Here is a 57,671-nt window from a genome sequence, read left to right as displayed (position 1 = left end):
CCATTTTGAGAAAGTTCGTATGTTTTTGTTTCTTCTTTCCCTCCACAAGCTACTAACATTACTGCCATAACCATTACAAATAAAGCCATTGTACCCTTTTTAAGTAATCTCATCGTTGTTCCTCCTCTTTTTTGTGTTACAACTGTCTTAGAATAACCTACCCGCGTTTTAGATACAATGGATTTTTTGTGAACTTTTACTTTTATAAAATGGTATTATTTTAGTTTCAGTAACATAATTTAGACATATTTTTAACACCAATAAAAAACAGGATTCCTCCTAAGAGAAACCCTGTTTTTAGCTTTAAATTTTTATTCGAATAAAGAACTTACAGAAGCATTTTCATGAACGCGTACGATTGCTTCACCAAGAAGAGCTGCAACAGATAGTTGTTCCATTTTGTCGATCCATTTTTCTTCTGGAAGAGCGATGGAGTTTGTAACAACTAATTTTTCGATTGGTGATTCTTCAATACGTTTCATAGCTGGGCCTGAAAGAACTGGGTGTGAACAACATGCGTAAACTTTTGTTGCGCCAGCTTCACGTAACGCTTTAGCAGCAAGCGTGATTGTTCCAGCTGTATCAATGATATCATCAATAATAATACAAACTTTTCCTTCTACATTACCTACGATGTTCATTACTTCAGCTACGTTTGGACGCGGACGACGCTTATCAATGATAGCAATCGGCGCTTTCAAACGGTCAGCCATTTTACGGGCACGAGTAACTCCACCATGGTCAGGGGAAACTACTACTAAATCGTCGCCTAAATGACGTTCGCTGAAATAGTCACTTAGAAGGCGTACTGCATTCAAGTGATCAATCGGAATATCAAAGAAACCTTGGATTTGCGGTGCGTGCATATCAAGTGTAATCATTCTTGTTGCACCAGCTGTTTCGATTAAGTTTGCTACTAATTTCGCTGTGATCGGTTCACGACTTCTTGCTTTACGGTCTTGACGTGCATAACCATAGTAAGGCATAACAATATTAATTGTTGCTGCGGAAGCGCGTTTCAACGCATCAATCATGATCAAAAGTTCCATTAAATTCTGGTTTACAGGATTACTCGTTGATTGAATAACATATACATGACAACCACGGATACTTTCTTCAATGTTAATTTGGATTTCTCCATCACTAAAATGAGTAACGCTTGATTTCCCTAACTCAATACCTACTTCTTTCGCAATCTCTTCAGCTAGTTCACGATTAGAATTTAGCGAGAAAATCTTCAACTTTGGATCAAAATACTCGTTTGACATAATCAGCCTCCACTATTTTTTATTAAAATTTTAAAATTCCCAAATGGAAATTATTTACCGTGATTTAAATGTTTTGCATAACCAAGCTTGTTGTCTTGTTTCGCGCGAGCAATGCCTAACGCGTCATCAGGGACATCTTTTGTAATGGTAGAACCAGCAGCTATGAAAGCTCGGTCGCCCACTTTGACAGGTGCAATCAAGTTTGAATTACAGCCAACAAAGACATCGTCACCAATGATGGTTTTTGCTTTGTTTTTGCCGTCGTAATTAACCGCAATACTCCCGCAACCAACATTGACGTTTTTACCAATTTCCGCATCTCCCATGTAAATGAAATGTGGTAATTTAGTTCCTTCACCAACAACTGCTTTTTTCGTTTCGACGTAATTTCCGATTTTCACATGATTGTGAATGTCAGATTCCGGTCTTAGGTGGGCATATGGGCCAATTTGAACGTCATCTCCAACTTTACTTTCGAAAATCGAAGAAGTTCTGACGTTTACTCGTTCACCGATAACACTGTTTACGATTTCCGAGCCACTAGTAACCACACAATCATCACCGATTACAGTTTTCCCGCGAAGCATAACTCCCGGTTCAATTACTGTATCTTGACCAATTTTTACATCTATATCAATATACGTACTTTCTGGATTAACAAGTGTTACTCCATTACGCATATGATTTTCGTTAATTCGACGTTGCATTAATTTGGACGCTTCAGCTAGGGCAATTCGGTCGTTCACTCCAAGTGACTCTTCGAAAGACTCCATTCTGTAAGCCGCAACGACTTCATCCGAATCTTTTAAAATTTTAATAACATCTGGTAAGTAATATTCTCCTTGCACGTTATCGTTAGAAACATTCTCTAACGCTTCAAAAAGAGCTTTATTGTCAAAGCAATATGTTCCAGTGTTAATTTCTGAAATACGTTGTTCTTTTTCTGTCGCATCTTTATGTTCTACTATTTTTTCTACAATGCCTAGGTCATCACGAATAATACGACCGTAACCTGTAGGATCTTCAATAACTGTTGTAAGAATAGTTGCTTTTGCGCGTTTTTCGTGGTGATATTTTAGTAAAGCTTCCATTGTGCTAGCTTCGATTAAAGGTGTGTCCCCACAAACAACTAGCGTTACACCATCTTTACCCGCAAGTTCTGCTTTCGCTTGAAGTACCGCATGCGCCGTTCCAAGTTGTTCTTCTTGTTTCACAAACTCGCTTTTACCAGCTAAATGCTCTTGTACTTTCTCAGCTCCGTGACCTACAATCGTAACCACTTTATCAACATTAAGCGTTGAAATTTGATCTACTACATGTTCGACCATTGGTTTTCCACAAACAGGATGCAACACTTTGTAAAGTTTTGATTTCATCCGTGTGCCTTGGCCAGCAGCAAGCACTACAGCATATCGTTTTGACATTATATAGAACCTCCAATATTCACTATTCATCCACTATGAATGATAACGTAAAATTTGCTTTTTTTCAAGAATGCGCCCAAATAAAAAACCTTACCTACATTTTTTAGGTAAAGATTAAATTTAAAGTTTTATTTGTTTGAAAATTCCGAAAGATACAGTGTGATTATTTATTTGTTTACTAAAAGAAGAATTTACAGGCGTGCTACAAAAATGTTTTCTAAAATGGATCTGTTTTTGCAACATCATTAAAAATTCCCCTCCCTGTTTTATAATCTGCTTTTAATTATACCATAGCCAAAATAGAAGACCAAGGCTATTTATGATTTTTTTCATGCTTCTTCTAAACAAAAAGGGCTAGCACGCAGCTAGCCCTTGAAAATTTTAAATTATTCAGCAGAAACGGACTCAGATTCTTCTTCTGTTACCGCAGTTGCTTCTTCTTCACCAACGCGCTCATATTCAGCTAAAACTACTTCTTGAATTTTCGCACGAGTATCGGAATTAATTGGGTGAGCGATATCACGGAATTCACCGTCAACACCACGTTTACTTGGCATAGCTACGAATAAACCGTTATTCCCATCAATAACGCGGATATCATGAACTACAAATTCCTCATCTAAAGTGATTGAAGCAATCGCTCTCATTCTTCCATCAGTTTCTACACGACGTAATCTCACATCTGTTACTTGCATTATTAGTCACTCCTTATCCCATTTGCCTCTTTCAAAAAGAATCTGCTTATCCCAGCCTAAATCTTAGGTACTTATCCCCCAGCTGTTCCCAACAACGTTCTCCCTAACCGAGGATTTTTTAGTTTTCTTCTACAACACTTTCGTCTGCAGAACTTTCTTCAGCTACTGCTGGTTCGTCCGCTACTTCATAAGCAGCTAAAACGGCTTCTTGAATTTTTGCACGGGTGCCTGAGTTAATTGGATGAGCGATATCTCTAAACTCACCATCCGGCGTACGTTTACTAGGCATAGCTACGAACAATCCCTCGTTGCCATCGATGACACGAATGTCGTGAATAACAAACTCACCGTCAATCGTTATTGAAGAAATAGCTTTCATTCTCCCATCTGTCTCAACACGTCGTAATCTCACATCTGTAATCTCCATTATCTTCACCACCTTAATCTAGTTGCGCTGCTAGTAAACAATGCTCACATGCAACTTAAGTACACACACTCGAGAAAAATTCCCCCATAGAAAAAATTACTTTTATAAGCAAGCAATATTCACGTAAAATTCTTCCCTATGAACATAATAATAAAAAAAACTAAATTTGACAACTTTGTGAATTGTAATCTAAAAAAAATAGTTTTTTTTGGAAAAACGTTGACATTTTCAGATTGTTCCTTCTAGTTTTTGTTTTGTATACAATATTTATCATTATATGTATAAAAACCTCAAAACCATTGCCATTACAGTATCATGATGTAATCATCATACTATTTTATAGGCAATAACACCAGTGAAACGGTGCTAAATTTATCATTTCTAAAAAATAATTGTATACAATAAACGAGAAATATATGAGTTTTCATAGCTCATATATTTACAATATTATACTTCTCTATCCCTCTTGTTCCAATTAGTCAACAAATACTGTATACCCCAAAAATCCCATTCTAATGCATGATTTGAGAATTAATTTCACTTTTTTATCAAATTTTTATCGAAAGCGGATTTTGAAAGCGTTTAATTGTGACAAAAAGATTAAATATAGATGACAAGACATCCTATAGATTAATTTTGTAAAAAAAAGAAACCCGAAACAGACTATTCCGGATTTCTTTTTTGTTTACTCAGATCTTAAAGCGTCAATTGGTCTTAATTTTGATGCCTTGTTGGCAGGCGCGATACCAAATATTACCCCAATACATAAAGAGAAGACAAAGGAGAAGATAATGGTTCCCGCTGTTATTCCTGAGGATATACCTGCGACAGAGCCGAATATTAACGCTCCCGACACGCCGATCAGTATTCCAATGACACCGCCACAAACACTAATAACGATTGATTCAATGAGGAATTGTAATAGAATAGCTCGTTTTTTAGCTCCGAGCGCTTTTCTTATACCGATTTCTCTCGTTCTCTCACTGACAGAAACTAGCATTATGTTCATAATTCCGATACCACCAACAACAAGCGAGATGGCAGCAATTGCACCAAGCGCAGTAGTTAGCGTTGTACTAATAGTGTTAAAGGCATTAAGAATTTCTTGTTGATTGATTACTTGATAAGATGGTCCCATTTGTGCAGAAGAAGCAGCTTTTTCTTCTTGTTCTTTTTCGTCACCGAATTTAATTGCAAGACGAGATTCTAAAGTATTTACAACAAAATCAACATCTTCAGCCGATTTCGTTTCTACATAGATTGTGCGGACATTTGTATCTTTTAGCAGTCTTTGTGCGGAAGAAATCGGAATGAAGATTTGGTCATCACTAGACCCCATCATCGAAGCACCTTTTTCTTTTAGCACGCCAACAACTTTATAAGGCATTCCATTCAATCTTACTGTCTCGCCAATCGGATCACCGAAACCAAATAGGTCGCTCGCTACCGTAGAACCGATTACAGCTACTTTCTGGCCATATTCAGTATCAATAGGTAGTAGGAAACGCCCTTCTTTCATTTCTAGGCTACGTGCGGCCTTGTACTGGTCATTCGTTCCGATTACTTTATTGCTTGAACTCTTATAGTCAAAAGTTGCATTCACTTGACCAGATAATTCTGGAGAAACACTTTTGACGCCATCGATATTTTGATATTTCATTACTTCATCATACGTATATTTGTCGTTCGGATTAACGGAGCTATTCACTACGGTAATTAAGTTCGAACCTAAATCGCCCATTTGATCGTCGACTTCTTTGGTTACACCATTTCCTAGTGAAACTAAGAGAATAACGGATGCAACACCGATAATAATACCTAGCATGGTTAGAAATGATCTTAATTTACTTGCTTTCAATTGTTTCCATGCCATTTTCATACTTTGGAGAACGCTCATGCTTGTGTCGCCTCCTCGTGGAATAATTTACCATCTTGAATACGGATACTTCTTGTACCGTAAGAGGCGATAGTTGGATCATGCGTAATCATTACGATTGTATTGCCCGCACGATTCAATTCTTGCAAGATTCCCATTACTTCTTTACCTGTTTTCGAATCAAGTGCACCAGTTGGCTCATCTGCTAGCAAAATTTGCGGATTTCCAGCAAGTGCTCTAGCGATAGCGACACGTTGTTGTTGTCCACCAGAAAGTTGTGTTGGTAGGTTTCTGCGTTTTTCAAGCAAGCCTACTTTTTCTAAACATTCGATTGCGGCTTTTTCTCGAGCAGAAACACTTAATCCTGCATAAATCAGTGGAAGTTCCACGTTTTCAAAAGCAGATAATTTTGGAAGCAAATTAAACTGCTGGAAAATAAAGCCGATTTTTTTGTTTCTGATTTCGGATAGTTTATTGTCACTTAGTTTAAAAACATCTACGTCATCAAGATGATAGCTGCCTTTATCCGGAACGTCTAAACAACCAATCATATTCATTAAAGTGGATTTACCGGAACCGGACGGGCCCACGATGGATAAAAACTCACCTTGCTCAACGGTAAAAGTAACATCGTCTAATGCTTTAAAAGTTTCTCCGCCTAGCGTATACGTTTTTGTTAAATTTTTCATGTCAATTAGCGGTTTTGGCATGTTTATCCCTCCTTCATACAATTTGTCTGATTTGTACTTACAAAAAACTTAGCTAGGAGCACCTGGAACCGTAGAAGTTTCTTGTGTAGGAAGGATTACTTTTTCGTCTTTTTTAACGCCTTTAGTGATTTCGATATTATCTTCGTTATGAAGACCAGTTTCTACGAATTTCTTCACTTTTTTCGTTTGACCATTGTCTTTTTCTTCTGGAACTAGTACGTAATATTTGTCGTCACTGTCTTTTTGAACAGCTTCAATTGGTACGTATAGTGCGTCTTTTTTCTCTCTCACTAAAATGGAAGCATCGGCAGTCATACCTGCTTTTAAGTCGTCTGTTTTATCAAGTGAAATGATTACAGAGAAGCTAGATACACCGTTTTGAACTTGGCCTTGTTCTGCGATTTCTTTCACTTTCCCTGTGTAAGTTTTGTCAGGAAGTGCTGTTACTGTAACTTTTACTTCTTGGTCTTTCTTGATGTTTGGAATATCAAGTTCGTCCATTTGTGCTACTAATTGAAGTTCGTCGTAATCTGGAACTTGTGTGTTTTTCGGGGAGATCGCGCCGGTTCCTGTAGCATTGATTTTCAAATCTCCTTGTTTTACTTTAGCTGTAACTAATTTTTCTTGTGTTACGGAGCCACTATTTTTCGACAGTAAGAAAACCGCACCAACGGCTACTACTGCAATAATAACGATAACAATTAACCATTTAACCCATTTTTTCATGAATGTTCTCCTTCTGCTTCTAAAGTGTAGAAGCTTTGAATTTTATTATGTAGTAACGATAGAATCCATTCTACCATAAAAGTTAAATGAGTGAAGTACATCGCAAGGCTGATTTGTTTTTTGCCTTTATCCGCGAAAAATAAAAACCCCGGAAAGTTTCCAGGGTTTGAAAATTAACTATTAAAGTAATTACCATCGACTACTTCTATTTGTTTTTCTTTCATGTTGACATTTTTTATTTTTACGAGCGATACGTAATCATCTACTAAGCGTTCTTCCGCGTATTCGGATTCGACTAGTACGCCAATTCCTACTAGATGCGCGTTAAATTCTTCTAGCAGATTTTTCATTCCGTTAATTGTTCCGCCAGCTTTCATAAAGTCATCCACGATTACTACGTTGGAGCCTTCTGCTAGGCTGCGTTTGGATAGTTCCATTTTTTCGATTCGTTTGGATGAACCGGAAACATAGTTAATGCTCACCGTCGAGCCTTCTGTAACTTTGCTATCACGACGCACAATAACAAACGGGACGCTTAAATGCTCTGCAACGGCTTGCGCAATCGGAATACCTTTTGTTGCAACAGTCATAATCGCATCTATTTTTTGGTTATTGAATTTCGTAGCTAAAATTTTACCAATTGCTTTGAGCGTTACTGGTTCTCCTAGCAAATCAGATAGGTACAAATAGCCTCCTGGAAGCAAACGGTTGGGTTCCGCAATTCTATTACATAATGTGTGCACAAAATCCAGTACATCATCATTTCCCGCTATCGAAATGTACTGCACACCACCAGCTGCACCCGGAACTGTTTCCAGCGTACCAATTCCTCTGTCTTCAAACGTTTTCTTTATGATGACTAAATCTTCACTAATAGAAGACTTAGCTGAGCCATAACGTTCAGCAAACATCGTAAGCGGCACTAACTTGCGCGGATGCGATAATAGAAACTGCGTCATATCAATTAATCGTTCACTGCGACGAATCTTCATAATCTCTCTCCCTTTGATAAAATTCCGTATATTAAAAAGCAATTTCACGTATTTTGTCCGTATTTTCTCTATTATAAAACGTTTTCTATAAAATTGACAACATTTATTATTTTAACGCACTAAAAAACCTGCCAAATAAACATCCTTTGACAGGCCAATGCTCTTATAAATCACGGAAACTAATAATCTCTACTTCTTGTTGGCCTAAATATGCTTGTAATTCTCTTGAAGTGAGAATGGAAACTTCTTTGATGCGCGGCTCTACGTAACTAGATATTTCGCGTAATGTTTCATCGATAAATGCTGGATGGGTCATTACTTCCACTACATCGTTTGTTCCAATATGCTCTTGTACTAACTTTTTAATCGTTTCAAAGGAAACACCCTCTGCATAAAACTCTGTCGCAAATAAATCAGGTGTTTTAATAGCACCAAAATCAGTAACATCTGCATGACGTCGGATGCTCACACCATATTTTTCTGCTAGTTTATGTTGTACGGGGAAAATTAATGGTTCGATTGAATGGTGCGTATCAAAATGAGAAATAGTAATGCCGGCATCTAGGATTTTCTCAATCTGCGCGGTTAATTCGCGTTCTACTTCGTCCATATCCACATCAGCTAAGCCTGATTCGAGCGCCGTATAATTTCTACGGAAACGGCCATCATCATCCGTTAATGTTTCTAAACCTTGAAGAACTGGCGATCCAAATGTTAGGGTCAAATGCGCACCGATATCCAGACCTGGGTTTTCTTTCGCTACTTCTACCGCCAAATCAAACGCCGGGCTATTAGCAAGCAAAGTTGTAGATTTTACGACGCCTCGTTTGTAAGACTCTAAAATACCATAAACTGCTCCTGGGCTAATTCCAAAATCATCTGCATTAAAAATAATTTTCATTTCTTTGACCCCTCCACATTAATTATTTGTATCGTTCTCGCCTTCACTCCAAGGCCTTACCATATAAACTTCCTCACAAAAGCCACGTAAGCCGTTATAGACACGTTTTGCTCTGGAGTACTGTTTGATAAGCGCAAATACTGTTGGGCCGCTACCACTCATTAAAGCCGCCTCAGCACCAAACGCTAACATCCGATCTTTTATGCGTTTCACTTGTGGATTTTTTTCTAGCGTCACAGATTCTAAAACATTTCCTGTAGCTGCAAAAATCCCATCTAAATCACCTTTTTTGATGGATTCTATCATTTTTTCTGTGTCGGGATGCTCTACGTTGTCTACTTGTAATTCTTTATAAATGGTTGGGGTTGATACGCTGATACTCGGTTTTGCAAGCACAATCCAGCAACCGGGAATATTAGGTAATGCGGAAATCTTCTCACCACGCCCTGTTGCAAGGGCTGTTCCGCCGTAAACGCAAAATGCGATATCTGAGCCAATTTCTGAACTTATTTCAGCAATTTCTTCTATCGAAAGACCGAGTTCCCAAATAATATTTAACCCTTTGAGCGCTGCAGCTGCATCCGAACTACCACCAGCAAGTCCAGCAGAAACTGGGATATGCTTATCAATCGTGATGCGCACACCCATTTTCACGTCAAAACGCTTTTTCAAAAGGAGGGCCGCTTGATAAATTAAGTTACGACGATCTTCTGGAATAAAATGCGCTTTTACGTCCAGCACAATTTTGTCCTCGTCTAAGCGTTCTAAGTATAATCTGTCAGCAAGGTCTATTGTTGTCATCACCATTTCCACTTCATGGTAGCCGTCTTCACGTTTGTACAGCGCATCAAGTGAAAGATTAATTTTAGCTGGTGCTGTTATGCTTATTTTCATTTTTCTTGGCCTCCGCGTTCAAAATCTCTTTTTCTATTCTATCATATGAAAGAAAAAATATGTAGCTAGCGGCCCAAAACTACTTCTATGTAAAGCAAAAACCGAACCACATTAGATGGTTCGGCTACTTCAGCTTCATTACAAAGCTAATTCTTTATTATCATCTGTAAATACAAGTTCTACTGCGTCTGTTAGGATATCCGTGTAACTGTAGGATACTCTTTCGAAGTTGTTTTCATCTTGATCAAGTTCCACAATGAAAACGGATGGATATGTTTCAGCTAGGATACCGCAACGTTCAATCGTTTTCTTACGACCACCGTTTGCTTTCAATGTCAATGCTTTACCTAATCTAGAATCTAAATTCATCTTAATGCTTGCAATGGTTTTTGGCATTTATTTTCCACCTCACTAATAACTATTATAGCATAGTTCGGGTCTGAAATCAATAACCAAATATTTTAACAGTTGCAAGGGCTAACTGTCAACTAAGAAAGCGCTTTTTTCGAAAAAATTATTTTTCTTTTAGAAAATCGCCTAAGAAGTTGCTTAATTTCGCAAATTCTGGGATGTCTAATGTTTCTCCGCGACGAATTAAATCTATCCCAATCGCATTTAAACCTTCTACTAGCTCTTCTTTGCGCGGTTTTAAATCAGGGAACTTCGAAGCTAAATTATTCCAAAGTGTTTTTCTTCTTTGTGCAAATGAAGCTCTTGTCACTTCAAAGAAAAATTCTTCGTCATTTACTTCAGCTAGTGGTTCTTTGCGGCGTTTTAGATGAATAACTGCAGAGTCTACATTCGGCTGTGGCATGAAGACCGTTTTAGGTACGATAAACGCTAATTCTGCTTCCATGTAAAATTGGATAGCGATTGTTAGACTACCGTAGCTTTTCGTACTTGGCACAGCGCTGATTCGGTCGGCTACTTCTTTTTGTAGCATAAAAGTCATGGAATCCGCGGGGATATTATCATGTAGTAATTTTAAAATAATCGGTGTTGTTACGTAATATGGCAAATTGGCTACGATTTTCAGAGGTAGCTCTGGTTTGGCAAATTGCTGCGCGATAACTTCCTCAACATCTGCTTTTAATACGTCGCCGTGAACGACACGGACATTATTATAGGCACTAAGCGTATCATCCAAAATCGGCAATAAGCGTTGATCAATTTCAAAAGCAACGACTTCATTCGCTGTTTTTGCTAGTTGTTCGGTTAGCGCGCCGATTCCGGGTCCAATTTCGATGACGTTTGTTTCTTTTGTTATTTCAGCTGTATCTGTAATCCGCGTCAAAATATTCGTGTCGATTAAAAAGTTTTGACCGAGGCTTTTTTTAAATAAGAAACCATATTTCTTTAGGATTTCCGTCGTTCTTCCGGGAGTTGCGATATCTTTACTCATTTTCTTCCTCCTGCATAATCTTTTGGCACGCGGCTACTAACTGTTCTTCGCTTATTGCAAATGATTCTAGTCTGGTTTGTAGTTGTTTTCCGTTTGTATAGCCAATTTTTAGTATGTTACCAATTTTTTCTCTGCGTTCTTTCGCTCCCGCTCCTCCGAGAAGACCGAGATGGATAAGAATATCTTTGGAAATATATTGTTTTTCAGTGGGGGATCCACTTGTATGAAAATGTGCTAATGCTTCGCGAATGTTTGCACTGCTTGCATGTTCTACTCCAAGTCCTCGTCCAGCTTTTGGTAAGGCATCTTGGCGATTGATAAAGGCGTGTTTACAACCTGGTACCGCTGAATCAATCTGTTTTCGGATTTTTTCACCGGGAAAATCTGGGTCTGTAAAAATAATAACGCCGCGAAGTTCTTGTGCATGTCTAATTTTTTCTATCGTTTCTTGTGAAAGTGCAGATCCATTGGTTTCGATGGTATCAGCAATTACAGAACGATTAATCGCCGTTGTGTCATCTCGTCCTTCTACGACTATAAATTCATGTATTACAGGCTTCCCGCTCATAATGACTACATCCTTTTTTATAAAATAAGTAAATCCATCATACCACATTTTGGGCAAAGAAAAAACGAGGCCCTATGAGTCAGCCTCGTTTTTATACGAATTTAGTCTAACACTTTGACAGTTACCATTCTTCTACCCCATGAATAGCACTGACTTTCACTTGGGAAATATACGTCAACGATATTTCCTTTGATAACGCCGCCAGTATCTCCAGCGATCGCTACCCCGTAACCTTCCACCCAAACTTTAGAGCCTAGTGGAATAACACGTGGGTCAACAGCAATTACTTTTAGTCCTTTATTGGCACTTAAATTAATACCGTAAGCTGTAATTCCGCCACCTGAATAGGCAGTAGATTCCATTCTGTAAGTTTTGCCACCAGATGGGGCGCTGCTGCTAGAAGTGGATACTTGAGTCGCTACGGGTTTAGCTTTCGTACCGCGGGCAACTACTTTATCTACTTTATTAGAAGTGACATTTTCTGTAATGACATCGCGTTTTTTCTCTTTGCCATTTTCAAATGTTACTTTGTACTCAACTACTTTTTCACCGTGTTTACCTTCTTGAACGACTTTTTCATCACCTTCGTTTAGGCTATCGTCATTTTTGTAAACTGTTTCGAATTTAACTTGTTCGTTTTTCTTTTCTGCTTTTGACTCGACATATGTAACTTGTACAGTCATTTTTTCTTTTAAGTTACTGTCTTTCGCAGGTGACACGCGGTCATCTTGATCAAGTTTAATGTTTTTCTCTGTTAGTAAATCACTAACTTTTGTTTTTGTTGTCCATACTGTATCTTTTTTATCGCCGTTTTGCAAGGAAAGTTGAATGGCACGATCAATGTTGATTTCAAGGCCATTTTTTAATTTAGTGTCTAATGCTACGTTTAGTACATCTTGCGGACGAGTTGTAATATTTTCATCTTTTAGCAAGTCAGATACGTTTGCTTTTGTGCTCCAAACGTCTTTTTTCGTACCATTATCATTTATTGTAACTTGACGAGCTGGTAAATATTTAATTTCCATACCGTCTTTGATTTCTGCATTTTTTCCTGGAGCAATCTCATCACGTTCACTTACTTTAATCCCTGCTTCGTCTAATGCTTCAGCAACAGTTTTAGCATGTGTTCTTGATTCAATTTTTTCACCAGCGTTTACTATAGTGATATCGTTTTTAGTTCCTTCGAAAACGAAATAAAAAACCAATGCTACTACAATAACAAATCCTGCAATCATGATTGGTAATTTCCATTTTGATGATTGGGCTACGTTACTGCTGTTTTCCATGGTCATGTATTTCTCCCCTTTCTACTTCGCTAGTGATTATATACAGGGGAGGGAAGAACTGTCAATTTTTTCAACAGATTGTTCATATCTTCGCAAACTTTATGGATAAACGTTGATATAAAGCCGTTTTCAAAAATATTATTCTTTTAAAGTGTCAAATGTAACAGGAATGTGTCATTTTTCTACGTCTCTGGTCGTAGGCATAAAATAAGGGTTTTTGTCCCAGTCGTCATTTTTATCTCCGCTAAGCTTAAGATTGGGTTACAGACTGGGCCTTATATTACAATTATGTTACAATCAATCTTTTAGTTTAAATAGGCGTTTCGCGTTTTCTGTTGAGTGCGTAGCGATTTCGCTATATTTCATTTCTTTCAGTTCGGCGATTTTTTCGGCAACTAGCTTGACGTATGCAGGTTCATTTCTTTTTCCACGATTTGGCGTTGGAGCAAGATACGGAGCGTCAGTTTCTATTAATAAACGGTCAATTGGTATAGCTTGAGCTGCAATTTTTGGTAATTTGGCATTTTTAAAAGTGACTGTCCCGCCGAATGAAATGTAAAAATTCATCGCCAAGCACGCCTCCATTACTTCGACACTTTCACCAAAACAGTGCATAATTCCGCCTACTTCTTCGGCATGTTCTTCTTGCAAAATCCGCACAACATATTCCGTTGCTTCGCGATTATGAATGACTATCGGTAAATTCACTTCTTTTGCTAAACGGATTTGTTTTCTAAAAACCTCGAATTGCGTTTCTTTTGGTGAAGTATCCCAGTGGTAATCCAAGCCCATTTCGCCTAAAGCAACTACTTTTGGATGTGTCAGTGCGAGATCGCGTAGCCATTCCAAATCTTCGTCTGTAAAGGTAATAGCGTCTGTTGGATGCCAGCCGACGATTAGCGAGATAAAGTCATATTTATCGGCTAATTTAAGGGCCCGGTCGATTGTTTCCTTATTAAAGCCTACAACGGCCATACGCGTTACATCGTTTTCCTGTGCACGTTTTATTACTTCTTCTATATCATCGTCAAAAGCCTCGTCATTGAGGTGTACATGCGTGTCAAATAGCATGGGAATTCCTCCTAATAAAATCATTTCCTTCTATTATACTATAATTTTTGGTGCAGACAAAAAAAGCCACCTAACATGCGGTGGCTTTCCTGAATTTTACTTCACTTGATAAACGATTGCTTCGTAAGGTCGTAAAGTTCCTTCTATAATATGGGGAACATTGTTTACGAGTACGGAAGCTTTTTGGATGTCGTTTAAAATGGTCTCGTCTGTAATTACTTGTTCATTTTCAGAGAAATTACATAGAACGATTAACTTTTCATTATTTGTGTAGCGTTCATATGCAAAAACTGCTTCGTCGTTCGGTAGCAATAGACGGTAATTGCCTGTTGTGATAATTTCAGTTGTTTTGCGCAACTTAATTAGGTTTTGATAATAGTAGAAAATCGAATCTGGATTTTTCAGTGCTTCTTCGTTGTTGATTTCTGTATACCGCGGATTGACTTTAAGCCACGGTGTTCCAGTTGTGAAACCAGCGTTCTCGCTGTTGTCCCACTGGTAAGGCGTTCTCGCATTGTCGCGACCTTTTGTATAAATCGACTGCATGATGCTTTCGTGGCTATGGCCTTGCTCTTTACGTTCTTTGTACATGTTAAGCGTTTCGATATCACGGTAATCATCAAGGGTTTCAAAATGAACATTTGTCATGCCGATTTCTTCACCTTGATAAATATACGGTGTTCCTTTCATCATATGCAGGCAGGTTGCAAGCATTTTTGCTGAACGTACGCGGAAACGGTTGTCATTCCCGAAACGAGAAACGATACGTGGTTGGTCATGATTGTTCCAATATAAACTGTTCCAACCATTTTCTTGAAGCGCCACTTGCCATTCGGACATGTTTTCTTTCAAATCTGGTAAGTAAATTGGTTTTAAATCCCATTTGTTGTCGCCGTCGGAATCTAAATTCATATGTTCGAACGTGAAAATCATATCGACTTCTTTGTTTGCTGGATCTGTATAAATTTGTGCGTCTGTCGTACTAGCACCAGGCATTTCACCAACAGTCATCACATCGTATTTGGAAGTAACTTCTTGGTTCATTTCTTGCAAGAACTCGTGAATCCGCGGTCCGTTACAGAAATCATTGCCAGCATCGCCGTAAATTTGACCGTCTGGCACAGGACCGTCTGGGAAATCGGTATTTTTGGAAATAAAATTAATTACGTCCATGCGGAAACCATCAATGCCTTTATCTAGCCAGAATTTCATCATATTATATACATCTTGGCGTAATTTAGGATTTTCCCAGTTTAAATCAGGTTGTTTTTTGGAGAAAAGGTGTAAATAGTACTCGCCCGTTTTCTCGTCTAATTCCCATGCTGGACCGCTGAAAATGGAGCCCCAGTTGTTAATTTCGTTTTCTTCGCGCCAGAAATAGTAATCACGGTATGGGTTGTCTTTGGATTTTCGGGATTCTTCAAACCACTTGTGTTCATCGGATGTGTGGTTAACGACTAGGTCCATTACGAGTTTCATATCACGGTCGTGCAAACCTTGAAGTAATTTATCAAAAGTTGCCATATCACCATATTCTTCGTAAATTTTTTGGTAATCGCGAATGTCGTAACCATTATCGTCTTGCGGCGAATCGTACACCGGAGACAGCCAAATAACGTCCACGCCAAGCTCTTTTAAATAATCTAATTTCTCGATAATACCTTGAATATCGCCAACTCCATCGCCATTAGAATCATTGAAACTTTTTGGATAGATTTGGTAAACTACGCTTTTTTTCCACCAGTCTTTTTCTTTCATTGATTAAATTCCCGCCCTTGTAATTTTGTCTATTTTTTCGCCAAAAACTTGTATAGTCGTTACTTTAAGTTGTAAGTTTGCTTCACCTTGATGGCTTGCTTTTACGTACGCTTCGCCATTTTTGAAAGTGGCTGTAAGTTCCGTTTTGGACACTGCGCCATTTTCGTATTGGTAGCTTTTTCCATCATCATTATACACGTAACCAGTTGCTACGTCGCCATCCAAGTATACTTCTAGCGCCAAATCTTGTGTTTCTTTCGTATTTTGAACGCTACTACCGATTGGCAAAATCGTCCCTGCTTTAATATAAATTGGCATGGTATCAATCGGCGCGTCTGCGATAATATAGTCGCCGCCAGCTAATTGCTCTTTCGTCCAATAGTTAAACCAAGTCCCTTTTGGTAAACGAACTAAACGTTTCACTTGGCCTTCGCGAACGATTGGCGCAACAAGAATATTTTCGCCGAGCATAAATTGATCATTTACTTGAATTAAATCGCGTTCGTCTTTGAACTCCATGTAAAGCGGTCGAACAAGCGGCAAACCACTCTCCGCTGTTTTTTGGAATTCTGTATAAATATACGGTAAAAAGGCGTAGCGCAATTCGATGTATTGCTTCACGATTTCCTCCGCATCGGCACCGAAAGCCCACGGTTCTTGATAAATGCTATCTTGCACACAATGATTTCTAAAATACGGTAAAAATGCCCCTGCTTGCGTCCAGCGAATTAGCATTTCTTTCGTACAGTCCGAAGAAAATCCGCCAACATCGGCACCAGTAAACGCAACACCAGATAAACCTAAATTCATAATCATCGGCAGCGACATTTCCAAATGCTCCCAGTGACTGCGGTTATCTCCCGTCCAAACTGCTGAATAACGCTGAACACCAGCATAACCAGCACGAGTGAGTGAAAACGGGCGCTCATTTGGCACAAGTCGTTTTAATCCTTCAAAAGTCGCTTTGCTCATATATAATCCGTATAAATTATGCGCTTCTTTATGGGTTACATTTTTCCCGTCAAGATTATGCACGACGTCTAAATCCATCGTTTTACTTTCATTAAATACTGATGGCTCATTCATATCATTCCAAATCCCGCGAATACCTAAATCCGTGTAAAACTTGTGCAAGTCGCCCCACCAACGCTGAACGGTCGTACTTAGAAAATCTGGAAAAGCACTGACACCCGGCCAAACATCGCCGTAATAAATCTCACCTTCCAGTTTAGAGCAAAAATAATTGTGCTTAATCCCTTCCTGATAAACGGAATAGTCGACATCTTTTTTAATACCCGGATCAACAATCGGCACAACGTCAATGTTTTGTTCGCGAAGACGCGCAATCAGCTCTGGACCATTCGGAAATGTATCCGGGTTAAAAGTGAACACGCGGAAATCATCCATATAATGTATGTCCATGAATACGCAGTCGAGCGGAATCTCCTTCTCTTTAAACGTATTTGCAATTCGCTCCACTTCTTCTTCCGAGGTATAACTGTAACGCGATTGATGATATCCTAACGACCATTTTGGCGGAAGTGGCGTTTTTCCAGTTAAATCGGTATAATTCGCGACCACTTCTTTCACATCTTCACCAAAAATAACATACAGATTCGCTTGCCCGCCTTCTGCTAAAACGGTATACATTTCTTCAAAACTTTGGAAATCGAATTCGGTACGGTGCGAATTATCATAAAACAAGCCGTATGTAGTTCCCGCAGCATCCGCAATCATGAACGGAATCGACTGATATAGTTCCACTGTATCTTTATTATGCGGGCTGTATACATCCGTGTTCCACATGCTAATAATCGAGCCAGCTTTGTTCAAAGCACCGGTTTTTTCGCCTAAGCCAAAAATCGCTGTACCAGGTTCGCTTTTAATCGAAATTTGGTGTTCTTTGTTGCGATTAATTGCCAAGCCCTCTGTTTGAAAAATGGTTTTCCCCGCTTGCTTCATACTAATTTGGAAAGGATTTTTATAAACAATAATCTCCTTATCCGCAAAGTGAAGCTCATAGTGATCATTTGTTTCCGTAAATTCGGCAGCTTGTTTTTCAGTATCATGAATCGCTGCAATCGAAGGCGTTAAATCCACTTCTCCAAAAGGATTCACCGTCACGCGGGCAATTTTTTCATTGACAAAATAGCAGCTGAACTGACCGATATCAAGCGTACCAGTCAGGCAATTATTCGCCCAACTAGCCGTTTTCACTTGATTTATTTTTCTCGGGAAAGCTGTTTTTTGTTTTACATTGGATGGTAAAATCGCAAAACTTGTGGAAGCATCCATCGTTATCTTCCTTTCTTTATTTGTACTTTTTTGGTTGTGCCGATTACTTCAACTTCATATGCTGGCGTATTCGTTTGGACAGAAACAACTACCTCGTCCGCATTTTCCGTCACTTTGACAAGCCATTTTTCTGATAAATGGTCGATAATTTCTTCTGTGAAATCTCCGTCCAAGTAAATTTTAAGCAATGGTGTATCGTATTCTTCCACGGTATTTCCAACCCATGAACCTAGTTTCAACGTAGTATCTACATTACATAGCACGACTTTTCCACCACGGATGAAAACCGGGATTTCTTCTTTATCAGCTTTGCATTTACGTAAAGTTGGTCCGTTCACTTTTGTTCCATTCCAGAAATCATACCAAGTTCCTTCTGGCAAATATACTTCTCTGGAACGCACGCCGTCTTCGATTACTGGCGCGATAAGCATTGCTTCCCCGAATAAATATTGGTCATACATATCAGAAACACGCGGATCTTCTTTATAATCAAGCAGAAGCGCACGCATCATCGGCATGCCAGTTTCGACACATTTCAACGATTCATTATAAATATAAGGTAAAATGTTCATTCTTACATTCGCGAAATGGCGATAAATCGGGATAACTGAATCGTCACCAGTCCGAGAAGCAATGTTCCACGGCGTCCGATCTTGGTTGAATTCGGCTTTGCTTTCTGCATGATACTGCATAATTGGGCAGAAAGTAGCCATTTCAGCAGAACGAATAAATAGCTCGGCAGTCGGAATATCACCATTAAAGCCCGCAAAATCAAAGCTCCAAAACGGAATTCCGGAAAATCCAGCTGAAAGTCCGGCAATAAGCGATCTTCTAAACGCATCAAAAGTGGAACGCTCGTCACCAGCCCAGTGCGCCGGGAAATTTTGCGCGCCAGTATAACCCGCACGGCTAAACGTCATCCCATCATTTTGTTGCGCAAATTGATAATAAGCTTCCACGTAATCATTCGGATAAAGATTGCGCATTTCATCGCCGCGTCTGCCATCAGCAAATTGTAGATTTTCACCAAAGACGAATTCGCCGCCGTCTGTTTTAAAGCCATCGACGCCAATATCAATTAAGTATTGTCGTTTATCAAACCACCATTTTTTGCCTTCTTCGTTGGAGAAATCCATAATCAAGCTTTCTGTAAACCAGTTTTCTGGAATGCGGTACGGTGAGCCATCTGGATTTTTCACTACGTAGCCTTTTTCAATCATATAGGCTTCTTCGCGGTCTTTTAGTGGATGCTGTTGGCGATTCAAGTATTTTTGAATTGGGATTTGCCAAAGAATTAATTTCATTTTATTGTCATGGATATAGTCAACCATTCCTTTTGGATCTGGCCATCTGCCCCATGAAGGGAATCTAATTTCATCGTAGGAATATGCTTCGGATGGCGCTTTTTCATCATATTCGGCGTCATTGAACATGTAATAGGTCGCTTCATCGCTCCATTGTTCGAGCACGACAACCGTTGACGGGATTTGCAATTCTTGCGTCGTTTCCACTTCATTTCGAACGACAGATTCGCGGTCCCAGTTGTTACTAGACATCCACGGTCCAAGCGCCCAAACCGGAACCATCGCCGGTTTCCCAGTTTTCTTCATATATTTGGCAACTGCACTGCGAATATCACCCATCAATAGGCAAATATCTGTATCACAGCCGTTTATCTCAACGGTAATTGTATGCTTATCGGCTAATTGGCTCCCCAAATCAAAGCTTGTGTAGCGAGCAGTATCAACAAACACACTATAATCACGGTTCGTATGGTAAAACGGCATCGGGATATACGTTCTTGTTCCTTGGTCGCGGTACTGATTATAAACAAAGCAATCAAGCACATTCCCGCGCTGACCTAGCGCATTGTACCGTTCGCCGAAACCATAATACTCTTCTTCTTTCGGCGCATCCAAATGCAGTTTCACTTTGTTAATTGTGCCCATCTTATCGGTATACCATTGTAGTGCCGGATAAATTTTATGGGATTCTAAAACTAGTTTGTTTTTAAAATGCACTTCCAGGCGTACTGGGTTGTTGGAAATAACTATCTCTAAATCACCTTTTTTCAGTTGGCCGGATGCTTTTGTTTTTATATCGCTTGCGTTAAAGGACGGTTTCAGCCCGACTACAAGTTCATCGGATTTCACGGTGAATTCGACTGGAATAACGCTCGCTGGATTTTCTTTGAATAAAACCATCAAACCTTGCTCCGTCTCGCAAATTGCGGCTTCTTCTGACCAGTGTTTCCAGATTGGTTCGACAATGTAATCCTCTGATGTCAATGTAGTTTGATCTTTCAATGCTGCCCGAAAATAGTACGTATACTCGCCAACTTCTTCCAGCGGCGGCACGAGCGCTTCCCAAATTTGCACATCATTTTTTTCCTTTTTCTCACATAAAATCGTCCAATCTTTCTCTTTTAAAACTAGTTCCACTTGCATTGCTTCAATGTCGGAAATAACCTCGCAGGCAGCCGAAAAGTGCATTTCTGTTTCCGGATAATGTGGTGTACGTTCAGTTAGTTGCTGCTCATAACGATTTTCATGCCCAAATGGATCATGCAAAATATGCGCAGTCACTTCGCTTTCCATCGCGCGGAAAGCTTGGTTAATTGCGATGAAAATTTCGCCAAGTTCGTCGCCATCTTCCATTTTCATTGCCATATTCAAATAATATAGCGCTTTATCTTGGTCACTTTTTTCCAAGAAGTAAAGTGCCAATAACGCCGTCGCAAATGAGCTCACTTTTGGCGCGCCAGAGTAAGGCAATACGCCATCATCTTGCACTAATTGTTGTTCCATTTTACCAACAGCCGCCACCATAACAAGATCTTCGGGCGAAAAAAGTCCGAATGGAAGTACAGAAAGCAGTTGGTCAGTCGATACTTTTCGGGTGTTAAAGCCCGTAAGAACGCTATCTCCTTTGAGTAAATTATCAAAGCAATAGTCACGAATCGTTGTAATTGTTTGTTGTAATTCTGGTTTTGGAAACGTGTTTTTTACATCTAGTAATGCCGAATACACACTTGAAATTGTCGCTAAATAAATATCATTCTCCGCGGAACCCCAAACAGATTTTCCCGGGCGGTTCCAATTTTCAACTAAGAAAGCAATAACTGGTTCTACTTCCGCTCTATCATAATGATTAATTTTACTGCTGAGCCATAGCCATGAAGCTGTTTCAAGGACCGAATCCGCCTGCAAATCAGGCTTAGTTTCCGCCAAAATCGGTTTGATTTTTTCGTTTTTTCCTTCTATTAAATGCAAGTAACCCTGCATTAATTTTGTGAATTTAGACATATTCTATTTCCTTTCTTGGATATACTAAAGTGGCAGTCTAATTTGTAAAGTTACTTACAAACGTCCCTGCCACTCGTTTTACTTATTTAAATCCCATTGTTTTGTTGATGTTATCTTCACTGTTTTTCAGTGCTTTTTCTGGTGTTGATTGACCATTTAATACTTTTTCAAATTCAGAGTTTGTGTAATCACTAATTTTGTTCCAATCTTTTACAACTGGAGGTAGAACCATATATTGTAAGGATTCGAATACCGCTTCTCTATTATCTGGAGGAGTTGCATCTAAATATGGTTGCAAAATTTCTTTATTTTCTGTTGCTGGAAGTTCCCAGTTGTTATCGATTCTGATTTTGGCTGCTTCTTCGTTCGCACTCATGAAGGAAGCGAATTTGAATGCTGCTTCTTTTTTATCGGAGTCTTTCGAAACACCAATTCCATTTGCGAAGAAGTGAGTTGCTTTTTGTGTATTGCCTGCTTCTACTTGTACATCCCATTTAAATGGCGCTGCTTGGAACATATCAAACATCCAAATGCCTGTATGAAGCATTGCAATTTGGCCGTTCATGAATAAATCTTCTGGCAATTGTCCAGATAGGTCAGCCGGTGAAGGCGCCACTTTGGAGTCAGTCACTTCATTTGTTAAGTGCGTTAATGCCGCTACGTTTTCAGGGCTGTTGATTGTTGTTGCCGTTAAATCTTTGTTGAAAATTGAACCACCATTTTGCGCGGCTACTTTGTAAAATTCGTTCATTGTTACCGGTTGGGAAGTTCCCCACACTTTATTTTTAGCGTCTGTTAATTTTTTCGCTGCGGCCTCTTCATCTTTCCAAGTCCAGTCAGCTGTAGGGTAGTCAACCCCTGCTTTGTCAAAAAGATCTTTATTGTAAATTGTTACTACGTTGGAGAAACTTTCTACCATTCCGTATTGTTTGCCGTCATATTTGAACGCATCATACGCTTGTTTATTAAGTGTTGATGGGTCAAAGTCTTTGTCTTTTTCGATATAGCTTGTTAAATCTGCAAGTACACCCTTTTCCGCATATTGCATGAATGTTTCGTAGTTAAGTTCAAAAGCATCAGGAGCATCTCCGCCCGCAATTTGTGTTTGTAATTTTGTGAAGTAATCATTGAATGCAATTGTTTGAACATTTACTTTAATATCAGGGTTTTGCTTTTCGAATTCTTTTACCATTTTATCAAGTGCTTTTCCATCAGCTGGGGCAGAGAATTGATAATACGTGATTTCCGTTTTATCGCTGCTACTACTACCACCGCAAGCCGTTAGACCAAATACAGACAGTACAACTACCATTAACAATAATAAACCTTTTTTCATTTGTAACGCTCCTTTTTTGTTGGTTTTTTATTCTTTCATTCCGCTCATTGCCATTCCTTGGATGAAATATTTTTGAGCAAAAAGGTAAACTGCTAAAATCGGGATAACACTGATAAGTACTCCCGCCATCATCAAACCGTAATTCGTTCCATATCTACCTTGTAAAAGTGATAATCCTAAAGGTAAAGTTGCCATTTCTTGTGAACTTGTCACGATTAATGGCCATAAATAACTGTTCCAAGATTGCATAAAAGTTAAAATCCCAAGTGTCGCAAAAGTAGGTTTCGCTAGCGGTAAAATAACTTTTCGGAAAATAGTGAAATGGTTTGCTCCGTCCATAAACGCAGCTTCTTCTAGTTCTTTTGGAATCCCCATGAATGCTTGGCGTAATAAGAATGTACCGAAAACGCTGAATAGTGCTGGTACAATCAACCCGGCATAAGAATCTAACCAGCCAAATTGCTTCATCAGGATAAATTGTGGAATCATTGTAACCTGAGCTGGCACCATCATTGTTGCCAAGTAAAGTAAAAATAATTTATCGCGACCCCAGAAAGGGATTCTCGCAAATGCATACGCTGCCATTGAACAAAACAGCATTTGACCAAGTGTCGTTACAATTGCAACAACGACTGAGTTAATCAGAAATCGGAACATTGGGAACATTTCAAATACTTGAGTGAAGTTTGCCGTTGTTGGCTCTTTTGGTATAAACTGTGGCGGTAAAACCATGTTCGCTGCGCCTGTTTTGAATGCGGTTGATAACATCCAAACAAACGGCATAATCATGATAATTCCACCCAGCGAGATAATCGTATAGGTTAAGATATTTTTAATTAATTGCCATTTTGGTGAACCACTTTTTTCTGTTTTCATTAGTAATTGGACCACCTTTTTTGAAGTTTATTTTGAATAATTGTAATGATGAAAATAACAATAAACAATATCCAACTCATCGCGGAAGCATAGCCCATTTCGAAGTATCTAAATGCATGGTTGTAAATATTTTGGACTAAAGTCATCGTCGACCCACTTGGACCACCTTCTGTCATAATCATCACTTGGTCGAACACCTGAAATGAGTTGATAAGTGAAATTATCGTCACAAAGAATGTAGTCGGTGTAAGCAAAGGGATAGTGATGGAAAATAACTGACGAAGTTTCGATGCCCCGTCCATATTGGCTGCTTCGTAGTAGGATGGTGAAATATTTTGCAATCCACCAAGGAACAGCACCATAACGAAACCAATATCTTTCCACGCACTAGTAATAATAACTGCAATCATTGCTGTTTGTGGATCTGTTAACCAGTTTGGTCCAGCAATTCCAATTAAAGATAAGAAGTAATTGATGAGACCGTATGAAGGATTGAAGAGCCATTTCCAAACGAGTGAAACTGCTACCCATGAAGTGATCACGGGTAAGAAGTACACAGCTCGGAAAAATGGTCTTAGTTTAATTTTTTGATTCAACATCAAGGCACATGCAAGGCCAAGAATCATTACGCTTGGTAAGTAACCGATGATAAACGTGATTGTATTTCTAAATGACTTCCAAAATTCTGGGTCATTAAATAGCCTTTTGTAATTTTCAAATCCAGTAAAGTGAATCGTACTCACTAAATCCCAGTCGGTAAAACTGATACCGAGCGAGCCAAGGATTGGAATTGCAATAAAAATGAGAAAACCTAGTAAATTGGGAAGCAAGAAAATGCATAGCCAAAATAGTGTTTTCTTTCTAGTCATACCAACCATGTGAAAATAACCTCCTGAAATAATTTATGTACTTTTAACGCAGTAAAGTTTGTTCTTCTTCATAGATCGGCACCTGGAATAATTGGTGAATGACTAGTAAAGCCGCACCTTGTAACCATGCAGGATCCTCTAATGATGTTGTTGTAATTTCTGTTTCGAAGCCAGCCCCTGAAAAAAAGTTTTGTGAAGCAATTTCATCAATTTTAGTTAGGAATAAATCTCTATGGTGCAAACCTTCACCGACAATAATTACTTTTTCGGGGTTGAAGGTGTTAATGATATTTCGAATCCCGTATCCTAAATATTCACCCATTTTATCCATAAGTTCAGTTGCCATTTCGTCTCCGGCACGCGCACTTTTTGCCACATTGTCAAAATGAAAATCATTTAAATCTGATGTGGGGTAAGTGGCTTTTATTTCTTCGCCACGATTTCGGAAGTAAAATTCGGATGCGTACATTTCTAAGCAGCCTTTTTGGCCACAGTGGCATTTGTATCCGCCTGGTTGAATTGTTGTATGTCCAAATTCTCCGGCTCCACCTTGCGCACCGTAGTAAATTTGGCGATTAATAACAACTGATAAACCAAGACCAGCCCCAACTGAAACCGTCGCAAAATTATTGGATTGTTTCCCTTCGCCTAACCAAAGTTCTGCGAGTGTGTAGCAGTTTATATTTTTATCTACATACACTGGAATATCCGGGAAATGAACATTCAGCATTGCTTCTAAAGCAACATTTTCCCACCCTAGCATTGTAGAGCGGATAACGGTTCCTTTTTTACGATTTACTAGCCCTGAAATTGCAATTCCGACACCTAGCAAATGGTTCATATCTCTGTTTTCACACATTTTTTTCACGTTTTTAGCAATTAAATCGATTGCTTCTTCTGGTTTTTTCTCGGAGGAAAATGGTATGGAAGTATTTTCAATGATTTCTGCATTTAAGTCAGTCAACGCAAAAAGAAGTTGTTCCTCTTCTACTTTGACACTAACAACAAAACCATAATCTTTATTAAATCTTACTAATTTGGCACGTCTGCCTCCAGTAGATGATGTTTCGGCCCCTTCCAAAATGATGCCTTCTTGCTGCAAATCATCTAAAATATACGTCAAAGTAGACATCCCAAAATCGCATTTTTTTGCAATCTCTGTTCGTGTGATTTCTCCCTTTTCGCGGATTAAATTCAGCACGGTGTAGCGGTTTATGTCTTTAATTAAGTCTTTATTCCCTTTTCTCAAGATATCCATTTTTAGGCTCCTTCACTTCTGGATGACCACTTACTTCGTTCATTGAATTAAGTAAGTATAGTTACATTATATTGTAATCGTTTGCAATATGCAATCTTTTTTTTGAAAGTTTTTTCGTTTGTAAAAAAATGAGCCCTAACTCAACTGAATTAGGGCTCGTTTTTATTATTTTACTTTCGCACCATTTGGAAGTGCGCTGCTTGCTTCAATGACGCTTAGTTTGCCATCTTTTTCTCCAGAGAGAATCATGCCTTCGCTCATTAGTCCGCGAAGTTTCACAGGTTTTAAGTTGGAAACGACGATAACTTTTTTGCCGATTAGGTCTTCTGGTTGGTAGAATTCTGCAATACCTGAAAGTACTTGGCGCAGTTTCCCTTCACCTAAGTCTAATTGGAAACAAAGAAGTTTATCTGCTTTTTTCACTTTATCTACTTGTTTTACTTCCGCTACACGAAGATAGATTTTGTCGAAATCTTCAATACCGATTTGCGGTGTTTCAAGTGCTTCGACTTCTGCCACTTCTTCAGCTGGAGCTGGTGCAGAGCCTTTCATTTCGTCTTGAATATACGTAACTTCGACTTCTGCATCAAGTCTTGGGAAAATTGGCGTACCTTTTTTCACGACAGTTGTGCCTGCTGGAATTTCACCGTAACCATAAATGCTATCCCATTTCTTCAAGTTTTCTTCTTGTAAGCCGAGTTGTAAGAAGATTTCGCCTGGTGTTCTTGTTAGGAATGGTTGCAGTAGTACCGCGATAATGCGTAAAGTTTCTGCTAAATGTGTCATTACGCTCGCTAGTTCAGCGCGTTTATCTTCATCTTTCGCAAGAGCCCACGGAGCAGTTTCGTCGATATATTTATTTGTGCGAGAAACGAGTGACCATAGTTGATTTAATGCTACAGAAAATTGCATGTGATCCATGCTGCTCTCGTATTCTTTCACGACATTGTTTTTGAAATCGACTAAGGTTTGGTCGAATTCGGTAACATTACCTTGATAAGCTGGAATTTCACCATCAAAATATTTGTTAATCATTGCTACTGTACGATTAAGCAAGTTTCCTAAGTCATTGGCAAGGTCATAGTTTACACGGTCAACAAAATCTTCTGGCGTAAATAGACCATCTGAACCAAATGGAACTTCGCGTAGTAAGTAGTAACGAAGCGCGTCTAAACCGTAACGATCAATCAGCATATAAGGGTCTACAACGTTCCCTTTAGATTTAGACATTTTACCATCTTTCATTAGAATCCAGCCGTGGCCGAATACCATTTTTGGAAGTGGTAAGTCTAGTGCCATCAGCATAATTGGCCAATAAATTGTGTGGAAACGAACGATTTCTTTCCCAACGATTTGTACATCAGCAGGCCAGTATTTTTGGAATTTCGTATCATTGTCCGTATTATATCCAAGCGCAGTAATATAGTTAGAAAGCGCATCAATCCATACATAAACAACGTGTTTTGGATTACCAGGAACTTTAATACCCCAATCAAAAGTCGTTCTTGATACGGCTAAATCCTCCAAACCAGGTTTAATGAAATTATTAATCATTTCATTTTTTCTAGATTCAGGAAGGATAAATTCTGGATGGGAATTATAATATTCTACTAAACGGTCCGCATATTTGCTCATACGGAAAAAGTAGGATTCTTCTTTAACAAGTTCGACTTCATTGCCGCTTGGGGCTTTCCCGCCGATTACTTTACCATTTTCATCTTTATATACTTCTTCTAACTGTGTTTCTGTAAAGTATTCTTCGTCAGAAACAGAGTACCAACCTTCGTATTCACCTAAGTAAATGTCGCCTTGCTCTAAGAGTTGTTCAAAGATTTTTTCAACCGATGTTTTATGACGGTCTTGTGTTGTACGAATAAAATCCGTATTAGAAATTTCTAGTTTTTTCCAAAGTTCTTGGAAGCCTTCTGCGATTTCATCTACGTATTCTTGTTCAGAAATTCCGCGTTCTTTCGCTTTCGCTTGGATTTTTTGGCCGTGCTCATCTGTTCCAGTTAAGTAAAACACATCATATCCTTTTAAGCGTTTATAACGAGCCATCGCGTCCCCCGCAACAGTCGTATAAGCATGTCCGATATGCGCTTTTCCGCTTGGATAATAGATTGGTGTTGTAATATAAAACGTATTTTTCTCTTCAGGCAACACAATTCCCTCCTTAAAAATAAAACAATTAGTATTATTATATCATTTTTCGCGCTAAACGAAATAATTAATTAAGCGCCTTTTGCAACGCCGATTAAAATCCCGCCGAGAACGACTAAAACTACGCCCACGATAACATAAAGCATTTCTTTTTGTGTCTTCTTTTCTTTTAAAAGTACGATGCCGCCGATTGTTGAAATAACGACTCCTAATTGCGAAAGCGAAAAGCCGGTCGCAACACCAACAAGCTGATTAGCATGAACCATTGCAACGTTGCCCGCCGCCCAAATCATTCCTGGTATAATGAGCAACAATGTGCGTTTATTGAAACGTTTTTCCACGCCACCACTATGCGTCATAATTAACGCACTCAGAACCATCCCAACTGCTTGAGGTAAAATCGCATTAATCCCGTCAATTTTAAATCCTTGAATAAGAACAACCAAACCAACGTAGCCTAAAGACGAAATAACCAAGGTAATCAAGCCTTGTTTCAGTGCATTAGTGCCATCTTCTTCTTTTTCGGCATACGATGTTAGGAAAATTCCACCAACAATTAGTGCAAGCGCAATAAATCCAAGAATAATTCGAAGCGTCGTATCCCACTCATGAAATAAAATAACCCCACAAAGCGTCGTTCCAACTAATTGCATCCCAGTCGAAATTGGCATCGCTTTTGAAACCCCGATGATTTTAAAAGCACGCAGTTGAAACATCTGCCCGACACTCCATAAACAACCTGTAATGAAACTAACGCTCACTGTTTTCAGCGTATAAACTGGATCTGTAAAGAAGAAAACGATTACCGCAAAAGTGAGTGCCCCTAGTGTCATTCCCATCGTTTGTTGCCTTGTTGAACCGCCAAATTTGGTAATAATTAGCGGAACTGTCCCCCAAAGTAATGCAGGAATCAGCGCAATCATAATGTTCAAATCGTTTTCCTCCTTATTTATCCTTTAATTTAGTTTTCAATTACTTCATTATAGCGGAAATAGCTGGAAGATGGTAGGGGGTTTTGGCGTGAAAAGCACTTATATTACGCTAATTGTAAAAACATTCCTATTAAAGCGTCTTTTTATGATTCTCATTAGCCACATTTTAGACAAAACATCCCAAATCAACATACTAGAATTAAACTAACGAACAAAACGGAAGTGCTACACTTAAATTGTAGTAAATTCCAATTGAAGGAAAGAGGTTTTAAAAAAATGTTTACCAAGAAAAAAACCATTGCCAGCATTATTATTTTAAGCTCTCTCGCTGGTCAAATAGCACTTACACCTATTTCGGCGCTTGCCGATACCCAAGATACTTCACTCGTACAAAGCATAAGTGAGAACGTAAACACTCCCTATAAATACACATCCACGCTTACATTTCCTGTTTTAACAAACCAAACCCAAGAAGATTACAAACTAGAAATAAAATTAGCACTACCAACTGGCATGAATTATACAGATTTACAAGTTTCCGTGGGCGGTGAAGATATTACCAACCAAGTAGGCACAACTAGTTTTGACAGCTCCACTAACACCGTTACTTTTAAATTCGATAAAGTTACTAGTTGGGACAATTTATCCAAAGCAAAAGTGAAGTTCGATTGGAAAACGACTTATTCAGGTGAAGGCGGCGAAGCAAATATCGATTCCTTGCTCGCGACCGCAACTGCTACAAGTGAAGACAAAGCCGGGAATAAATCAACCTCGAATGGCACTTTAAAACCAAAAGATATCAATGCACCTGTTGTCAAAACTGATAAAACAGACATCACTTACACCCCCGAAAGTAGCGTTACTGAAGAACAATTTTTAACGGATATTAATGCTAGCGTTACTGATAATTACGACTCCACTGCTAGTCTTACAAGCAATTTTACTTCCTCTGTTAATTTAGCAGTCAGTGGGGATTATTCCGTCGATGTGCAAGCCACTGATAAGGCTGGCAATGTCTCCAATACAGTAAATGTGACGGTTCATATCGCTAATCCCGCACCTGCAGCCGGGGCTAATGTAACCGTGAATTATCTTGATAGTGATGGGAACAAAATCGCAGCATCGGACACATTAACCGGAACTATTAATAGTAATTACCAAGCAATGAGCAAAAAAATCACCGGTTATACGCTAGAAACTACACCCGAAAACGCAACTGGTACTTTCACTGATACAACACAAACAGTTGATTATATTTATAAAAAAGACATCGTTACACCAACACCTATCACTGTTAATCCAGTGGTAAATGAACCAAGTACCGTAAAACCAGCTACTAATAAAGTTACTACTAATCCTTCCACCGAAAAAACAACTTATAGCGCTTTACCAAAAACTGGCGATACTGACCAAAACACATCATCCACTATTTTCGGAGCACTGCTCATTTTAATCAGCGCACCATTACTGTTATTTAAAAAGAAATAAAAAAAATCACCCCGTAAAATTTTTTACGGGGTGATTTTTTTGCTTAATGTTTTCTTCTAACTTTAGAAACGGTTAATCCAGCTATCAACAGAACTCCCATGAAAACAAAGATTAAACTAGCGCTATCTCCTGTTTTTGGAAGGTTGATTGGCATTTGGTTCGCCACTACTTTGCTAGATACTTTTTTAGTTGGAGCAACGGAATTATTTTCGGCTTTTGGTGTCACTGGTGTAACACTGTTTCCTGCTTGCACTGGATCAGTTGAGCTAATGCTAACTGCCATGTACACATACTGAACCGTTTGCCCATTTTCTTCAAAAACCCCACTTGCATTGGTCGGGCTTTCTACCAGTGTGTATCCTGGAATTTCTTTAGCGATTGTTTCATATGCCACGCCTAATTCACCAGTAAGCGTATTACTTTCGGCGATTTCCTTGTTCTCGCTATCGATATATTTAACGGTTACTTCTCCTTTTTGAGGTTCGGGGATTTTCACAGTAATTGTCACTGTTTCCGAACGATTGCCAGAAGCGTCTTCCGTATAAATAGTTACTTTGTAGCTACCCGGTTTGGACGTTTTTACAGCAGAAAAATCTAACTGTAAACTCACATCTTCATCGTAGTTATCTGTTGCGGTTATCCCAGCTTGTTCAATGATTTGTTCAGCTGTTAGTTCGCTATCTTTTGCTACGGTTATTTCAGGATTAACGACATGAATAACTGGTTTTTCTGTATCGACAATTTTAACAGTGACTTTCACCGGGTCAGCTGATTCGCCACTTTTGCTTTTCGCAGTTATTGTTGCTTCGTAAGTTCCTAGTTTCGTTGTGTCGACTTCGGTTAAGTCCACTTCCATCTTGATTGCTTCATCGTATGGATCTGTAACGACCGCGCCCGATTTAGCAAGAAGCGCCTCACTTGTTAGTTCTGTCCCCACTTCAAAGTTAACCTCATTAGAAGCAACTGTTACTTGTGGTTTTTGAATGTCACTAATATGCACAACGACTGTTACAGGAATTGCCTTTATATTAAAGTCATTTTTAGCTTGGAGCGTCACCGTGTAGTTGCCAGGTGTGTTAAAATCGACTACTTCACTGTAATCACTAGTAATTTGACCATTTTCAGAAGCAGATGCATGAATATCTCGTAAAAAGGTTGCTTCGTCTTTTGGATTGATTGGTTCGTACGAAATACTTTTATCGGCTGTAATAACCGGTAAAGCTTTCACTTCAATTGGTTGTGTCACGGTTCCTGTGAATTTCCCAACAACTGTCGGGCTATTGATATCTTCATCAAATGTATAGGAAACCTTCGATAAACCTGTCAAATTTTCGCTTGTCCATGTAATGTTTGGATTTACGTAAGTTCCGTTATTTGAAATTGTTTTTAGCGCTGTAATTTGACCCGCTAAGTTTTCAATAGGATTTTGGATGGTGAAATCCCCTGCTGCAATTGTTTTTGGCAGGACCAACGTTTGTTTATCCGCGTTTAGCTTGGCAAGATTTGGTACGTTAACAAGTTTATTCGAATCTAGCTTACCAATATTATTACTTCTCACATTAATAGAAGTCAGTTTTGTAAAATCGGTCAGTTGTGGCAGCTCAGTAAGTTCATTACTACTCAGATCCATACCCGTAACTCCAGGTAGGTTTTCTAAATGCAAATCATCACTCGTTAAATAGTTCCCGCTAATATCTACTCGTTGGATTTTTGGCAAATTGACTAAGTTTACGCTTTCTAATTCACCCCAGTCAATACTAACGCTGCCGATATTTCTACCAATAGCATTTAATTGCGGCAGATTTTTCAGCGATAACTTTTGGAGTTCTAGTTCATCCGCTGAAAGGGTCACTAGTTTGGGCTGATTTTCGACGTCTAATTCTTTGATAGAATTATAGAATATATCTAACGTTTCTAATTCTGGCATCGTTTTGACCATGCTAAATGTGCCTGAAAGCTTATTATTGTTTGCGCTAATAGATTTTAGCGTAGAGCTATCGAACAATGGATCTATGCTTGTCAGTTCGTTGTAATTCACATTAATACTTTCTAGCGCCGTTAAGCGTTCTATCCCCGCTAAACTGGTAATGCCTTGGTTGTTTGCTACTAAATTAGTTACACTTTGTAATTCAGCATCTGTTACTTCCACATTAATATCTTCGTTTCCGCTGATAGTTTTGGCGATTACTTTGGCTAGATTAGCATCTGGGAATATGTCTGCATACGTATTTCCATTTTCAGAAGTTGATTTCAAATTGTTTTTTAGTATATTTTTCTTGGCTGTAGGGTTGGGTGATGGGTTTGAGGTATCTTCACTAGCTGATTGTGCGTTTGAATCAGTAGTTGTCTGTGGATTATTTGTTAAATCTTTATCGTCATTTACTGCTTCCTTAGTGATGAGGTCCGCAGTTGTTGTATCTGCATCAGCATACAAACTTGGACTAACTAGGCTAAAACACAAAGCAAGAGAAACAACAACAGGTAGTTTTCTCATTTTTTGCTTCCTCCAGGTTGTCATTAATATTATCTAATAATATATATCATAACAGATATATTATTCTCGGAGGTCTGATTTTAGTATCTCCATTCTTTCGAAAAAGCTTCATTTGTGTCTTTTCGGTGAACAAACGGCATTTTTTTAATCAAAACCCTTCAAAAGAGTCTTAATTCGGTACAAAAAGCTAGTTTTTTCTAGTCTCCACATAAAAAAACTAAGTATGTCACTCCTCAAAAGAGGTAGTTTCATACTTAGTTTATTGTGAGAATTAAAGTACTTCAAGCGGTGGTAAGAACACTTTTCCTTCTTGTACTTCTTGTTTTGGAACATATAACCGGAAGTTTAAGGAGAATTCTTGTCCAGCCTTGCTCGGTAACCAATTTCCTGGATCTACATCAGCTGGTTTTTCGGCCGCAATATAAAGCGTTAAGCTGCCGTCTTCGCTTCGTTTTGGACCTGTGTAATCATTGATGCAGAATTTATTTAGTTTGTTCGGAATTACGTGATAATCCGGAACGCTGTATAGTGTCACGGACCAAAATGCATCTGCCATTTCTGATGGAAGTTCATCTGCTGGGAAATGGATTTTGTATACTTTATCTCCAGTTAATTGGCCGCCATCAGTTCCTTTTTGACCGATGAAATATAGTGATTCTTGGATTGTATTCGCCCAAATACCACCATAATTAATGATTGCACGTGATAGAATATCATTTCCGAATGCGCCGACCACGTATGTAATCGACCAACCACCTTTTTGTGTACCAAAGCCTCTTGCACCGTTAGTAAAATATGGAATGGCTTCTTTCTTAATTAATTCTCTTACTTCATTTTTTTGTTCCTCGCCAAGCTCTATATAGGCTGCCACTTTTCTTGCTTTATCTTGGAATTCTGCGGCTTTTGGCATTTTATCAGGATATGTTGCTAATAATGCTTCTAAATTGGAATAAATTTCTTCTAATAAAAATTCTGCGTTAGTAAAATGCGGAATTTCAAGTGGTTCTTTGATTTTTATATTGTCTGGTGCGTCGAATTTGAATGCTTTTTGAAGTTTTACTGCGCCTTCTGGATCATCCTTTTGTTCTACGCGAAGGAGTAATTTTACTTTTTCTGATGGTAATTCAACTTTTACAGCGTCACTTGGCACGGAAGGATTGGTTCCTTTTTTAACGAAAGCAAATTTTCCATGTGGATGATCTGGGTAATTGCGCTCGTTGATATTATTTACAACTTCGCCCCAGCCATCTAAAAGTTGAACTGTGTAGTACCGATTTTTTATTTCCGGTACTTCTAAAATAACTGCATTTTCATCATCTACTGCGACCCAAGCTTCTGAATAAACTACGTCAAAATTCGGATTTACAAAGTTTGCATCTGCTGGTGAGACTGAGTTATGCTTCAGTGTGTTATAAGGAATTTTATCTTCTTTCGTATCAAAATTTTCTTGACGTAAAACGAGATATCGCGACAATAAATAGACATAGGATTCTTTGACCAGATCAGCATTTACTTCTAATTTCGCATTCATTATTAACATTACCACCTTTAATTTAGATTATTTCAAGTATATCATGGAGCATATATCAAATCGAAAGTCCCGTTTTAGCTTTTGGCTATTCCAATCATCGTTCCACCGATAATTACTAAAACTACTCCGATAATGACCAAAATCAATTCTTTCTTCGTTTTCTTCTCTCCAAGGAACAGAATCCCACCAATTGTCGAAATTACGACACCCATTTGTGAGAGTGAGAAACCGGTAGCAATTCCGACTAATTTGTTGGAGAATAACAAGGCCAAGTTCCCTGTTGCCCACATAACACCAGGAATCATATTCAACCATGTTTGCTTCGTGAAACGCTTCTCTTCAGATTTAATCGAGAATAGTAATCCTGCGACAACCATCCCAATTGCTTGTGGCAAAATCGCGTCCCATCCACTAATATCAAACCAACGTGTAATGACAACATAACCTACGTACCCCACAGATGAAATAAGTAAAGTGATAATTCCTTTTTTCATATTTTGACCGGAATTTTCGTCCTTATGTTGTTGATAACTTGTTAAAAATATCCCGACAATGATAAGTGCTAATGCGGAAAATCCTAATACTAGCTTGGATGTTGTACCCCATTCGTGAAAGGCGAATACACCAAAAAGTGATGTACCAACTAACTGCATCCCAGTCGAAAGTGGCATTGTTTTTGAAACACCAACTTGCGTAAAGGCCCGAAACTGGTTCATTTGCCCTAAGCTCCAAAATGCCCCTGAGACAAAACTAGCAATAATTATCGTTGCAGTATATTCTGGATTTGTAAAAATAAAAACACCAATTGCAAAAGCTAGTGCTCCGAATGTTGTACCAATGATTTGTTGCCTCGGTTTGCCACCGATTTTCGAAACAACTAACGGCATAATCCCCCACATCACTGCCGGAATTAATGCTATAACTATATTCATTTCTTATCCCCCTAATTCGTCTACTTATGCTCTATACCCTTTTCACTATGAAATCATTCCTATTCCTTTAATTTTCTGTTAAAATAAATAAAAATTATCAAGAAGGTGAGAAAATGAAATCGACTGGAATGGTAAGAAAAATTGACGAACTTGGTCGCGTGGTTATCCCGATTGAAATTAGACGGACCATGAATTTAAATGTCAAAGATCCGTTAGAAATTTTTACAGATGAAGATGCGATTGTGTTGAAAAAATATTCTGCTGGTTTGGTATGTGATGTCACCGGAGAATTTTCTGTTGATAATAAAAAATTCGTGGATGGCAAATTGACGCTTAGTAAAGAAGGCGCCGCTGAGTTAATGGAAGAAATCCAACGCCGATTTGGTGATACGTTATAAAAAAACATACGCGAAGTCCTCGTTTAAGACTTCGCGCATGTTTTTATTTTATTTCATGATAGGCGGAATACACTTCTCGTTTCGGTAAATTTCTCGCTTTCATCACTGTTTTAATCGCTTCTTTGGAACTGATGTTTTCTTGTTCCATAACGGTACTCACGTGTGTTTTAATATCAAGCTCTTGCCACCACAATTGCTCTTCTGCAAGAGGTGGATTAGCATTCCCTTCAATAATCAAGCAAAATTCCCCGCGTACTTCTTCATCCGTCGCCCAGTTCAGTGCATCTTCTACCGTTCCTCGCAAAAATTCTTCAAATCGTTTTGTAAGTTCGCGGCATAGGACAATTTTCCGGTCATTTCCAGTACTTTTAATGATTGCTTTTAGCGTTTCTTTCAAACGATGTGGCGATTCATACAAAATCCAAGTTTCTTCGCGAGCGGCTAGTTTTTCGACCGCTTGGCTACGCTCTTTATTTTGACGTGGCAGGAAACCGTAGAAGTAAAATGGCTGCGGCGCGAGACCTGACGCAATCAATGCAGTTAAAGCAGCATTCGCTCCGGGTAATGGAATAACTGGAATTTCGGCGTTTAGCGCATTTTGGACAAGTTCGTACCCCGGGTCAGAAATAGAAGGCATCCCGGCGTCGCTAACAAGCGCAACCACTTCCCCGTCTAACATTCGCTGGATAATATTATCTTCTTTATTTTCCTTCGTAAACTGATGATAACTCGTCATTCGGGTCGTAATTTCAAAATGATTTAAAAGTTTCACCGTGTTTCGCGTGTCTTCTGCTGCAATAATATCTGCTTCTTTCAGCATCCGAATTGCCCGGAAAGTCATATCTTCTAAATTCCCAATTGGCGTCGGCACTAAATACAATGCTCCTTGGCTCGCTCCGCTAAAGCTTTTTTGACTTTTTATCATTCGGATTCCTCCTCCCGTTGTTCGATTAAATAGGCGTCTTTATTTTTACGTGATAATTTTTTGAATGCTGCTTCTGCCTTTGTGGCTTCACTTCTTGTTTCAAATTTTTCAAAATGGATGACTTTTACCGGGCGGCGAGTTTTTGTATATTTGCACCTAATCCCCGCATTGTGCTCTGCTTCTCGGCGCACTACATCGGTCGTATAACCGCCATAATACGAATTATCATTACATTTTAGCACATAAAAGAAATGCTCACTCGCTTTCGCCATATAAAATCTCCTTAATCACTGGTGTATATTCGCCCTGCTCGTCATATACGATAACAGGCGGAACATATTTCACACCAGGTTTTCCGTCTTTAATTCCTTCAACAAGTACCGTGTTCGCTTCCCGGTCTAGTCGCGGATGGACAAATTGAATGCGTTTTGGCTCTAGGCGATATTTTCGCATTAAATCGATGATATCTAACAATCGTTCCGGACGATGGACAAAATTGGCTTTTCCGCCTTGTTTTAAAAGACTGGCCGCCACGCGAATCGTATCTTCTAACGTGCACATTACTTCATGACGAGCAATCCGAAAATGTTCATTGGTATTTTTCAAACTGGTATTTGGTGTTGCGAAATACGGCGGATTACAAGTAACGATATCTGCGCGCTCTTTTGGAATGAGGTCTGTAATATTTTTCAAATCGTATTCGATCATTTCAATTTGCTCTTCCAAATGATTATACGCAATACTTCTTTTTGCCATATCTGCCAGGCGTCCCTGGATTTCAACGCCAACTATTTTCGCTTCCGTTCGTGTGCTAAGTAGTAAAGGAATAATCCCATTCCCGCTGCACAAATCAATTATCTTCCCTTTCCGAATGGGTAAATAGCTGAATTTCGCAAGGAGAACCGCATCTATCGAAAATGAAAATACGGATGGGCTTTGAATAATCCGCAAATTTTCCGCTAGTAAGTAATCTAGTCGTTCATCGCCTATTAATTTGAGTTTTTCCAAATGATTCACCTTTTCTAGCAAAAAGCCCTTCTCTTGAATCGAGAAAGGCCCGTCATGTTATTTTTTATTGAGCAAGGATAAGCAAAATAAACAATCTTCATCATTGCCACGCGGGCTGCCGAAATGTACATTGCAAACATGAAACCCTTCCTTGTAAAGTTGGACAAGATTGTCATAACCTTCCCCTAGTTCAATCATTTGCTGCATTGCTTCTTTGCGGTTGGGCGCCATCACACCATGCTCAGCCTCTGTTTCGGCTTTAGGTTCTGGTGTCGCTTCATCCGTCAAAGAAAGTCTGCGTCGTAAATGCTCGTTTTCAAGGTTTAATCGGTTATTTTCTTCCAACATTTCGCCTAAGTTTGTCTTTAGATCTCCAAGTTGCTGATACAATTCGCCAATTCGCTCCTCCATATTACTGACTGAGTCAAAAATAGCTTTTTTATCCAATTTTTTCACCTCAAGACTTTGCCGGTTGTTTTAGAAATTCGTTGTATGGGCGTAATTCGTCCAGTTCGTATTCTATAACCGTCTCTTCTTCGGGCAAACTCACTTGTAAGATTCTTGAAAGCAAGTTGATTCCCGAAACACGTGCTTCTGTGCCTTCTGGAGTTTTTACTTTTACACCAACGTCAGGCATTTCACGTTTTGCTTGCTCATATTCATCGTTCTCATATTTCAAACAGCACATTAAACGTCCACATAAACCAGAAATTTTCGTTGGATTAAGGGATAAGTTTTGGTCTTTCGCCATTTTGATGGAAACGGGTTCGAAATCGCCTAGGAACGTGGAACAGCACAGCATACGACCACATGGACCAATCCCACCAAGCAATTTCGCTTCATCACGAACACCAATTTGGCGGAGTTCGATGCGAGTCCGGAAAACAGACGCCAAATCTTTCACGAGCTCCCGGAAATCGACACGACCTTCCGCAGTAAAGTAAAAAATGATTTTATTACGGTCAAAGGTGTAATCAACATCAACCAAACTCATCTCAAGTTCGCGTTCACGGATTTTTTCATCACATAATAAAAAGGCTTTCTGACATGAATCGCCATTTTCAGCAACACACTTATAATCCGCCTCGGTTGCAACACGAAGTACTTTTTTAAGCGGTAAAACAACATCTTCTTCGTCCACATAGCGCGGCTCAATGACTGCTTTACCAAATTCAATTCCTTGTGCATTTTCAACAATAACACCTTGGTTTTCTGTAATTTCCAGTTCGCCAGGTGAGAAATAATATATTTTACCAACGTCTTTAAAACGGACGCCTACAATTTTAAGCATAGCGATTACCTCCCTTGGATTTCCAGAACTAACTGCTCCATTAGAAGTTGCGTGTTCATATTGGAATCCAGTTTTGATTTCGCAGCGAGAATCTTCTCGATTTCCCCTGTGGTTTCGGACAGTGATTTGCGCAGTGCATCTTGTCCGAGCATTTCTTTTTGCGCAGTACAAATTGGTTCGTAGTTCTCTTCAAGTGTAAGGTGCAGCCGGTCACGGTACAGCAGTAACAACAATTCGAGCCCAAGCGCCATCTTGTCTTTCTCTTTAAAAAGTGGCATCCATGATTCTTGAATGATAATTAACGGGCTGGTCCCTTGATGGTGAATTCCTTCGTACAACTTGATGACTACATTTCTTGCCTCACCAAACCACTCACTCTCTTCAAACGCCTTCGCTTGCTCTACACTTCCAGTAATGCTAGCATAAATCCGCGCTTTTTGTTCGGAAATGCCTGCTGCTGTTAGCGAAGCGAGTAGACTATCAAAAGTCAGTGATTTAAATGTGACAGGTTGCAGTCTTGATTGAATCGTTGGCAAAATTTGCCCGGGATTTGTTGTTAAAAATAATAATAACAAACCGCCTTCTGGTTCTTCTATAAATTTCAGCAGACTATTGGCTGATTGCACAGTCATTTTTTCTGCATCGTAAATGATAACTACCTTTTGATCTGATTCCATCCCACGTTTGCTTAATTCTTGCTTCAACGCGCGAACCTGATCAATCTTTATACTAGCTCCATCTGGCTCTAGCAAATGAACATCCGGATGATTATGACTCGCTATTCTCGTACAATTGGCACACTTCCCACAAGCAAGTTCAGTCTCAGTTCTTTCTAAACAAAAAAGGCTCTGAGCTAACCAAAGTGCTGTGCGTTTCTTCCCTGTACCACTTGATCCTTCCAGTAAATAGCCGTGAGATAATCGATTTTCGCGGACACTTTTTGAAAAAATCTTCATGACCACTGGTTGCATCACTGTAAGTTCATCCTGTAATCCCACAAAAAACTTCCTTTCTATCCATATTGTAATATTATACCATGACCAAGCCTAAATAGCTTCGGAATTTTAACAAAAAAATAACGACGAATTTGTTAACTAATATTACATTTTCAATAAATTAACTTTTTTTCCAAAATTTAAATGGACAGTACACCTTTTTGAGCATAGAATATAAGAAAAGTAGTTATTATACTTAGACTTAAAGGGGCTGTCTGGTATGAATGAATCGAACGGACGTATGGAACTGTATTTAAGGGCTCATACCGAAGAAATCATTAACAATTGGTTATCAAAAATTTATGAAAATGAAAATACGTATACTAGCTTTGTTTACTCGCCGCGCTACAAAGATGAACTGCGCGCTGATAGTGAACAAACCGCTGACCTAATCATTTCTTACTTCACTGGTAAAAAGGCTTTCTTTGAAAAACTGGATAAATGGCTCGATAACATGTACGCGCGTCGTATGGAAAATGAAGTGCCACTACCTGAAGTTATTACTACCCTAGATAAACTGCGCCGCGAATTTGTAACTGCTGTTGGTGATTTTTGTATTCATAATGATGAAGTGTCTAAATGCGACTTTTCATCAAGTTTGGCGATGGTTAACCACGGATTTGACCGAATCAACGAGGCCTTCTCGGCAATGTACTACAATGACATCGTTCAACATTTAGAACAACAACATCGCTTAATTGAAGAAATTAGCACCCCAGTCATTTCAATTACGGACAAATTAGCGATACTTCCTTTAATGGGACGAGTGGACCGTGACCGGGCAGACAAATTATCCGAAATCACGGCAAACAAATGCGTTCACCTTGGCGTGGAACAACTTTGTATTGACTTGTCAGGAATTACATCTTTTGACGATGCACTTGGAGAAATGCTCAACAACTTGGTAACCGTGCTCAAATTGCTTGGTGTCGAAGCATTCATTTCCGGCATTCAACCACAAATGGCACAACAGATTAACCGTGTTGATTTAAACTTATCTATACCGGCCTATCATTCATTGAAGGCTGTTTTGCAAGATCAGACTAGAACTATATGAAAAAACCGTAAGCACTGTATAAGTGTGCTTACGGTTTTTTGTTATTTTCAAAGCATAAAAATACGATAAATCCATGCTTGCGCTATATTATTAAGCATTATACAATAAAAGAAAACTAGTTAATCAAACGGGAGGACACTATGCCAACTACGAAAAAAAATAAAGATATACTTGCTCTTGTTTTTTCGATCATCTCATTTTTTGTACCATTTGGATTAATCATCGCTATTATAACTCTTATCTATAGTAACCGTTCAATTCGAGTAGAAGTTACATCTATTAACAAAACGACTAAAGTATTATCTATCATTAGTATTATATGTTCTGTTTTGATAATTATTTCTGCTATCGTTGGAGTTATTACTTTTTATAGTTAAAAAATTTAATGCAAAAAACCGTAAGCACATTAATAACGCGCTTACGGTTTTTTATTATTTTCTTCTAAGTGCAATTAGGCCGCTCGCTGAAATCGCTACGAGTAACAGTCCCCAGCCGTTAACAAGTGGGGTATCGCCGGTTGTTGGAAGTTTTATAGTGGTTGTGCCTGGTTCGGTTGGTTTTGGGCTTTCCTTGCTAGGTTCTGGTTTGTTAGGTGTGACTGGTACTTCTGGTTTTGCTGGAGGCACAGTCGGTTCATTTGGTACTGGTGGTACTGGAGTTGGCGGTATTGGGGTTTCTGGTGTGTTTTCTTTTGTTACTTTTACTGGTTGATCTGTTTCGCCTGCTACGATTTCGAAAATGACTGGGGTTGTATCGATTTCATAACCAATAGGAGCTTTGGTTTCCACAAATTGGTAGGTTCCTGGCACTAAATCTGTTACTGTTAGGATGCCATTTTCATCCGTAGTTAGGCCGGTTTGTAAGATGTTTCCTTGTTTATCTTGTAGTTCAAATGTTGCTCCGGCTAGGGATATTTTGGTTGTGGCATCTAGTTTCGTCAGTTCTACGGAGCCGGTGTTAAGAGTGTTTTCTTTTGTTACGGTAATCGCATTGTTGTTTTCGTCAATAGTGAATTCTACTGGTGTCACATCAAGCTTGTAGCCATCCGGAGCTTTTGTTTCGATTAATTGATAAGTGTCAAATTTCAGGTTGGCAATACTAAGTTGCCCGCTCGCATCCGTTGCAATGTTTTCTTGTAAAATAGTACCTTTTGAATCCACTAGTTTGAATTCTGCGCCAGCGAGAGTTGCTTTTGTTTTCGCATCTTCTTTCGTGAGTGTGACTGAACCAGTTGTACCGTCCGCGTCACCGCCACCTCCTGATGCTGGTGTCCAAGTCAATGTTTGTTTCGTGGCAAAATCGATTCCCATTAATTTGGCGGTATTATCGTACTGAGTGGACTTCCCGCCATCTGTCGCGGTTGTTGTATAAGAAATTTGCACGGAATCTGTTAGCGTTCCTAAATCTACTCTGAATCCATCGCTCGTTGCAGAAAAATTGGTGCTGGAAATCGGCGTGCCTGCTGTAAATATTCCGTCTGCTGAATACGTTCCGTGAAACGCTTTGATAGAATCAAAATTTAATGTTTGTTTGGCGCCGATGATATCCGTGAAAATGGCACTCGGAATGTTCACTTTGGCGTAGTTCACTCGAACAACCCAATGGATCAAACTTGGATTATTAGCATCGATCCAACCATATTTGAATAGCGTTTCTGTTGGGCCGACTGTTTTTTTTTCGCCAACTTCTACCTCTATTCCAGTCGTTCCATTTTCAAGAGGAAATTCCAAATTAATCGTTTCATTTCCAGTAATTATTTTTTGGTTAAAAGCGGTCCAGAAATCTAGCTCCCCTTTAATATCAGAATGTTTTTCTACGTAATCACTGAAAACGAGTGTCACTTGATTTGTTGCCGCTTTCACAGTAGCCGTTCCAACTATTTGTCCTTTATTATCTTTCACGTCAAAAGCAAGGTCCGTTGCCAGCGCTAATTGACTTGGCAAAGTGAAATCCATTGTGTCGCCTGCTTTTACGTCTGTTGAATTAGGAATCGACCAGGTGTAATGTACATCCATGTTGTCATAGTAACCAAAATCTGTTTGTGGTACACCATCTTTATCTAAAAGTTCTACTGTGTTTAAAAATTGCGAGCCATAACTTGTTGCCGCTTTTACAACAGTTGTTTGGAAAATGGTGCTAACAATAATTAAAATACTTAGTAATGCTAAACCTACTTTTTTTAGAAAGTTTCCGTTTTTATTCATTACAATTTCATCCTTTACTAATGAAGTTTTGTTATTATCACACATCATATGACAGTGGAGTAACTTCAAGCTATATCACTTTTCGGCAGTATCGCTATTAAATCAATTTCTTTATGAACTTTTAGTGACAATTTTAAAGGACTATATGTTATAAAGTGCTTAATTAGACAAAAAAGCCGAAACTCCTTTATGGGAAGCTTCGACTTTTTATAACTATTTTCAGGCTCTAGCTTAATCAAAATTTTCTGCGCAGGGCAAAATTCTATTTTTACTACTGTTTTTACCGGTCGAGTACGAGCATTTGAATTGCTTGTGCTACACCGTCCTCGTTATTGGTCGTTGTCGTATAGTTGGCAATTTCTTTAATATGCTCCGTCGCATTTCCCATCGCAACGCCCATTCCAGCGTATTCAATCATCGTAATATCATTTTCTTGGTCGCCGATACTCATGACTTCACTTTGATTTACACCTAATTTATCAGCTAAACTTGCGAGAGCTGATCCTTTGTTTACACCTTTTTGCAAGAATTCCAGATTATATGGGACGCTACGAACTACATAAAATTTGTCTTTGATTGTCGCTGGTAATTTTTTAATAACATCTGTGATTTTTTCTGGTGAGTCTAGCAACATTACTTTCGAGACGTGGATGGACTCGGGAGCTTCCTCAACTGGCAAATGATATAGAGGCGTTTGTAATAATAGCGAATCCTGGCAAGTAATTTCTGTGATTTTGCGACTTGGAACATACATGTTTTTGCCGTCAAAATAAGTAACATTGACATTTTCAGCGTGGCAAAATGCGTAAATTTCTTCTAATTCTGTTTTATTAAGGGTAATATCTGCTAATGTTTTTTCGGAAGCAGTTTCTAAAACAACCGCGCCGTTAAAGGTGATCGCGTAGTCACCGACATCTAAAAGATCTAGTTCGATTAAGCTTTTTTTAATTCCGGCGAGCGGACGACCTGTACACAATACAACTTTTACTCCTTTTTCTTTTGCTGCTTTAATAGAATCACGCACTGCTGGAGTGATTTCGTGCGCGTCATTTAATAATGTGCCATCAATATCTATCGCAATAATTTTATACATAATTTCCTCCCAAAAATGACTAATTACTTCTATTCTACTAGAAAATCAGCTATTCCGCCAAAATCCATTCACTTCTTGGGAAATCTCGGCCGTGCTCTTCACTGTTTTTGCATGGTTCCAGTGCGCAGGGAATAATGCTCGGTAGTGATTGGCGGAAAAACGTTCTTCTATGAGCAACACCACCCCGCGGTCCGATTCTCCACGAATCACGCGCCCAACAGCTTGGAGCACTTTATTCATCCCCGGAATTTGGTAGGCATAGTCGAAGCCACGCCCAATCGTCTTGTTATAGTAATCTTTAATTAAATCCGATTCATGATTCAGTTGCGCAAGACCCACGCCCACAATCGCCGCACCAATCAGTCGCTCGCCACGAAGATCAATTCCCTCAGAAAAAACGCCTCCTAAAACGCAAAATCCAACGAGTGTTTCTTCATTTTCTGCTTGAAACTCTCCCAAAAAATCGTCCCGCTGCTCTTCATCCATCGCGGTTTCTTGTTTCCGTACCCGGACATCTGGGTATTTTTCGTTAAATAAGTCGTATACATTTTGTAAATATAGGAAGGATGGGAAGAAAAATAAATAGTTCCCAGTTTTCCCAGAAGCCAGAGTATATAGAGCATCCACAACAGCCTCTAGACTTGTTTCGCGCATTTGATATTTTGTGCTTATATAATCAGCCACAAGCAAGTGCATATTTTTTTGCTTAAAAGGGGAAGCGAACATCATTCGGCTCGTGTCTTTTTCACCACCGAGCACATTTGCATAGTAATCGATTGGTCGAAGTGTTGCTGAAAAGAGCACCGAGCTACTTCCGAGTTTGAGTTTTTCTGATAGTAAGAAAGCTGGGTCCAAGCATAGCTGTTTTATGTCTAAATCGCCGCGACAACTCGTAATTTGCGTAACGTAGCGCTCATCATAAAACTCTGCAATTGTCAGGTATCTCAGGCTTTCAAAGTAAAGCTCTAGCACATCTGCTTGTGATTCCGACTGAGTATTTTGCGGCAGCCATTCTTTCGCTACAAATGTGAATTTCAATACTGCATCGTTCCAATCAGCCAATTTTTCTTTTTCCACGTAAATCGTTTCGCCTAAGTCTGTTAGCTTTTTATTGAGCATAATCATTTCTTTATTCATTGCATTTACCGAATTTAATAAGCGTTTGTTTAATTTTTTATCCAGGCCGCGTTTCACTTGCATAACCAACGATTTTCGTAGCGTGGCTGAATACATCGAGCGTGCGCGGTCTACTAAATTGTGCACTTCATCTACTAAAAATGTATATTTTCCCGGACCTTCTGCAAAAAAACGCTTTAAATAGACGACCGGATCAAATAAATAATTATAATCGCAAACAATCACATCACAAAAAAGCGCTACATCGAGCGACAATTCAAACGGACAAAGCGTGTATTTCCGGGCATATCCCTCTACAACCGGCCGCGTAATTGCTTCTTCCGACTGCAACATATCAAACAAAGCTTCATTCAAACGATCATAATAACCACGCGCAAATTGGCAATGATCTGGCTCGCATTTCCGCTCATCTAAAAAGCAAATCTTGTCTTTCGCCGTAATTGTCACACTTCTGGCAGCTAAACCTTTGCGGCGCATTTCATCGAGTGCATCTTCGGCAACTTGTCGTGTAATCGTTTTTGCCGTGAAGTAGAATAATTTATCGGTTTTTCCTTCACCCATTGCCTTAACTCCTGGGAATAAAGTCGACATCGTTTTGCCAATACCAGTTGGAGCTTCACAAAATAAACGCTCTTCCGAAGACACCGTCCGGTACACCGCAATCGCAAGCTCTCTTTGCCCATTTCTATAGCTATCATATGGAAAAGTTAATTCTTGAATCGTTTTATTTCGCTTCATTTCCCACGCCGCCGCTGCTTTTGCCCAAATCGCGTATTTTGAAAGTAAATCGTCTACAAAAGTACTCATTTCTTCGCGACTCATGACACGTTGAAATTGTTTTACTTCTTTATCAGTTACTTGATAATACGTTAATTGTAGCGTAACTTCTGCCAAATTTGACTTTTCAGCGAGCATAAATCCGTAACAAATCAGTTGCGCCCAGTGAAGTGGCCGGAAATCTTCGGTAATTTCTTCCATTGGCGTTTCGGTTGTTTTAATTTCATCTATCATTTGCCCGTTAATAATGCCATCTGCGCGGCCATCGAGCGAAAAAGCAACCTCATCCACTACTCGGTCAATGTTCAACCGGACTTCTGCAACGTATTCTTCTCCCGCTTCTTTTTGGAGTAATTGATGAATTTTTGTTCCTTCTAAGGCGCGATCTGAAGTAGTCATTCGGCTATCAATACTACCGCTTCTCTGAACAAACTCGACTAAACGCCTCACTGAAATCTGCACTTTTTTCATCAATAAACCTCCTTTACAATCCAGTTGAATTATAACACAGAACCTACGTTCGTAACAATTTAATAAAAAATACTATTTTTGGACTTTTGCACCAAAACGGGCTAACCCCTTCATTACCGCAACCAAATCACACTTTTTTCTTAAAAATAGACTTTATTTAATTTAAAAACTTCACATTTTAGAAACATTTATCCATAAAATACTACTAAACTGCATACAACGCACTTCCTGCATTCTGATACAATTATGTTTACAAAAGACTTGAACAAGATTGGAGAAACGTCATGCAAAAGACTTTATATAATTACCAAGAATTCATTCGTCTGTCCCATGAAGGAAAAATTGCATATGAAAAAGTAGAGGTACCAAAAAACGCCAGCTTGTTAACTGAAAAAGCTGACGTTGATAATTACATTTATCTTGTAGTCGATGGATATATCGCTTTGCTTTTGAACGATGGTAAAGAGCATTCGAAAATTTACTCTATTCAAGGCAAAGGAACATTTTTAAATTATTTTACGTTACTGGATCAAAGTAATAATCGTTTTAATTTTAAAACACTTTCTAAATGCTCGCTTTATAAGTATTCTAAAATCGATATGGAGTATTTTCTTTCCATGTTTCCTGAGAATTTTGGGTTTCAGTTTTTCATAATGAAAAACCAGACTACTCACGTTTACTTTAAAAGTTTAATGGCGAGTAGTCCGGCTTCTGAAAAACTTAAAATCACATTTTCGAATATGGCTATGCTTCATGGTTCAACTATAGATAATCATACTGTTGTGCTACCTCAAGAGATTAAAACAAGCCATCTACTTTCTTATAGTAATCTTTCGAAAAGCTGTTTTTATAAAGATTTACAAGCACTAAAACTAACGAACCAGATTGAAAAGAAAGAGAAAAACTGGATTATCCATAATGAAGAACTCTGCACGGCGATACTAAATGGTGAAACTTCAATCTGACAATTACTTACGAACCACTTTTAAAATAAGTGTCGAAATAACGAAAAGCACAATAAACATTAACGTAATCGTTGCGCCTGGTGGGGTTCCTAGTTGGTAAGAAGATACAAGACCTGAAAACATTCCAACTAAACCAATTAGAATAGCACTAATAACACACATCAGGAACCCTTTTGAAATGCGCATGCCGATTGCTGCCGGAAGTATAATGAGCGCTGATACTAGTAACGCTCCCGCTATTGGCATAATGACCGCAATCGCAATCCCTGTAACCACACTGAATAACAGCGAAATCAAACGCACCGGAACTCCCTCTGCAACCGCCACATCTTCGCTAAAAGTCAGCACAAACATAAACCGTTTAAACACGAGAAACAACACTACGATAGCCACCCCTAAAACGACTAACAACTCTACTTGCGCCTTACTTATTGTCACAATCGAGCCAAATAAGTATTGCTGCACACTTGTCGTAATCCCACCTTGATCCAAACTCATCAACACTAACGCCACAGCTAGTCCACCAGCCATAAGTATCGCAATTGATAACTCAGAATAAGTTACATAAACACCGCGCAAATATTCAATTCCTAGCGCCGAAATTACTACTACAATCAGCGTCGTGATACTTGGATTCACATTTAAAACTAACCCAAAAGCAACACCAGCAAGCGACACATGCGACAACGTGTCTGCCATCAGCGACTGTCTTCGTATAATTAAGAAAACCCCTAAAAGTGGCGCAATAATCGCAATAATCATTGATGCTTGGAAGGCTCTTTGCATAAATCCATAGAGAAACATTTCCATGACACATCCTCCTTTCTAACAAGACGAATATGCTTATCCACATAATCTTCCATTTCTTCACTATCATGTGTTACCATCAAAATCGCTTTATTATGAACTTGCGCTTCATGCTTCAATAAATCATAAAAGCGAATTTTACTCTGTTTATCCATCGCGGTTTGTGGTTCGTCCAAAATCAAAATATCTGGGTCTGTCGCGAACATTCGCGCCAAGCAAATCCGCTGCTTTTGACCGCCAGATAGCTCGCCGATACGTTTATGGCGATAATCCCACATTTCTACAGATTTTAGGGCTTTTTCGACATGCGCATGATCTTTTGCAGTCAGTCGTTTGAACCATTTACCATTTGGAAAGCGCCCAGACCTCACTAATTCAAGGACCGTACTAGGAAAACCCGCATTAAATGAAGCAATTTGTTGTGGTACATAACCTGTTAAAAGCCGACCGCCATCTGCATTCTTTTTCGCAAAAGTGACAGAACCTTTGTCTGGACGCAAAATGCCCAAAATAATACGGAGCAGTGTTGATTTGGCTGCTCCGTTTTCTCCTGTTAGTATGATAAATTCTCCCGCACTCACTTGAAATGAAATGTTTTCAAGCACTGGCTCGGATTCATATTTAAAACCAATATTGGCTATATCGATATATTTCATTTGATCGCTTCCTTATTTAATTGTTTTTTGCAAAGCCTGTAAATTTTGTTCCATATAAGCAATGTAATCCATGCCTTTTTTCTGTTCTTTATCGGTGATTCCTTCGATTGGACTCAGTACTTCGAGAGTTGCGCCAGTTTCCTTAGCGAGCGTTTCTGCTACTTTTGGCGAGGCTACTTCTTCAAAATAAATGGTACTGATGTTGTTGGCTTTCACGTATTTTTGCAGTTCGGCTAATCGCGCTGGACTCGGTTCTTGGTCAGGGGAAAGGCCAGCAATCGCTACTTGATGCAAGTCATATTCTTTTGCTAAATATTGGAATGCTGCATGTTGAGTTACGAAATCGCGTTGTTTCGCGCCTTCAAAAGCTGTTTTAAACTTATTATCGAGTGTTTTTAATTTGTCGGTATAGTTTTCTGCGTTCTTTTTGTATGTATCCGCATTTGTTTTATCTGCTTTTGTTAGGCCTTTCTGGATATTAGCCACTTCTTGCTGGGCCAAGACCGGGCTTAGCCACACGTGTGGATCATGTTCGTGATGGTGCTCTTCTTCCCCATGGTCATGATCATGCTCTTCTTCCGTACCTTCAACGAGCTTAATCCCTTTACTAGCGTCAATTACGGTCAACTTTTTCGAGTCTAAGCTTTTAAGTACACTTGGCACCCAGGTTTCCATGTCTTCGCTGTTATATACAAAAACGTCGGCTTCCTCGATTTTAGCGATATCTTTGGCGCTCGGTTCGTAATCATGCGGCTCCGTCCCAGCATCAATCAACATCTCAATCGAAGCATTATCTCCAGCCACATTTTTAGTAAAATCATACAGCGGGTAAAAAGTTGTCACTACCTTGAGCTTACTCTTATCCTCGCTTACTTTATCACTACCAACGCCACATCCCGCCAAAACTAAAACGAATGCCAACACTGTTACAACTAAAAACGACCATTTCTTCATATTATCTCTCCTTTTTCGTAATGATTACGATTTAAACTCCAAAGCCACACTATGTAAAATGCGATTACGTATCGTAAAACGTAATCATTCTTATTTGCAAGAAATATCTTATCATGTGATTTTTTATGCGTCAAGCTGTTTTTGTAGAAACTATTAATTTGACTTATCTTATCGGAATACTTATAATAACGGTAAATACACAGATAGAAGGGGAGAAAACCATGCATTTTTTTAAGAAAACATTGCCTATTTTTGCCATTTTGACAGTACTTTTACTCACAGCATGCGGAAATAACAATGACAAATCTGCCGCAAAAACTTCCCCGGACAAAATTAAATTTCTTGAAACCAGTGAATTACTGACTTTAAATACGACAGCTGAGGAAGACTTTGCTAGCTTCACCGCACAAAACCAAGTCTTCGAGGGATTATACACACTTGATCAAAAAGATAACTTTGTTCCTGGGGTTGCTGATGGAATGCCAGAAATCAGCGCTGACCAAACGAAATATACCATTAAATTAAAGAAAAACGCGAAATGGTCTGATGGTTCCCAAGTAACCGCTGATGATTTCGTCTATGCGTGGCGCCGTGCCGTTGATCCAAAAACCGCACCGGGCTACTCCGCGCTTTTCAAAGATTCGATTAAAAACGCCACTGAAATTAATGAAGGCAAATTACCTGTAACTGATCTTGGTGTCGTTGCAACAGATCCAACGACGCTAGAAATCACACTTAAAAAACCAGTTCCATACTTCATTTCACTCCTTTCTTTTGAAACATTTTTCCCACAAAAAGAAAGTTATGTGAAAAAACAAGGTGACAAATATGGAACAGATAGTGCGCACACTTTATACAATGGTCCTTTTGTCATGAAGGATTGGGGCGGCAACATTACGAATAAATGGACTTACGCGAAAAACGACCAATATTGGGATAAAGATAATGTCAAAGTAAATGAAATTGATGTGCAAGTCGCGAAAGATATTAATGCCGGCGTGAACCTTTATAATACAAACGGTGCCGACCGCGCGCCACTTTCAGGCGATTTTGCTAAACAATATAAAGATAAAAAAGATTTCCTAACTGAGAAAGATGCGCTGATAAGTTATTTGCGTATGAACCAAAAACGTGACGGTAAAACGACTCCGCTTGCGAACAATTCCTTGCGTCATGCACTTAATTTAGCCGTCGATAAACAGCAATTAACTGACCGAATTCTCGGCGATGGTTCCTTCCCAGCAAACGGACTTCTTCCAAAAGATTTCGTCCAAAACCCAACAACAGGCGCTGATTTCCGCACAGATAGCGGCGACCATTTAGTCTATAACAAAGAAGAAGCTTTAAAATATTGGAAACAAGCACAAAAAGAACTTGGCACTGACAAAGTAACGATTGAACTACTTGGCGATGACCAAGAAACGACGAAAACCATTTTCGCTTATTTGAAAGCACAGTTTGAAGATAATTTGCCAGGAGTTACGATTAAAGTGAAAAATATGCCTTCAAAGAGCGCGACACAGCTGACTTCTGATGGTAATTATGACTTGTCACTTGCCGCTTGGATGCCTGACTTTAAGGATCCGTGGACGTATAGTAGTTTGTTCTTATCTGATTACTTTAATAACCATATGAGCTATAACAGTCCTGCTTATGATAAACTTGTAAAATCGACTGATACAACACTTGCGACGAAGCCAGAAGAACGTTGGAATGCGTTTGTAGCTTCTGAGAAAGTTCTGCTTGATGATGATGCGGCGATTTTACCACTTTATCAACATCAAACAGCGGTGTTGCAACGTACAGATATTACGGGCGTGCAGAAACATGCTTTTGGTTCGCCTTATAGTTATAAGTTTATTCGGGTGGAGAAGTAATTCGTCTGTTTGGAAAAACCCAGCAATTTTAAAAATTGCTGGGTTTTTTGTATAAAGTTATATCAAATTCCTCGGCATCCACCCCAAAACAGTGACGAATAACAAGGCAGTTCACCATCTACTACTACTCATATCTCAGGACATATTTTATATTCTTCAGTAAAAAATAAAGTCTTTAAGCGAACATTCTATTCGAGCAAGCTCTTTATTCACTCCATTTTCTTCGCTAACCGCGTCAATTATTAAGACTTTACAATCAGAACTAGAAATCAAATATTGATTTCCTTCTATTTTTATTTGTTTTGTTGTAAAAAAGCTTCTAAAACTCGTTTTACTGGAAGGCTAGCATCTTCTAATAATTTTTGCGTTTTTATTTTTAACATGCGATCTGAATGTATGATATTTTTATATTCGTCTGAATCAAACGACCTTAGTGAGTCTATTGTACATTCAGCGACATCATCACTATCATTCATTAAACTTAGAAGAAACTCAAAACCATTCATCCCCATATCTTCATCAATACAATAGGCTACTCTTATTTTCCATAAATCACTTTTAGTAACAATATTTTGGTGCAATTCCGCCCAGTCGCTTTGAGTAAAATTGTTTAATAGCTCTTGTGCCTGTAAATAAGCATAATCACACCAAAAATCTTCCGATGAATTTTCATTGATAAAATCAAGTAAATAGATATCTAATTTTTCAAACACTATTGATAACCACCCTTTCTCACTCTATTTTATTGAGTCCAATTTGTTCAGGTGGTATTTTACATTAGCTAGTCAAGGCTCTATTATCCAACTACAATCAACTAAGATACTTACGCCTTACACTTTCGTTTCTTTATTATCTAGAAATGCCTTCTCCAAGCAATTTCTTCACATACGAAATTTGTCGTAGTTTCGTCTTCAACATTTTCATTACTGTACCAATAGAAGCTGTCCTCATGCTTAATAAAACGAGCACCTAGTATATCTAAAGTCGCATCCAAATCATTGTTGATATGGAATTTTGTAACACCTCTTAAACATAGTTCTATATTTGTCATAGACTCAGATTGTCTCTGTATCAGTAAATTCACTACTGGATTAGTGTCCATTACCATAGAATAATCTTCATCCACATAAGTTCCGCTTGAATATGTCAAACCATTTATACAACTATCATGAAAATCATTAACAATCTGCATAAATTCATCAATATCTACTTGTGTTTCTAATTTCCTCCACTCCACTTAACATCCCTCCAGCATTCTCATCGTCAGGTCTTCACATGATAAATAAAAATCGGTTCACGCTTACTTCTCTATCACTCTTGAAAATCTAAAATTATAATACTTCATAGAATAAGTTTTCACCTTGTTCTAGCAAATCCATAGCCTGTTTATCATCTGCAAATCCCATGTTCTTCATTGCATTAAAATACTGAATTAAGAATTTCTCAAAAGCTGGATAATCTTCTCTTCTGACAAAAAGTTTAGGAGAAATATTATTTGTAATTTCTTTTGGTAGCTTATTTCCCAAAGGAAAACCTATAATTTCTGTATCATTTTCACTAATTTCTGTTGAAATTTCATAATAATGCAACTCATATTTTAACCCACTATCTTCACAAACTAAAAAGGGAGTAATCAACAATTCTAAAATTGTTTTATTTTCTTTTGAAAATAAAATCAAATGTTCAATATTTTCTTGTGATATGTAAATACTGTCATTTTCACTAAAATTATTCGGTAAGATTTCTACTTTTTCAATAATCTCTTGTTCTTCCATCTTACTATTTCCCTCATTTATGTTTATAAGGATCGACTATTCCTGCATCGGGAGCCCAATTTTTATCAAACTTATCACTGATTTGAACAATTTATTTTATCATCAATTGAATTATCGTTTAAAACTTTCTGGCCAAAAACCGACTATCTCTTTTGTTATTGGATTAACAAAAACTGATGTTTTGGTATTAGGATTGATGTATTCGACACTTCCTGATTTAGCAGGTATTGGTCCAAATTTGAGAGCATCCTTTATATTATCGAGCACGATATCTTTTCGTCCGGTCTTAAAAAGTGAGTTGTAAGCATGTTTACTTAGTTTTGTATCGTCCTCAGAATCTAGCAAAACAGTGGGTGAAACCCTGGGAAAACGTGATTTTCATTCTTATGATAAAGTCATTTTTTATTTATTTTGTTGTAAAAACATCTCCAAAATTCGTTTTACAGGTAAACTTGCATTTTTTAGTAGGTTTTCTGCTTTATCAATTATTGACTTATCGGAAATAATTAAATTTCTATATGGCTCTCCATCAAATGAACGCAATGAATCTATCGCATATTCTGCTACTTCATCATCTTCATCAAGTAACTCTAATAATAAACTAAATCCATTCATACCTGTATCTTCTTCCACAGAATAAGCTAATCTAATTTTGTATTTATCATTTTTACTTTTTATAGTGGTCATTAATTTTTTCCAATCATCATCAGTGAAATTCCCCAATAATTCCTCAGCATAAATACATCCATCATCATACCAAGAATCTTCTGAACTATCCTCCGATAATATTCTATTTAATTCGTCAAACATAGCTTAACACTCCTTATTTACTAAATCCTACTGGTGGAGGACCATTAACTGTTCCTGTAGGATAAGCACTAATTATTTCATTCCCTCGCTTAATTACATCAATTTCTACACCATCTACAATACTTCTGTGCCAAGTTGCTCCATCACTGGCTCTGATGCTTATAGGTGTATTATTTCCAATGCTTTTTGAACTTTCAAGAATTTTTGCATTGCTCCATCCCTCTGGAAATACTGTACTTGTTTTTATTTTAGATAAATTACCGTCTGGAAATTGAGTCGTATACTTCAATTTTCTTGTTCCATCAGGATTCAAAATTATTTCCTCAACAGCATAATTAGGATGACTATTGCTAATTTCTGAAGAATGACCACCAATAATTTTATTTTTATTTGGATTGATCCTTTGTCCCCAAAGAATTTTCTCCTCCATTTCTGGTGTTATTATCGAGTTAGAGCCACTGGCTTTCTTTCTTCTACGTAGCCAATCTTTTGGAAACTTGAACTTCTTCCCTTTATAACCTCCAACAGTATAACGGAAAATAAGACCACTTATAATACTAAACCCTTGCGCTTTACTTATCTCTTGCCCAGTAACCGGGTCTATTCCTTCTTTCACCGATTGAATTACCGCCTGCAACAACTCGGCTTCTTCCTGTGCTTCATTGCTTTCATGCGGTAATTCTCCGTTAAGCACAGCGGCATTATACGCGTTCGTTGCTTCTACATCTACTATACCATTTTTCATTAACACCCACATTTGACCACGGTACGTTTTTTGATATTCGTCAAAATTGAATGTTGTTTGGTTATCTTTTAGCGCTTTTCCTAAGGCGTTTTGCATCCGAGTTACCGTGGTGAAATTTAGTTTGCTCATATCATAGGTGCCGGTTTTACTGTTAAATTGAATGTTCGACTGGAGTTCGCGTATAGTTTGCTGAATTCCTCGGACTAAATCTGTTAAATTATCAAAAAAACCGCCATGACTTTGTTCAAATGCCAAGTATTTTTCTAAGATATTTTCTTGTTTATAGGCGATACTTAGCTGGGAACGATAACTCTGCATTTGTCCTTCCGTTCCAGTATTCATCCGCTGGGCTAGTGCTTCTTTTTTAGCTTCGATGCGATCAATCATTTTCCCGAGTTCGTATAAACCATCCGCATCAATTTTCGCATCGGCCGAACCATCCACTTGCGCGTGAAAATCAGCTATATATTGCGCTAATCTTTCTTCGCTTTCGTTCATGGCTTCGATTATCGCATCGCATAATGGGAAATAGGTCATTTGGTAATAATTTTTCGATGCGTCAATTGCTTTTCCTTTTAAACTGCCGTCTTCGGTATAGTTTTTCACGGCATTTTTGATGTCTTGAATGTTTTTTCTTCCTGTTTCATTGGCTGTATGTAGTTGGTACGCAAAGGTTTGTATTTCTCCGATGTCAATTCGGCTCACTGTAACAACTCCTTTTGTAACACTTGTTGTTGATTTTCTAATTGGTAGATGTTTTTTCGGCAAGCGGTGATTTTTTGTTGGCATTCCTCTTCATTTGCTTGGATTTTTTTATGCCACTTCTGTTTTTCTTCTTCCTGTAGATCTGCCAAATAGTAGCCGAAACTTCTTGATTCTGCGCCTTGCCAAACTTCGCGTAAAAGTTCCAGCGACTCCCGTTCTTCTTGGTGAACACGTGCAACATCTTCCGCTAACCACTCTTGTTCATTTTGTTGTCGTTGCAAATCTTGCAAAAAATCTTCGGCCGCGGATTGTTCTTTTTTCAGCAGTTGCAATTGCGCCTCCGCTTGCTGGCTCTTTGCATCCATTTATTTACCCCCCAATCCCATGCTCCGTTCAAGCTCTTGGTCTTTGCGAGTAAATGATGCGCCCAATTCTTTCAATCTTTTGGCATCCGTTCCTACCACATTTTGAAAATTGTCCACGGCATCTACCAAATCAAACAGTGCTGTTCGAAAATGGTTGATGGAATTGGCTTGACTATAGGCCATATTGCCGCCTTTCATCGGTAAATATTCGGCTGATTTTCCTTTAGATTCTAGTTTTGTCGCGTGTTTTTTTAATGTTGCTTCTTTAACTTTTATTTCACTCATTTCTGCGCCTCATCTCTGTCTATAATAATGAAACCTTATCCTTTAATTATAGCACCGCACGCATTCTTATTTTGTGAGCGTTTTGTGAATTTATCCTTTGAAAATTGGTTGAAACTCGTTTTTTTACGCTTCTATTTTGAGTGCATTTACTTTAAAAAACAAAAAAACACTTTGACTAAAAAAATCAAAGTGTTTTTACATTTAGTATCTACGTGACAAACCTTTTCTCAGTACATCACCAAGGACGTTGAAGGAAAGGATGGTCATTAAAATTAGTAATCCGGGGAAAAGCGCCAAGTAAGTTGCTTCGCCGACGTATCCTTGCGCATTGTTCAGCATGCTGCCCCACGAAGCGTTAGGCTGTTGAACGCCGAGGCCAAGGAAACTTAGTGCTGACTCGGTTAAAATGGCTGTAGCGACATTTAATGAAGCTGCAACGACGATGGATGGCATCGCGTTTGGAATAATGTGCTTGAACATAATGTGGAAAAATCCGCCACCCGATGACTTGGAGTATAAAATGAATTCACGTTCTTTTAGTGTCAGGGTTTCTGCTCGGACTATCCGCGCCACTTCCATCCAAGAAAGCAATCCGATAATGATAATAATATTCGAAATTCCCGGTTTTAAGTACGCATTTAAAATCATTAGTAGGAAAAATGACGGAATCGACATGAAAATATCAAGAAAACGCATCACCATATTGTCAACGAAGCCACCAAAGTAGCCACTAACTGTCCCAGCGAGCGTCCCAACGACAACGGCAATCATCATCGCAAACACACCGACAAGTAGTGAAACCCGGCCACCGTACAAGACACGCGTCAAGTAATCCCGGCCATGGTCATCCGTCCCAAACCAGTGCGACGAATTTGGCGGCATCAGTTTGTCCTGAAC

Annotated in this window: 54 protein-coding genes and 1 pseudogene (2 of these 55 cut by a window edge); 6 read left to right on the top strand and 49 right to left on the bottom strand. The window is 38.7% G+C overall.

The window, feature by feature from the left end; translation table 11 throughout:
* From HCB49_RS12025 to HCB49_RS11905, 25 genes are all read right to left on the bottom strand, one after another.
* Nucleotides 1-113, bottom strand: partial view of a YehR family lipoprotein gene (locus tag HCB49_RS12025; protein ID WP_185605074.1) — the 5' end (the start) only. 346 nt of this gene lie to the left of the window's left edge; only the first 113 of its 459 coding nucleotides appear in the window; the start codon lies at nucleotides 111-113; the stop codon falls past the left edge of the window.
* Between the two features lie 198 nt (nucleotides 114-311).
* Complete coding sequence (locus HCB49_RS12020; RefSeq protein ID WP_003722728.1) at nucleotides 312-1,268, bottom strand: ribose-phosphate diphosphokinase; 957 nt, start codon at nucleotides 1,266-1,268, stop codon at nucleotides 312-314.
* A gap of 50 nt (nucleotides 1,269-1,318) precedes the next feature.
* A complete protein-coding gene (gene glmU, locus HCB49_RS12015) occupies nucleotides 1,319-2,692 on the bottom strand; it encodes a bifunctional UDP-N-acetylglucosamine diphosphorylase/glucosamine-1-phosphate N-acetyltransferase GlmU (RefSeq protein WP_185605073.1) in 1,374 nt (457 codons plus the stop codon).
* Nucleotides 2,693-3,078: 386 nt separating this feature from the next.
* Nucleotides 3,079-3,387 carry a septation regulator SpoVG gene (spoVG, locus tag HCB49_RS12010; protein WP_003722726.1) on the bottom strand — a complete coding sequence of 103 codons (309 nt, stop codon included), beginning with the start codon at nucleotides 3,385-3,387 and terminating at the stop codon, nucleotides 3,079-3,081.
* A 118-nt stretch (nucleotides 3,388-3,505) separates the two neighbouring features.
* Nucleotides 3,506-3,814 (bottom strand): septation regulator SpoVG, encoded by a 309-nt coding sequence (gene spoVG, locus HCB49_RS12005; protein WP_185502943.1) that lies wholly within the window; start codon nucleotides 3,812-3,814, stop codon nucleotides 3,506-3,508.
* A 685-nt stretch (nucleotides 3,815-4,499) separates the two neighbouring features.
* Nucleotides 4,500-5,711, bottom strand: coding sequence for an ABC transporter permease (locus tag HCB49_RS12000; protein ID WP_185481397.1), 1,212 nt, complete (start codon nucleotides 5,709-5,711; stop codon nucleotides 4,500-4,502).
* Nucleotides 5,708-6,400, bottom strand: a complete 693-nt coding sequence (locus HCB49_RS11995) for an ABC transporter ATP-binding protein (RefSeq protein WP_185391624.1) — start codon at nucleotides 6,398-6,400, stop codon at nucleotides 5,708-5,710. Before HCB49_RS11995 ends, HCB49_RS12000 begins: the two co-directional genes overlap by 4 nt.
* 48 nt (nucleotides 6,401-6,448) lie before the next feature.
* Nucleotides 6,449-7,126 (bottom strand): efflux RND transporter periplasmic adaptor subunit, encoded by a 678-nt coding sequence (locus HCB49_RS11990; RefSeq protein WP_185605072.1) that lies wholly within the window; start codon nucleotides 7,124-7,126, stop codon nucleotides 6,449-6,451.
* A 173-nt stretch (nucleotides 7,127-7,299) separates the two neighbouring features.
* On the bottom strand, nucleotides 7,300-8,118 hold the full coding sequence (purR, locus tag HCB49_RS11985) for a pur operon repressor (RefSeq protein ID WP_003722721.1): 819 nt from the start codon (nucleotides 8,116-8,118) through the stop codon (nucleotides 7,300-7,302).
* Between the two features lie 163 nt (nucleotides 8,119-8,281).
* Nucleotides 8,282-9,019: a chitin disaccharide deacetylase gene (gene chbG / locus HCB49_RS11980; RefSeq protein WP_185391626.1), complete on the bottom strand. Its 738-nt coding sequence runs from the start codon at nucleotides 9,017-9,019 to the stop codon at nucleotides 8,282-8,284.
* Nucleotides 9,020-9,037: 18 nt separating this feature from the next.
* Nucleotides 9,038-9,913 (bottom strand): 4-(cytidine 5'-diphospho)-2-C-methyl-D-erythritol kinase, encoded by an 876-nt coding sequence (gene ispE / locus HCB49_RS11975; RefSeq protein ID WP_185391627.1) that lies wholly within the window; start codon nucleotides 9,911-9,913, stop codon nucleotides 9,038-9,040.
* A gap of 138 nt (nucleotides 9,914-10,051) precedes the next feature.
* Nucleotides 10,052-10,309, bottom strand: coding sequence for a biofilm formation stimulator Veg (gene veg / locus HCB49_RS11970; protein ID WP_008946594.1), 258 nt, complete (start codon nucleotides 10,307-10,309; stop codon nucleotides 10,052-10,054).
* A gap of 118 nt (nucleotides 10,310-10,427) precedes the next feature.
* The gene (gene rsmA, locus HCB49_RS11965; protein ID WP_185605071.1) at nucleotides 10,428-11,315 is read right to left on the bottom strand and encodes a 16S rRNA (adenine(1518)-N(6)/adenine(1519)-N(6))-dimethyltransferase RsmA; all 888 of its coding nucleotides are present in this window, start codon (nucleotides 11,313-11,315) and stop codon (nucleotides 10,428-10,430) included.
* Nucleotides 11,308-11,883 (bottom strand): ribonuclease M5, encoded by a 576-nt coding sequence (rnmV, locus tag HCB49_RS11960; protein WP_185391629.1) that lies wholly within the window; start codon nucleotides 11,881-11,883, stop codon nucleotides 11,308-11,310. The genes rsmA and rnmV overlap by 8 nt, the downstream gene beginning before the upstream one ends.
* A 101-nt stretch (nucleotides 11,884-11,984) precedes the next feature.
* On the bottom strand, nucleotides 11,985-13,175 hold the full coding sequence (locus HCB49_RS11955; RefSeq protein ID WP_185481392.1) for a resuscitation-promoting factor: 1,191 nt from the start codon (nucleotides 13,173-13,175) through the stop codon (nucleotides 11,985-11,987).
* A gap of 291 nt (nucleotides 13,176-13,466) precedes the next feature.
* Entirely contained in the window at nucleotides 13,467-14,240 is a 774-nt protein-coding gene (locus tag HCB49_RS11950) for a TatD family hydrolase (protein WP_185605070.1), read from the bottom strand.
* Nucleotides 14,241-14,336: 96 nt separating this feature from the next.
* A complete protein-coding gene (locus HCB49_RS11945) occupies nucleotides 14,337-15,998 on the bottom strand; it encodes a glycoside hydrolase family 13 protein (protein ID WP_185605069.1) in 1,662 nt (553 codons plus the stop codon).
* Between the two features lie 3 nt (nucleotides 15,999-16,001).
* Nucleotides 16,002-18,293, bottom strand: a complete 2,292-nt coding sequence (locus HCB49_RS11940) for a glycoside hydrolase family 31 protein (RefSeq protein ID WP_185605068.1) — start codon at nucleotides 18,291-18,293, stop codon at nucleotides 16,002-16,004.
* A 2-nt stretch (nucleotides 18,294-18,295) separates the two neighbouring features.
* Nucleotides 18,296-21,598, bottom strand: coding sequence for a glycoside hydrolase family 31 protein (locus tag HCB49_RS11935; protein ID WP_260479528.1), 3,303 nt, complete (start codon nucleotides 21,596-21,598; stop codon nucleotides 18,296-18,298).
* Between the two features lie 82 nt (nucleotides 21,599-21,680).
* Entirely contained in the window at nucleotides 21,681-22,934 is a 1,254-nt protein-coding gene (locus HCB49_RS11930; RefSeq protein ID WP_185605067.1) for an ABC transporter substrate-binding protein, read from the bottom strand.
* A gap of 27 nt (nucleotides 22,935-22,961) precedes the next feature.
* Entirely contained in the window at nucleotides 22,962-23,810 is an 849-nt protein-coding gene (locus HCB49_RS11925) for a carbohydrate ABC transporter permease (protein WP_185391635.1), read from the bottom strand.
* Entirely contained in the window at nucleotides 23,810-24,688 is an 879-nt protein-coding gene (locus HCB49_RS11920) for a carbohydrate ABC transporter permease (RefSeq protein WP_185502697.1), read from the bottom strand. The genes HCB49_RS11925 and HCB49_RS11920 overlap by 1 nt, the downstream gene beginning before the upstream one ends.
* 34 nt (nucleotides 24,689-24,722) lie before the next feature.
* On the bottom strand, nucleotides 24,723-25,937 hold the full coding sequence (locus tag HCB49_RS11915; protein ID WP_185605066.1) for an ROK family transcriptional regulator: 1,215 nt from the start codon (nucleotides 25,935-25,937) through the stop codon (nucleotides 24,723-24,725).
* A 165-nt stretch (nucleotides 25,938-26,102) separates the two neighbouring features.
* On the bottom strand, nucleotides 26,103-28,103 hold the full coding sequence (gene metG, locus HCB49_RS11910) for a methionine--tRNA ligase (protein WP_312026197.1): 2,001 nt from the start codon (nucleotides 28,101-28,103) through the stop codon (nucleotides 26,103-26,105).
* A 65-nt stretch (nucleotides 28,104-28,168) separates the two neighbouring features.
* Nucleotides 28,169-29,029 carry a GRP family sugar transporter gene (locus HCB49_RS11905; protein WP_185605064.1) on the bottom strand — a complete coding sequence of 287 codons (861 nt, stop codon included), beginning with the start codon at nucleotides 29,027-29,029 and terminating at the stop codon, nucleotides 28,169-28,171.
* A 276-nt stretch (nucleotides 29,030-29,305) separates the two neighbouring features.
* Between HCB49_RS11905 and HCB49_RS11900 the strand changes: the two genes are divergently transcribed.
* Nucleotides 29,306-30,517 (top strand): MucBP domain-containing protein, encoded by a 1,212-nt coding sequence (locus HCB49_RS11900; protein WP_185605063.1) that lies wholly within the window; start codon nucleotides 29,306-29,308, stop codon nucleotides 30,515-30,517.
* A 43-nt stretch (nucleotides 30,518-30,560) separates the two neighbouring features.
* Here the strand turns inward: HCB49_RS11900 and HCB49_RS11895 are convergent, their stop codons facing one another.
* The 3 genes from HCB49_RS11895 to HCB49_RS11885 all read right to left on the bottom strand — a co-directional run bounded on the left by HCB49_RS11895 (nucleotide 30,561) and on the right by HCB49_RS11885 (nucleotide 35,474).
* Nucleotides 30,561-33,011, bottom strand: coding sequence for a LapB repeat-containing protein (locus HCB49_RS11895; protein ID WP_185605062.1), 2,451 nt, complete (start codon nucleotides 33,009-33,011; stop codon nucleotides 30,561-30,563).
* Nucleotides 33,012-33,282: 271 nt separating this feature from the next.
* Nucleotides 33,283-34,551, bottom strand: coding sequence for a DUF1214 domain-containing protein (locus tag HCB49_RS11890; protein ID WP_185605061.1), 1,269 nt, complete (start codon nucleotides 34,549-34,551; stop codon nucleotides 33,283-33,285).
* A gap of 65 nt (nucleotides 34,552-34,616) precedes the next feature.
* Nucleotides 34,617-35,474, bottom strand: coding sequence for a GRP family sugar transporter (locus tag HCB49_RS11885; RefSeq protein WP_185605060.1), 858 nt, complete (start codon nucleotides 35,472-35,474; stop codon nucleotides 34,617-34,619).
* A 113-nt stretch (nucleotides 35,475-35,587) separates the two neighbouring features.
* On the opposite strand from HCB49_RS11885, the gene HCB49_RS11880 reads away from it, so the two are divergent.
* Nucleotides 35,588-35,872, top strand: coding sequence for an AbrB/MazE/SpoVT family DNA-binding domain-containing protein (locus tag HCB49_RS11880; protein WP_185605059.1), 285 nt, complete (start codon nucleotides 35,588-35,590; stop codon nucleotides 35,870-35,872).
* Between the two features lie 43 nt (nucleotides 35,873-35,915).
* Here HCB49_RS11880 and rsmI read toward each other — a convergent pair whose 3' ends face one another.
* Genes rsmI through holB form a run of 6 tightly spaced genes read right to left on the bottom strand, consistent with a single transcriptional unit; the run spans nucleotide 35,916 to nucleotide 40,094 of the window.
* Entirely contained in the window at nucleotides 35,916-36,797 is an 882-nt protein-coding gene (rsmI, locus tag HCB49_RS11875) for a 16S rRNA (cytidine(1402)-2'-O)-methyltransferase (protein ID WP_185605058.1), read from the bottom strand.
* Nucleotides 36,794-37,069: a GIY-YIG nuclease family protein gene (locus HCB49_RS11870; protein WP_070294334.1), complete on the bottom strand. Its 276-nt coding sequence runs from the start codon at nucleotides 37,067-37,069 to the stop codon at nucleotides 36,794-36,796. Before HCB49_RS11870 ends, rsmI begins: the two co-directional genes overlap by 4 nt.
* Nucleotides 37,053-37,805, bottom strand: a complete 753-nt coding sequence (locus HCB49_RS11865; RefSeq protein ID WP_070294336.1) for a tRNA1(Val) (adenine(37)-N6)-methyltransferase — start codon at nucleotides 37,803-37,805, stop codon at nucleotides 37,053-37,055. Before HCB49_RS11865 ends, HCB49_RS11870 begins: the two co-directional genes overlap by 17 nt.
* 57 nt (nucleotides 37,806-37,862) lie before the next feature.
* Nucleotides 37,863-38,252, bottom strand: coding sequence for a DNA replication initiation control protein YabA (gene yabA / locus HCB49_RS11860; protein WP_185481378.1), 390 nt, complete (start codon nucleotides 38,250-38,252; stop codon nucleotides 37,863-37,865).
* A gap of 10 nt (nucleotides 38,253-38,262) precedes the next feature.
* Nucleotides 38,263-39,096 carry a PSP1 domain-containing protein gene (locus HCB49_RS11855; RefSeq protein ID WP_185391645.1) on the bottom strand — a complete coding sequence of 278 codons (834 nt, stop codon included), beginning with the start codon at nucleotides 39,094-39,096 and terminating at the stop codon, nucleotides 38,263-38,265.
* 5 nt (nucleotides 39,097-39,101) lie between these two features.
* Nucleotides 39,102-40,094 (bottom strand): DNA polymerase III subunit delta', encoded by a 993-nt coding sequence (gene holB, locus HCB49_RS11850; RefSeq protein ID WP_185605057.1) that lies wholly within the window; start codon nucleotides 40,092-40,094, stop codon nucleotides 39,102-39,104.
* Between the two features lie 217 nt (nucleotides 40,095-40,311).
* Here holB and HCB49_RS11845 point away from each other — a divergent pair, with 217 nt between their 5' ends.
* Nucleotides 40,312-41,148 carry an STAS domain-containing protein gene (locus tag HCB49_RS11845; RefSeq protein WP_185605056.1) on the top strand — a complete coding sequence of 279 codons (837 nt, stop codon included), beginning with the start codon at nucleotides 40,312-40,314 and terminating at the stop codon, nucleotides 41,146-41,148.
* Between the two features lie 140 nt (nucleotides 41,149-41,288).
* A complete protein-coding gene (locus HCB49_RS11840) occupies nucleotides 41,289-41,525 on the top strand; it encodes a hypothetical protein (protein WP_185605055.1) in 237 nt (78 codons plus the stop codon).
* A gap of 54 nt (nucleotides 41,526-41,579) precedes the next feature.
* Here the strand turns inward: HCB49_RS11840 and HCB49_RS11835 are convergent, their stop codons facing one another.
* The 3 genes from HCB49_RS11835 to HCB49_RS11825 all read right to left on the bottom strand — a co-directional run bounded on the left by HCB49_RS11835 (nucleotide 41,580) and on the right by HCB49_RS11825 (nucleotide 46,830).
* The gene (locus HCB49_RS11835; RefSeq protein WP_185605054.1) at nucleotides 41,580-43,352 is read right to left on the bottom strand and encodes a SpaA isopeptide-forming pilin-related protein; all 1,773 of its coding nucleotides are present in this window, start codon (nucleotides 43,350-43,352) and stop codon (nucleotides 41,580-41,582) included.
* Nucleotides 43,353-43,632: 280 nt separating this feature from the next.
* Nucleotides 43,633-44,445 (bottom strand): sugar-phosphatase, encoded by an 813-nt coding sequence (yidA, locus tag HCB49_RS11830; protein ID WP_185605053.1) that lies wholly within the window; start codon nucleotides 44,443-44,445, stop codon nucleotides 43,633-43,635.
* Between the two features lie 45 nt (nucleotides 44,446-44,490).
* A complete protein-coding gene (locus HCB49_RS11825) occupies nucleotides 44,491-46,830 on the bottom strand; it encodes an ATP-dependent DNA helicase (RefSeq protein ID WP_185605052.1) in 2,340 nt (779 codons plus the stop codon).
* Nucleotides 46,831-47,114: 284 nt separating this feature from the next.
* Between HCB49_RS11825 and HCB49_RS11820 the strand changes: the two genes are divergently transcribed.
* A complete protein-coding gene (locus HCB49_RS11820; protein ID WP_185605051.1) occupies nucleotides 47,115-47,795 on the top strand; it encodes a Crp/Fnr family transcriptional regulator in 681 nt (226 codons plus the stop codon).
* A gap of 3 nt (nucleotides 47,796-47,798) precedes the next feature.
* Here HCB49_RS11820 and HCB49_RS11815 read toward each other — a convergent pair whose 3' ends face one another.
* From HCB49_RS11815 to HCB49_RS11805, 3 genes are read right to left on the bottom strand one after another with little or no spacing between them, the layout of a single operon-like run.
* The gene (locus HCB49_RS11815) at nucleotides 47,799-48,605 is read right to left on the bottom strand and encodes a metal ABC transporter permease (protein ID WP_185605050.1); all 807 of its coding nucleotides are present in this window, start codon (nucleotides 48,603-48,605) and stop codon (nucleotides 47,799-47,801) included.
* Entirely contained in the window at nucleotides 48,554-49,258 is a 705-nt protein-coding gene (locus HCB49_RS11810) for a metal ABC transporter ATP-binding protein (protein WP_185605049.1), read from the bottom strand. The genes HCB49_RS11815 and HCB49_RS11810 overlap by 52 nt, the downstream gene beginning before the upstream one ends.
* 12 nt (nucleotides 49,259-49,270) lie before the next feature.
* Entirely contained in the window at nucleotides 49,271-50,212 is a 942-nt protein-coding gene (locus HCB49_RS11805; protein ID WP_185605048.1) for a metal ABC transporter substrate-binding protein, read from the bottom strand.
* Nucleotides 50,213-50,433: 221 nt separating this feature from the next.
* On the opposite strand from HCB49_RS11805, the gene HCB49_RS11800 reads away from it, so the two are divergent.
* Entirely contained in the window at nucleotides 50,434-52,089 is a 1,656-nt protein-coding gene (locus tag HCB49_RS11800) for a peptide ABC transporter substrate-binding protein (protein WP_185605047.1), read from the top strand.
* A 124-nt stretch (nucleotides 52,090-52,213) separates the two neighbouring features.
* Here the strand turns inward: HCB49_RS11800 and HCB49_RS14365 are convergent.
* The 9 genes and pseudogenes from HCB49_RS14365 to HCB49_RS11760 form a co-directional block, all read right to left on the bottom strand.
* A pseudogene (locus HCB49_RS14365) lies at nucleotides 52,214-52,380 on the bottom strand (hypothetical protein); the annotation flags it as partial.
* Between the two features lie 2 nt (nucleotides 52,381-52,382).
* Nucleotides 52,383-52,802 carry a hypothetical protein gene (locus HCB49_RS11795; RefSeq protein WP_185599852.1) on the bottom strand — a complete coding sequence of 140 codons (420 nt, stop codon included), beginning with the start codon at nucleotides 52,800-52,802 and terminating at the stop codon, nucleotides 52,383-52,385.
* A 140-nt stretch (nucleotides 52,803-52,942) separates the two neighbouring features.
* A complete protein-coding gene (locus HCB49_RS11790) occupies nucleotides 52,943-53,326 on the bottom strand; it encodes a hypothetical protein (protein ID WP_098189061.1) in 384 nt (127 codons plus the stop codon).
* Nucleotides 53,327-53,420: 94 nt separating this feature from the next.
* Nucleotides 53,421-53,864 (bottom strand): hypothetical protein, encoded by a 444-nt coding sequence (locus HCB49_RS11785; protein WP_070216072.1) that lies wholly within the window; start codon nucleotides 53,862-53,864, stop codon nucleotides 53,421-53,423.
* A 402-nt stretch (nucleotides 53,865-54,266) separates the two neighbouring features.
* Nucleotides 54,267-54,674 carry a hypothetical protein gene (locus tag HCB49_RS11780; RefSeq protein WP_185605046.1) on the bottom strand — a complete coding sequence of 136 codons (408 nt, stop codon included), beginning with the start codon at nucleotides 54,672-54,674 and terminating at the stop codon, nucleotides 54,267-54,269.
* Between the two features lie 13 nt (nucleotides 54,675-54,687).
* Nucleotides 54,688-56,124: a T7SS effector LXG polymorphic toxin gene (locus HCB49_RS11775; RefSeq protein ID WP_185605045.1), complete on the bottom strand. Its 1,437-nt coding sequence runs from the start codon at nucleotides 56,122-56,124 to the stop codon at nucleotides 54,688-54,690.
* The gene (locus HCB49_RS11770; RefSeq protein ID WP_185605044.1) at nucleotides 56,121-56,489 is read right to left on the bottom strand and encodes a DNA double-strand break repair Rad50 ATPase; all 369 of its coding nucleotides are present in this window, start codon (nucleotides 56,487-56,489) and stop codon (nucleotides 56,121-56,123) included. Before HCB49_RS11770 ends, HCB49_RS11775 begins: the two co-directional genes overlap by 4 nt.
* Nucleotides 56,490-56,774, bottom strand: coding sequence for a DUF3130 domain-containing protein (locus HCB49_RS11765; RefSeq protein WP_185605043.1), 285 nt, complete (start codon nucleotides 56,772-56,774; stop codon nucleotides 56,490-56,492).
* Between the two features lie 201 nt (nucleotides 56,775-56,975).
* Nucleotides 56,976-57,671, bottom strand: partial view of an ABC transporter permease gene (locus HCB49_RS11760; protein ID WP_008946540.1) — the 3' portion only. 198 nt of this gene lie beyond the right edge of the window; 696 of the gene's 894 nt are visible here — the last part of the coding sequence; the start codon falls outside the window, past its right edge; the stop codon is at nucleotides 56,976-56,978.

Origin of the sequence: Listeria cossartiae subsp. cayugensis (assembly GCF_014229095.1) — a bacterium.
Lineage (GTDB): Bacteria > Bacillota > Bacilli > Lactobacillales > Listeriaceae > Listeria > Listeria cayugensis.
Note: the sequence above shows the minus strand (reverse complement) of the source record. Positions and strands in the feature narration are given on the sequence as shown.

Bases quoted from the DNA above. Each gene is read 5' to 3' on its own strand.
- HCB49_RS12020 (WP_003722728.1), bottom strand. From the start codon at position 1,268: ATGTCAAACGAGTATTTTGATCCAAAGTTGAAGATTTTCTCGCTAAAT.
- glmU (WP_185605073.1), bottom strand. From the start codon at position 2,692: ATGTCAAAACGATATGCTGTAGTGCTTGCTGCTGGCCAAGGCACACGG.
- spoVG (WP_003722726.1), bottom strand. From the start codon at position 3,387: ATGCAAGTAACAGATGTGAGATTACGTCGTGTAGAAACTGATGGAAGA.
- spoVG (WP_185502943.1), bottom strand. From the start codon at position 3,814: ATGGAGATTACAGATGTGAGATTACGACGTGTTGAGACAGATGGGAGA.
- HCB49_RS12000 (WP_185481397.1), bottom strand. From the start codon at position 5,711: ATGAGCGTTCTCCAAAGTATGAAAATGGCATGGAAACAATTGAAAGCA.
- HCB49_RS11995 (WP_185391624.1), bottom strand. From the start codon at position 6,400: ATGCCAAAACCGCTAATTGACATGAAAAATTTAACAAAAACGTATACG.
- HCB49_RS11990 (WP_185605072.1), bottom strand. From the start codon at position 7,126: ATGAAAAAATGGGTTAAATGGTTAATTGTTATCGTTATTATTGCAGTA.
- purR (WP_003722721.1), bottom strand. From the start codon at position 8,118: ATGAAGATTCGTCGCAGTGAACGATTAATTGATATGACGCAGTTTCTA.
- chbG (WP_185391626.1), bottom strand. From the start codon at position 9,019: ATGAAAATTATTTTTAATGCAGATGATTTTGGAATTAGCCCAGGAGCA.
- ispE (WP_185391627.1), bottom strand. From the start codon at position 9,913: ATGAAAATAAGCATAACAGCACCAGCTAAAATTAATCTTTCACTTGAT.
- veg (WP_008946594.1), bottom strand. From the start codon at position 10,309: ATGCCAAAAACCATTGCAAGCATTAAGATGAATTTAGATTCTAGATTA.
- rsmA (WP_185605071.1), bottom strand. From the start codon at position 11,315: ATGAGTAAAGATATCGCAACTCCCGGAAGAACGACGGAAATCCTAAAG.
- rnmV (WP_185391629.1), bottom strand. From the start codon at position 11,883: ATGAGCGGGAAGCCTGTAATACATGAATTTATAGTCGTAGAAGGACGA.
- HCB49_RS11955 (WP_185481392.1), bottom strand. From the start codon at position 13,175: ATGACCATGGAAAACAGCAGTAACGTAGCCCAATCATCAAAATGGAAA.
- HCB49_RS11950 (WP_185605070.1), bottom strand. From the start codon at position 14,240: ATGCTATTTGACACGCATGTACACCTCAATGACGAGGCTTTTGACGAT.
- HCB49_RS11945 (WP_185605069.1), bottom strand. From the start codon at position 15,998: ATGAAAGAAAAAGACTGGTGGAAAAAAAGCGTAGTTTACCAAATCTAT.
- HCB49_RS11940 (WP_185605068.1), bottom strand. From the start codon at position 18,293: ATGGATGCTTCCACAAGTTTTGCGATTTTACCATCCAATGTAAAACAA.
- HCB49_RS11935 (WP_260479528.1), bottom strand. From the start codon at position 21,598: ATGTCTAAATTCACAAAATTAATGCAGGGTTACTTGCATTTAATAGAA.
- HCB49_RS11930 (WP_185605067.1), bottom strand. From the start codon at position 22,934: ATGAAAAAAGGTTTATTATTGTTAATGGTAGTTGTACTGTCTGTATTT.
- HCB49_RS11925 (WP_185391635.1), bottom strand. From the start codon at position 23,810: ATGAAAACAGAAAAAAGTGGTTCACCAAAATGGCAATTAATTAAAAAT.
- HCB49_RS11920 (WP_185502697.1), bottom strand. From the start codon at position 24,688: ATGGTTGGTATGACTAGAAAGAAAACACTATTTTGGCTATGCATTTTC.
- HCB49_RS11915 (WP_185605066.1), bottom strand. From the start codon at position 25,937: ATGGATATCTTGAGAAAAGGGAATAAAGACTTAATTAAAGACATAAAC.
- HCB49_RS11900 (WP_185605063.1), top strand. From the start codon at position 29,306: ATGTTTACCAAGAAAAAAACCATTGCCAGCATTATTATTTTAAGCTCT.
- HCB49_RS11895 (WP_185605062.1), bottom strand. From the start codon at position 33,011: ATGAGAAAACTACCTGTTGTTGTTTCTCTTGCTTTGTGTTTTAGCCTA.
- HCB49_RS11890 (WP_185605061.1), bottom strand. From the start codon at position 34,551: ATGTTAATAATGAATGCGAAATTAGAAGTAAATGCTGATCTGGTCAAA.
- HCB49_RS11885 (WP_185605060.1), bottom strand. From the start codon at position 35,474: ATGAATATAGTTATAGCATTAATTCCGGCAGTGATGTGGGGGATTATG.
- HCB49_RS11880 (WP_185605059.1), top strand. From the start codon at position 35,588: ATGAAATCGACTGGAATGGTAAGAAAAATTGACGAACTTGGTCGCGTG.
- rsmI (WP_185605058.1), bottom strand. From the start codon at position 36,797: ATGATAAAAAGTCAAAAAAGCTTTAGCGGAGCGAGCCAAGGAGCATTG.
- HCB49_RS11870 (WP_070294334.1), bottom strand. From the start codon at position 37,069: ATGGCGAAAGCGAGTGAGCATTTCTTTTATGTGCTAAAATGTAATGAT.
- HCB49_RS11855 (WP_185391645.1), bottom strand. From the start codon at position 39,096: ATGCTTAAAATTGTAGGCGTCCGTTTTAAAGACGTTGGTAAAATATAT.
- HCB49_RS11845 (WP_185605056.1), top strand. From the start codon at position 40,312: ATGAATGAATCGAACGGACGTATGGAACTGTATTTAAGGGCTCATACC.
- HCB49_RS11840 (WP_185605055.1), top strand. From the start codon at position 41,289: ATGCCAACTACGAAAAAAAATAAAGATATACTTGCTCTTGTTTTTTCG.
- HCB49_RS11835 (WP_185605054.1), bottom strand. From the start codon at position 43,352: ATGAATAAAAACGGAAACTTTCTAAAAAAAGTAGGTTTAGCATTACTA.
- yidA (WP_185605053.1), bottom strand. From the start codon at position 44,445: ATGTATAAAATTATTGCGATAGATATTGATGGCACATTATTAAATGAC.
- HCB49_RS11825 (WP_185605052.1), bottom strand. From the start codon at position 46,830: ATGAAAAAAGTGCAGATTTCAGTGAGGCGTTTAGTCGAGTTTGTTCAG.
- HCB49_RS11820 (WP_185605051.1), top strand. From the start codon at position 47,115: ATGCAAAAGACTTTATATAATTACCAAGAATTCATTCGTCTGTCCCAT.
- HCB49_RS11815 (WP_185605050.1), bottom strand. From the start codon at position 48,605: ATGGAAATGTTTCTCTATGGATTTATGCAAAGAGCCTTCCAAGCATCA.
- HCB49_RS11810 (WP_185605049.1), bottom strand. From the start codon at position 49,258: ATGAAATATATCGATATAGCCAATATTGGTTTTAAATATGAATCCGAG.
- HCB49_RS11805 (WP_185605048.1), bottom strand. From the start codon at position 50,212: ATGAAGAAATGGTCGTTTTTAGTTGTAACAGTGTTGGCATTCGTTTTA.
- HCB49_RS11800 (WP_185605047.1), top strand. From the start codon at position 50,434: ATGCATTTTTTTAAGAAAACATTGCCTATTTTTGCCATTTTGACAGTA.
- HCB49_RS11785 (WP_070216072.1), bottom strand. From the start codon at position 53,864: ATGGAAGAACAAGAGATTATTGAAAAAGTAGAAATCTTACCGAATAAT.
- HCB49_RS11780 (WP_185605046.1), bottom strand. From the start codon at position 54,674: ATGTTTGACGAATTAAATAGAATATTATCGGAGGATAGTTCAGAAGAT.
- HCB49_RS11770 (WP_185605044.1), bottom strand. From the start codon at position 56,489: ATGGATGCAAAGAGCCAGCAAGCGGAGGCGCAATTGCAACTGCTGAAA.
- HCB49_RS11765 (WP_185605043.1), bottom strand. From the start codon at position 56,774: ATGAGTGAAATAAAAGTTAAAGAAGCAACATTAAAAAAACACGCGACA.